Annotated in this window: 59 protein-coding genes and 1 tRNA gene (1 of these 60 cut by a window edge); 33 read left to right on the forward strand and 27 right to left on the reverse strand. The window is 65.0% G+C overall.

Going from position 1 to position 55,102, the window contains the following annotated elements; translation table 11 throughout:
* The first annotated feature begins 142 nt into the window (after positions 1-142).
* The gene (locus FS507_RS10535; protein WP_145942751.1) at positions 143-1,969 is read left to right on the forward strand and encodes a phosphoenolpyruvate carboxykinase (GTP); all 1,827 of its coding nucleotides are present in this window, start codon (positions 143-145) and stop codon (positions 1,967-1,969) included.
* Positions 1,970-2,101: 132 nt separating this feature from the next.
* Here the strand turns inward: FS507_RS10535 and FS507_RS10540 are convergent, their stop codons facing one another.
* From FS507_RS10540 to FS507_RS10555, 4 genes are read right to left on the reverse strand one after another with little or no spacing between them, the layout of a single operon-like run.
* The gene (locus tag FS507_RS10540) at positions 2,102-3,007 is read right to left on the reverse strand and encodes a metal ABC transporter permease (RefSeq protein ID WP_145942752.1); all 906 of its coding nucleotides are present in this window, start codon (positions 3,005-3,007) and stop codon (positions 2,102-2,104) included.
* Positions 3,004-3,948, reverse strand: coding sequence for a metal ABC transporter permease (locus tag FS507_RS10545; protein ID WP_260853319.1), 945 nt, complete (start codon positions 3,946-3,948; stop codon positions 3,004-3,006). The genes FS507_RS10540 and FS507_RS10545 overlap by 4 nt, the downstream gene beginning before the upstream one ends.
* The gene (locus FS507_RS10550; RefSeq protein WP_145942909.1) at positions 3,945-4,712 is read right to left on the reverse strand and encodes a metal ABC transporter ATP-binding protein; all 768 of its coding nucleotides are present in this window, start codon (positions 4,710-4,712) and stop codon (positions 3,945-3,947) included. The genes FS507_RS10545 and FS507_RS10550 overlap by 4 nt, the downstream gene beginning before the upstream one ends.
* Before the next feature lie 24 nt (positions 4,713-4,736).
* Positions 4,737-5,684 carry a metal ABC transporter substrate-binding protein gene (locus FS507_RS10555; RefSeq protein ID WP_145942753.1) on the reverse strand — a complete coding sequence of 316 codons (948 nt, stop codon included), beginning with the start codon at positions 5,682-5,684 and terminating at the stop codon, positions 4,737-4,739.
* Positions 5,685-5,840: 156 nt separating this feature from the next.
* On the opposite strand from FS507_RS10555, the gene FS507_RS10560 reads away from it, so the two are divergent.
* The 7 genes from FS507_RS10560 (at position 5,841) to FS507_RS10590 (ending at position 10,997) form a co-directional block, all read left to right on the forward strand.
* Positions 5,841-6,512, forward strand: coding sequence for a metal-dependent transcriptional regulator (locus FS507_RS10560; protein ID WP_145942754.1), 672 nt, complete (start codon positions 5,841-5,843; stop codon positions 6,510-6,512).
* Positions 6,509-7,201 (forward strand): hypothetical protein, encoded by a 693-nt coding sequence (locus FS507_RS10565; protein ID WP_260853320.1) that lies wholly within the window; start codon positions 6,509-6,511, stop codon positions 7,199-7,201. Before FS507_RS10560 ends, FS507_RS10565 begins: the two co-directional genes overlap by 4 nt.
* Before the next feature lie 90 nt (positions 7,202-7,291).
* Positions 7,292-8,572, forward strand: a complete 1,281-nt coding sequence (gene eno / locus FS507_RS10570) for a phosphopyruvate hydratase (RefSeq protein WP_145942755.1) — start codon at positions 7,292-7,294, stop codon at positions 8,570-8,572.
* 30 nt (positions 8,573-8,602) lie between these two features.
* Positions 8,603-9,337 (forward strand): FtsB family cell division protein, encoded by a 735-nt coding sequence (locus FS507_RS10575; RefSeq protein ID WP_145942756.1) that lies wholly within the window; start codon positions 8,603-8,605, stop codon positions 9,335-9,337.
* 56 nt (positions 9,338-9,393) lie between these two features.
* Positions 9,394-9,951 carry a DUF501 domain-containing protein gene (locus FS507_RS10580; RefSeq protein WP_075811645.1) on the forward strand — a complete coding sequence of 186 codons (558 nt, stop codon included), beginning with the start codon at positions 9,394-9,396 and terminating at the stop codon, positions 9,949-9,951.
* A complete protein-coding gene (locus FS507_RS10585; protein ID WP_145942757.1) occupies positions 9,948-10,907 on the forward strand; it encodes a Ppx/GppA phosphatase family protein in 960 nt (319 codons plus the stop codon). Before FS507_RS10580 ends, FS507_RS10585 begins: the two co-directional genes overlap by 4 nt.
* A gap of 16 nt (positions 10,908-10,923) precedes the next feature.
* Positions 10,924-10,997, forward strand: a tRNA-Leu gene (locus FS507_RS10590).
* Between the two features lie 259 nt (positions 10,998-11,256).
* Here FS507_RS10590 and FS507_RS10595 read toward each other — a convergent pair.
* Positions 11,257-12,408, reverse strand: a complete 1,152-nt coding sequence (locus FS507_RS10595; protein ID WP_145942758.1) for an SPFH domain-containing protein — start codon at positions 12,406-12,408, stop codon at positions 11,257-11,259.
* Positions 12,409-12,566: 158 nt separating this feature from the next.
* On the opposite strand from FS507_RS10595, the gene FS507_RS10600 reads away from it, so the two are divergent.
* Positions 12,567-13,325 (forward strand): sulfite exporter TauE/SafE family protein, encoded by a 759-nt coding sequence (locus FS507_RS10600; RefSeq protein ID WP_186314658.1) that lies wholly within the window; start codon positions 12,567-12,569, stop codon positions 13,323-13,325.
* On the opposite strand, the gene FS507_RS10605 is transcribed toward FS507_RS10600, so the two are convergent.
* Complete coding sequence (locus tag FS507_RS10605) at positions 13,300-14,142, reverse strand: helix-turn-helix domain-containing protein (RefSeq protein ID WP_145942760.1); 843 nt, start codon at positions 14,140-14,142, stop codon at positions 13,300-13,302. The two genes, FS507_RS10600 and FS507_RS10605, sit on opposite strands and share 26 nt — an antisense overlap.
* 130 nt (positions 14,143-14,272) lie before the next feature.
* On the opposite strand from FS507_RS10605, the gene FS507_RS10610 reads away from it, so the two are divergent.
* Genes FS507_RS10610 through FS507_RS10625 form a run of 4 tightly spaced genes read left to right on the forward strand, consistent with a single transcriptional unit; the run spans position 14,273 to position 16,902 of the window.
* Positions 14,273-15,277 (forward strand): quinone oxidoreductase family protein, encoded by a 1,005-nt coding sequence (locus tag FS507_RS10610; protein WP_145942761.1) that lies wholly within the window; start codon positions 14,273-14,275, stop codon positions 15,275-15,277.
* A complete protein-coding gene (locus tag FS507_RS10615; RefSeq protein ID WP_145942762.1) occupies positions 15,270-15,692 on the forward strand; it encodes a cupin domain-containing protein in 423 nt (140 codons plus the stop codon). Before FS507_RS10610 ends, FS507_RS10615 begins: the two co-directional genes overlap by 8 nt.
* Positions 15,692-16,546 (forward strand): aldo/keto reductase, encoded by an 855-nt coding sequence (locus FS507_RS10620; protein WP_440130348.1) that lies wholly within the window; start codon positions 15,692-15,694, stop codon positions 16,544-16,546. Before FS507_RS10615 ends, FS507_RS10620 begins: the two co-directional genes overlap by 1 nt.
* A gap of 35 nt (positions 16,547-16,581) precedes the next feature.
* A complete protein-coding gene (locus FS507_RS10625) occupies positions 16,582-16,902 on the forward strand; it encodes a carboxymuconolactone decarboxylase family protein (RefSeq protein ID WP_145942764.1) in 321 nt (106 codons plus the stop codon).
* Between the two features lie 27 nt (positions 16,903-16,929).
* Here FS507_RS10625 and FS507_RS10630 read toward each other — a convergent pair whose 3' ends face one another.
* Entirely contained in the window at positions 16,930-18,345 is a 1,416-nt protein-coding gene (locus FS507_RS10630) for an MFS transporter (RefSeq protein ID WP_145942765.1), read from the reverse strand.
* A 102-nt stretch (positions 18,346-18,447) separates the two neighbouring features.
* Here FS507_RS10630 and FS507_RS10635 point away from each other — a divergent pair, with 102 nt between their 5' ends.
* The 5 genes from FS507_RS10635 (at position 18,448) to FS507_RS10655 (ending at position 22,013) form a co-directional block, all read left to right on the forward strand.
* Entirely contained in the window at positions 18,448-19,326 is an 879-nt protein-coding gene (locus tag FS507_RS10635; RefSeq protein ID WP_145942766.1) for a helix-turn-helix domain-containing protein, read from the forward strand.
* 47 nt (positions 19,327-19,373) lie between these two features.
* Positions 19,374-20,258, forward strand: a complete 885-nt coding sequence (locus FS507_RS10640; RefSeq protein WP_145942767.1) for an aldo/keto reductase — start codon at positions 19,374-19,376, stop codon at positions 20,256-20,258.
* Between the two features lie 10 nt (positions 20,259-20,268).
* Positions 20,269-20,709: a VOC family protein gene (locus FS507_RS10645; RefSeq protein ID WP_145942768.1), complete on the forward strand. Its 441-nt coding sequence runs from the start codon at positions 20,269-20,271 to the stop codon at positions 20,707-20,709.
* Positions 20,710-20,776: 67 nt separating this feature from the next.
* A complete protein-coding gene (locus FS507_RS10650; RefSeq protein WP_038547011.1) occupies positions 20,777-20,956 on the forward strand; it encodes a hypothetical protein in 180 nt (59 codons plus the stop codon).
* Positions 20,957-21,092: 136 nt separating this feature from the next.
* Positions 21,093-22,013 (forward strand): NADP-dependent oxidoreductase, encoded by a 921-nt coding sequence (locus FS507_RS10655; protein ID WP_222121411.1) that lies wholly within the window; start codon positions 21,093-21,095, stop codon positions 22,011-22,013.
* Here FS507_RS10655 and FS507_RS10660 read toward each other — a convergent pair.
* The 5 genes from FS507_RS10660 to FS507_RS10680 all read right to left on the reverse strand — a co-directional run bounded on the left by FS507_RS10660 (position 21,994) and on the right by FS507_RS10680 (position 26,194).
* Positions 21,994-23,508, reverse strand: a complete 1,515-nt coding sequence (locus FS507_RS10660) for a CotH kinase family protein (RefSeq protein ID WP_145942770.1) — start codon at positions 23,506-23,508, stop codon at positions 21,994-21,996. The two genes, FS507_RS10655 and FS507_RS10660, sit on opposite strands and share 20 nt — an antisense overlap.
* A 1-nt stretch (position 23,509) precedes the next feature.
* Positions 23,510-24,196 (reverse strand): DUF4956 domain-containing protein, encoded by a 687-nt coding sequence (locus tag FS507_RS10665; protein WP_145942771.1) that lies wholly within the window; start codon positions 24,194-24,196, stop codon positions 23,510-23,512.
* A 15-nt stretch (positions 24,197-24,211) separates the two neighbouring features.
* On the reverse strand, positions 24,212-25,051 hold the full coding sequence (locus FS507_RS10670; RefSeq protein ID WP_145942772.1) for a polyphosphate polymerase domain-containing protein: 840 nt from the start codon (positions 25,049-25,051) through the stop codon (positions 24,212-24,214).
* Positions 25,052-25,165: 114 nt separating this feature from the next.
* The gene (locus tag FS507_RS10675) at positions 25,166-25,516 is read right to left on the reverse strand and encodes a Fe-S protein (protein WP_145942773.1); all 351 of its coding nucleotides are present in this window, start codon (positions 25,514-25,516) and stop codon (positions 25,166-25,168) included.
* Between the two features lie 126 nt (positions 25,517-25,642).
* Positions 25,643-26,194: a DinB family protein gene (locus tag FS507_RS10680; RefSeq protein ID WP_145942774.1), complete on the reverse strand. Its 552-nt coding sequence runs from the start codon at positions 26,192-26,194 to the stop codon at positions 25,643-25,645.
* Positions 26,195-26,294: 100 nt separating this feature from the next.
* Between FS507_RS10680 and FS507_RS10685 the strand changes: the two genes are divergently transcribed.
* Positions 26,295-26,768, forward strand: coding sequence for an SRPBCC family protein (locus tag FS507_RS10685; RefSeq protein ID WP_145942775.1), 474 nt, complete (start codon positions 26,295-26,297; stop codon positions 26,766-26,768).
* 2 nt (positions 26,769-26,770) lie between these two features.
* Here the strand turns inward: FS507_RS10685 and FS507_RS10690 are convergent, their stop codons facing one another.
* Both FS507_RS10690 and FS507_RS10695 read right to left on the reverse strand, forming a co-directional pair.
* Entirely contained in the window at positions 26,771-27,652 is an 882-nt protein-coding gene (locus FS507_RS10690) for a siderophore-interacting protein (RefSeq protein WP_145942776.1), read from the reverse strand.
* Positions 27,653-27,677: 25 nt separating this feature from the next.
* Positions 27,678-28,673, reverse strand: coding sequence for an ABC transporter substrate-binding protein (locus FS507_RS10695; protein ID WP_186314646.1), 996 nt, complete (start codon positions 28,671-28,673; stop codon positions 27,678-27,680).
* Between the two features lie 61 nt (positions 28,674-28,734).
* On the opposite strand from FS507_RS10695, the gene FS507_RS10700 reads away from it, so the two are divergent.
* The 5 genes from FS507_RS10700 (at position 28,735) to FS507_RS10720 (ending at position 34,589) form a co-directional block, all read left to right on the forward strand.
* On the forward strand, positions 28,735-30,159 hold the full coding sequence (locus tag FS507_RS10700; RefSeq protein ID WP_186314647.1) for a helix-turn-helix transcriptional regulator: 1,425 nt from the start codon (positions 28,735-28,737) through the stop codon (positions 30,157-30,159).
* 95 nt (positions 30,160-30,254) lie between these two features.
* Complete coding sequence (locus FS507_RS10705) at positions 30,255-31,325, forward strand: YdcF family protein (protein ID WP_186314648.1); 1,071 nt, start codon at positions 30,255-30,257, stop codon at positions 31,323-31,325.
* A gap of 57 nt (positions 31,326-31,382) precedes the next feature.
* The gene (locus tag FS507_RS10710) at positions 31,383-32,081 is read left to right on the forward strand and encodes an HAD-IA family hydrolase (RefSeq protein WP_145942780.1); all 699 of its coding nucleotides are present in this window, start codon (positions 31,383-31,385) and stop codon (positions 32,079-32,081) included.
* Between the two features lie 9 nt (positions 32,082-32,090).
* Positions 32,091-33,800 (forward strand): dihydroxy-acid dehydratase, encoded by a 1,710-nt coding sequence (gene ilvD, locus FS507_RS10715; RefSeq protein WP_145942781.1) that lies wholly within the window; start codon positions 32,091-32,093, stop codon positions 33,798-33,800.
* 54 nt (positions 33,801-33,854) lie between these two features.
* A complete protein-coding gene (locus FS507_RS10720) occupies positions 33,855-34,589 on the forward strand; it encodes a lysophospholipid acyltransferase family protein (RefSeq protein WP_145942782.1) in 735 nt (244 codons plus the stop codon).
* Here FS507_RS10720 and FS507_RS10725 read toward each other — a convergent pair.
* The 5 genes from FS507_RS10725 to FS507_RS10745 form a co-directional block, all read right to left on the reverse strand.
* Positions 34,574-35,602 (reverse strand): ABC transporter substrate-binding protein, encoded by a 1,029-nt coding sequence (locus tag FS507_RS10725; protein ID WP_145942783.1) that lies wholly within the window; start codon positions 35,600-35,602, stop codon positions 34,574-34,576. The genes FS507_RS10720 and FS507_RS10725 overlap by 16 nt on opposite strands.
* Positions 35,599-36,387: an ABC transporter permease gene (locus tag FS507_RS10730; RefSeq protein ID WP_260853324.1), complete on the reverse strand. Its 789-nt coding sequence runs from the start codon at positions 36,385-36,387 to the stop codon at positions 35,599-35,601. The genes FS507_RS10725 and FS507_RS10730 overlap by 4 nt, the downstream gene beginning before the upstream one ends.
* The gene (locus FS507_RS10735) at positions 36,384-37,175 is read right to left on the reverse strand and encodes an ABC transporter ATP-binding protein (RefSeq protein ID WP_145942785.1); all 792 of its coding nucleotides are present in this window, start codon (positions 37,173-37,175) and stop codon (positions 36,384-36,386) included. The genes FS507_RS10730 and FS507_RS10735 overlap by 4 nt, the downstream gene beginning before the upstream one ends.
* A 412-nt stretch (positions 37,176-37,587) precedes the next feature.
* The gene (locus FS507_RS10740; protein ID WP_145942786.1) at positions 37,588-38,190 is read right to left on the reverse strand and encodes a response regulator transcription factor; all 603 of its coding nucleotides are present in this window, start codon (positions 38,188-38,190) and stop codon (positions 37,588-37,590) included.
* On the reverse strand, positions 38,187-39,341 hold the full coding sequence (locus FS507_RS10745; protein ID WP_186314649.1) for a sensor histidine kinase: 1,155 nt from the start codon (positions 39,339-39,341) through the stop codon (positions 38,187-38,189). The genes FS507_RS10740 and FS507_RS10745 overlap by 4 nt, the downstream gene beginning before the upstream one ends.
* A 219-nt stretch (positions 39,342-39,560) precedes the next feature.
* Here FS507_RS10745 and FS507_RS10750 point away from each other — a divergent pair, with 219 nt between their 5' ends.
* The 3 genes from FS507_RS10750 to FS507_RS10760 all read left to right on the forward strand — a co-directional run bounded on the left by FS507_RS10750 (position 39,561) and on the right by FS507_RS10760 (position 41,715).
* On the forward strand, positions 39,561-40,058 hold the full coding sequence (locus FS507_RS10750) for a hypothetical protein (protein WP_145942788.1): 498 nt from the start codon (positions 39,561-39,563) through the stop codon (positions 40,056-40,058).
* Between the two features lie 91 nt (positions 40,059-40,149).
* Positions 40,150-41,073, forward strand: a complete 924-nt coding sequence (locus FS507_RS10755) for an arginase family protein (protein ID WP_260853325.1) — start codon at positions 40,150-40,152, stop codon at positions 41,071-41,073.
* 18 nt (positions 41,074-41,091) lie between these two features.
* The gene (locus FS507_RS10760) at positions 41,092-41,715 is read left to right on the forward strand and encodes an HAD family hydrolase (RefSeq protein WP_186314650.1); all 624 of its coding nucleotides are present in this window, start codon (positions 41,092-41,094) and stop codon (positions 41,713-41,715) included.
* A 24-nt stretch (positions 41,716-41,739) separates the two neighbouring features.
* On the opposite strand, the gene FS507_RS10765 is transcribed toward FS507_RS10760, so the two are convergent.
* Together FS507_RS10765 and FS507_RS10770 are read right to left on the reverse strand one after the other, a co-directional pair.
* Positions 41,740-42,897, reverse strand: a complete 1,158-nt coding sequence (locus FS507_RS10765) for a calcium:proton antiporter (RefSeq protein WP_145942790.1) — start codon at positions 42,895-42,897, stop codon at positions 41,740-41,742.
* 106 nt (positions 42,898-43,003) lie between these two features.
* Positions 43,004-44,311, reverse strand: a complete 1,308-nt coding sequence (locus FS507_RS10770; RefSeq protein WP_145942791.1) for an SLC13 family permease — start codon at positions 44,309-44,311, stop codon at positions 43,004-43,006.
* A 255-nt stretch (positions 44,312-44,566) separates the two neighbouring features.
* On the opposite strand from FS507_RS10770, the gene FS507_RS10775 reads away from it, so the two are divergent.
* Positions 44,567-45,655: an alpha/beta hydrolase gene (locus tag FS507_RS10775; protein ID WP_145942792.1), complete on the forward strand. Its 1,089-nt coding sequence runs from the start codon at positions 44,567-44,569 to the stop codon at positions 45,653-45,655.
* A gap of 13 nt (positions 45,656-45,668) precedes the next feature.
* Here FS507_RS10775 and FS507_RS10780 read toward each other — a convergent pair whose 3' ends face one another.
* The gene (locus FS507_RS10780; protein ID WP_260853328.1) at positions 45,669-46,313 is read right to left on the reverse strand and encodes a TetR/AcrR family transcriptional regulator; all 645 of its coding nucleotides are present in this window, start codon (positions 46,311-46,313) and stop codon (positions 45,669-45,671) included.
* 66 nt (positions 46,314-46,379) lie between these two features.
* On the opposite strand from FS507_RS10780, the gene FS507_RS10785 reads away from it, so the two are divergent.
* Positions 46,380-47,801 (forward strand): DHA2 family efflux MFS transporter permease subunit, encoded by a 1,422-nt coding sequence (locus FS507_RS10785; protein ID WP_145942793.1) that lies wholly within the window; start codon positions 46,380-46,382, stop codon positions 47,799-47,801.
* Between the two features lie 189 nt (positions 47,802-47,990).
* A complete protein-coding gene (locus tag FS507_RS10790; RefSeq protein ID WP_440130349.1) occupies positions 47,991-49,274 on the forward strand; it encodes an MFS transporter in 1,284 nt (427 codons plus the stop codon).
* On the opposite strand, the gene FS507_RS10795 is transcribed toward FS507_RS10790, so the two are convergent.
* Positions 49,235-49,792, reverse strand: a complete 558-nt coding sequence (locus FS507_RS10795; protein ID WP_145942794.1) for a GNAT family N-acetyltransferase — start codon at positions 49,790-49,792, stop codon at positions 49,235-49,237. The two genes, FS507_RS10790 and FS507_RS10795, sit on opposite strands and share 40 nt — an antisense overlap.
* 48 nt (positions 49,793-49,840) lie before the next feature.
* Positions 49,841-50,452, reverse strand: a complete 612-nt coding sequence (locus FS507_RS10800) for a TetR/AcrR family transcriptional regulator (RefSeq protein WP_145942795.1) — start codon at positions 50,450-50,452, stop codon at positions 49,841-49,843.
* A 59-nt stretch (positions 50,453-50,511) separates the two neighbouring features.
* On the opposite strand from FS507_RS10800, the gene FS507_RS10805 reads away from it, so the two are divergent.
* The 3 genes from FS507_RS10805 to FS507_RS10815 all read left to right on the forward strand — a co-directional run bounded on the left by FS507_RS10805 (position 50,512) and on the right by FS507_RS10815 (position 52,682).
* Positions 50,512-51,066: a GNAT family N-acetyltransferase gene (locus FS507_RS10805; RefSeq protein WP_260853332.1), complete on the forward strand. Its 555-nt coding sequence runs from the start codon at positions 50,512-50,514 to the stop codon at positions 51,064-51,066.
* Positions 51,067-51,147: 81 nt separating this feature from the next.
* Positions 51,148-51,435, forward strand: a complete 288-nt coding sequence (locus FS507_RS10810; RefSeq protein ID WP_145942796.1) for a helix-turn-helix domain-containing protein — start codon at positions 51,148-51,150, stop codon at positions 51,433-51,435.
* The gene (locus FS507_RS10815) at positions 51,432-52,682 is read left to right on the forward strand and encodes a type II toxin-antitoxin system HipA family toxin (RefSeq protein WP_145942797.1); all 1,251 of its coding nucleotides are present in this window, start codon (positions 51,432-51,434) and stop codon (positions 52,680-52,682) included. The genes FS507_RS10810 and FS507_RS10815 overlap by 4 nt, the downstream gene beginning before the upstream one ends.
* A gap of 28 nt (positions 52,683-52,710) precedes the next feature.
* Here FS507_RS10815 and FS507_RS10820 read toward each other — a convergent pair whose 3' ends face one another.
* The 3 genes from FS507_RS10820 to FS507_RS10830 form a co-directional block, all read right to left on the reverse strand.
* The gene (locus FS507_RS10820; RefSeq protein WP_145942798.1) at positions 52,711-53,892 is read right to left on the reverse strand and encodes an MFS transporter; all 1,182 of its coding nucleotides are present in this window, start codon (positions 53,890-53,892) and stop codon (positions 52,711-52,713) included.
* A gap of 16 nt (positions 53,893-53,908) precedes the next feature.
* Positions 53,909-54,517: a TetR/AcrR family transcriptional regulator gene (locus FS507_RS10825; protein WP_145942799.1), complete on the reverse strand. Its 609-nt coding sequence runs from the start codon at positions 54,515-54,517 to the stop codon at positions 53,909-53,911.
* Between the two features lie 62 nt (positions 54,518-54,579).
* Positions 54,580-55,102: the 3' portion of a class I SAM-dependent methyltransferase gene (locus tag FS507_RS10830; RefSeq protein ID WP_145942800.1), read on the reverse strand. 113 nt of this gene lie beyond the right edge of the window; only the last 523 of its 636 coding nucleotides appear in the window; its start codon lies beyond the right edge, outside the window; its stop codon occupies positions 54,580-54,582.

A 55,102-nucleotide genomic window follows, 5' to 3' on the forward strand; every position in this document is an offset into this window, starting at 1 on the left:
CTGGCGTAAGGGCATCAAGACGTTGTACTACATCCGGCTGCGTCAGACGGCCATGGCGGGTACCGAGGTCGAAGGCTGCGTGAGCTGCATGCTCTGAAGCACGAACCTCATCACCGCGAGACAGACAAGAGAGAAGATACACATGAATATCACCGGTCCGAGAATCAATAACCCAGCAGTCCTCGACTTCATTCGCGAATGGGCGGGGATTACGGAGCCTGACCGCATTGAGGTCATAGACACCCATGACGACGCGCGTCTCATCGGTGAGGCCCTCGCTGCCGGAGAACTGCAGAGGGTCGGCGACAACTGCTACTATTCGCGCTCCCACGTCAAGGACACGGCCCGTTCAGAAGAACGCACCATCGTCGCCACGTCCGATCCCGACGACCGCGGGGCCTACAACAACTGGAGACTCGCCGATGACGTGAAGAGTGAGATCGTCACACGCATGGCCGGCCAGTCAAAAGGGAAGACCATGTACGTGGTCCCGTATCTGATGGCGGTACCCGGCAGCCCACTTGCGCGGTACGCGGTGGGTGTCGAACTGACGGATGACCGGACAGTTGTTCTCCAGATGTTGCGTATGGCACGGGTCGGTATCGACTACGTCGCCGACGTGGCCGGATTCTTCGTGCGGGGAGTCCACGTGACAGGGGACCTCGATACGATGGGGCAGGGCACCGACGGGGACCGCCGAATGTTCGCCACCGTCGCCGATGAGCGCATGATCCTGCACTACGGCTCTGCATACGGTGGAAATGCCCTTCTGGGAAAAATCGCTCACGGGCTGAGACTGGCTTCCTATGACGGAAGAAAGTCAGGGGAGTTCCTTGCCGAACAGTTCATGCTGATGGGGATCACGGACACTGAAACGGGGAGAACCTGGCATGTTGCCGGAGGATTCCCGAGCGCCTCGGGGAAGACGAACCTCGCGATGACTCTTCCGCCGGACGCTCTCGGTGACCGGTACCGGGTGAGTTTCTACGGCGATGACATTGCCTGGATGTGGGCAGGTGAGGACGGGCGTCTCTACGCGATGAACCCGGAGAACGGAGTTTTCGGGGTTGCACGCGACACCAATCACCGAACCAATCCGGCCGCCATGGATGCCCTCGCACCCGGAAGCGGGACAATCTTCACTAATGTCGCATTCAACGATGATACCGGTGAAGTGTGGTGGGAAGGTCGGACGCCCGGGCCGCCTGACGACACCACCGGATGGAGAGACTGGACAGGCGTGCTGATCGACGACCGGGGTCCCAGCGACGAGAACAAACCGTGGGCACATCCGAACAGCCGTTTCACGAGTCGTCTGTCGAACGTCCCGACAGTCGCCGATGATGCTGACGATCCGGCCGGTGTCCCCGTCGACGTGATCATCTTCGGCGGACGCACCCGGGATCGTGAACCACTTGCCCGTGTGATCGGCGGCGTGGCCGACGGCGTCTACGACGGGTTCACCCTCGGCGCCGAAGCGACGTTCGCTGCAGAAGGTGTGGAGGGTCGACTCCGGTACGACCCGATGTCGATGAGACCGTTCATGTCGTACGGTGAAGGGGACTACCTGAAGCATTGGCTCGAGATCTTCGACAAGCTCTCTGATCCGCCGACGATCGCGCACGTGAACTGGTTCCAGCGCGACCCACAGGACGGGCACTACCTGTGGCCGGGGTTCCGGGAGAATCTCCGGGTCCTGCTGTGGATCCTGGAGTACAGGGAAGGAAACGTCCGCGGAACAGAGACGCCCGTAGGCACATTACCGGTCGCAGAGGAACTGGATCTCCGGGGACTGGAATCTGCAGATCTCGGCGTCGGTGACCTTGCACAGCTACTCAGTGTCGATGCAGTCCGGTGGGGCCAGGAGATGCAGGCTCGGACGGAACACATGAAGACTTTCGATCGCATCCCGAAACGGGTCGCCGAGGCTCACCAGAGGATGACGGACGCAGTTTCTGAGCTTCAGTAGGCCACCGTCTCGGTGTACGGCCCGCCGCTGTACAGGCACTGCGGTTGCTTCACTGGCGGGCACCGGGGAGGATGATCATCTGGTCATCATCTCATCCCCGCGCACGACCCCACTGTGACGGAGCGCCGACCCTCAGGCAGCGATAGTCGCGTTGGGTGTGTCGGATGTACTGGTGTCGCGTCCTGCCCGTTGCCGTACCGAACGGGATGCCCGTGAACCGGCCAGAACGACGAGGAATACGATCCCGTAGAACACGGCCATGCCGGCGCTCGTCGGGGTGTCCAGTGTGTATGCGGTCCAGAATCCCGCGAGGGCTCCACTCACGGCGATGACTGCAGTCAACGCCAGCATCATCGGGAGACGCGAACTCACCAGGTATGCGGTGGCGGGGGGAACGATCATCAGGGCCACCACGAGAATGGCCCCTGTGGCGTTGAATGCCGCAGTGACCGTCACCGAGACCAGGAACATGAACGTGGTGTTCAACAACCGGGTACGCATACCGAGGCTGGTGGCGAACTGAGGGTCGAACGTCGTGACCTTCAGCCGGGTATAGAACACTGCCAGGAACGCGATGTTGACGGCCAGTACCACGAGCATCACGTAAAGGTACCGGGGGCCGATGGACGTACCGTTGACCGTCAGATGCTCGAAAGCGGCCAGGTTGAGGTCCCCGACCAGCACGGCGTGAGTATCGAGATGCACGTTCGCGAAGTTCATCGTGACCATGATCACGCCGACGCTGAACAGTGCGGGAAAGACGAGCCCCTGGGGGGAGTCCCCGGTGAGCAGTCCGGTCTGCGACAGCCACTCGCTGCCGAGGACCACAATGAGCCCGGCCAGTGCCGCACCGATGATCAGCACGGGGGAATCCATGTCGTGGGTGAAGAAATACCCCACGACGATGCCGGGAAGTACGGCGTGCCCGATGCCGTCGACGAGCATGGAGTTCCTGCGAAGGACCACGAACACTCCGGGCAATGCGCAGGCGAGCGCTGTAACCACCGCCAGTAGTGCGGTGCCGACGACGAAAGTCACGGTGCCACCTCCAGTTCCCTCTTCAGGTCCCTACGCGCCCGGTACCGGGACACCATGTGGGTGACGATGCTGCGACGGGGTGACAACAGCAGGGACAGCACGAAAATACCGAACAGCGTCAACACGATCAGCGGACCGGTAGGGACCCCACCCAAAGCGATCGACAGGTAGGCGCCCAGGCCGCTTCCTGTTGCGCCGATCAGCGCCGAGAGCACGACCATACTGGGTAGCCGCCGGGTCCACTGTCGTGCGGCTGCCGGGGGCGTGACCACGAAGGCCACCATGAGCACCAGACCCACCGCCTTCACACCGATGACCGTGGCGATCACGATCGTGGTGAACATGAGGGTGTCGATGACCCCGGCGCGGAAGCCGAGGACCGTCGAATGCTGCGGGTCGAATGTCCGCAGCGCGAACTCCTTCCAGAACACCGCGGTGAGAATGAGGGCCACGGCGCCCACGACGATGCTGGTGATCAAGTCAGCTCTGGTGATGACCGAGGCATTACCGAACAGGTAGTCCTGGATACCGCCCTTACCGGGGTAGGTCCCGTCGGAGATGATGCGCATCAGGAGCATTCCCGCTCCGAAGAAGACGGTCAATGAGATCGCCATGGCGGTGTCGATGCGGATCTTGGTCGCGCGCGAGATGCCGTTGGCGAGCAGCACAGCTATCGTCCCGATGATCACGGCACCGATGATCAGGGCGATCATGTTGCGGCCGTCCGTGCCGAGAATGACCACCGAGACGAGGAACGCCAGCAACGTCCCGGGAAGCGCAGCATGCGAGATGACGTCACTGATCAGAGACTGTTTGCGCAGATACGCGAAGGATCCCAGCGCGCCGGCGACCAGACCGATCGCCATCGTGCCGAGGAAGACCATCCGGTAGGTGTGGTTCGAGAGGAAGTCCGCCGGACCTATGAGATTTTCCAGGCTCATGCAGTGAACCCCAGGAATGCGTCGCTGTCCGGGCCGTCGCCGGTGACCTCGTAGGCCGTCCGGATGTTCTCGACCGTATATGCCTCGTCCACCGGGCCGGTGGCGACGATACGACGGTTCAGGAGCGTGACGTGGTCGCAGTAGTCCTTGACGGTGGCCAGGTCGTGGTGCACGATCACCACTGTCTTGCCCTGCTCGCGGAGTGTGTGCAGGACGTTGACGATGGCCTGCTGGCTCTTCGCGTCAATTCCCTGGAACGGCTCATCCATGAAATACAGGTCCGGTTCCTGGACCAGGGCACGTGCGAGGAAAACCCGCTGTCGCTGCCCTCCGGAGAGCTCGCCGATCTGGCGGCCGGCCAGATGGGGTATACCCGTCTGCTCCAGAGCCGCATCCGCGCGTGACCGTTCGTCCCGTCCGGGGCGCCGTAGCCAGCCGAGTTGGCCGTAGGTCCCCATCGTGACGACATCCCGCACGGTGGTCGGAAAATCCCAGTCCACGCTGGCCGACTGGGGCATGTAGCCGACACTCTGACGCACTCGGGCCAGTGGACGGCCGAAGAACCTGCTGGTACCGGTGAGAGGTTTCACCAGGCCGAGCATCGCCTTGATGAGTGTTGACTTCCCGGCACCGTTCGGTCCGACGATCCCCATCACCACGCCGGTGGGGACACTCAGGTTGATCTGCCGCAGAACGGGTTCGGCGCGGTAGGCGACACTGAGGTTGTCGGCCTGGCAGGCCGGGACGCGAGTTGTGGTGGTCATTGTGGTGGTCATCGACACAACCTCCTATTCGGCGGAACTTCCGAGGGCGTCAGAGACAGCGCGGGCGTTGTGCAGGAACACCTCGAGGTAGGTGTCCACGTCTTCGTCGGCGCCCAGCGAGTCCGCGTAGAGTTCCTCATCCGACACCGCGACATTCCAGCCTCGTGCGTTCACCGCCTCACGCAGGCTGGTGATCGCCTGCGGGTTGGCCTGGTTGTCCTGGAAGATGGTGGGTACTTCGTTGTCGGCGATGAGGTCAGCCAGTCCGCTGATCTCCTCGGGGCTCAGTGCAGCCTCGGTGGAGACGTAGTCGGTGGCGTGGACCTCGAGATCGTAGGTGTCGCCGAAGTAGTTGAATGCGTCGTGGCCGGTGATCAGCATCCTGGGGTCCGGGATATCGGCGAGAAGATCTTCGGCTTCGGCGTCGGCATCCTCGATCTCCTGCTGGTACTCCTCGGCGTTCGCGGTGTACTCGTCGGCGTTGTCCGGGTCGATGTCGCCGAGATGATCCGCGACGTAGCCGACGACCAGGGACCACGCCTCCGGGCTGTTCCAGACGTGCGGGTCATGCAGCGGGTTGCCCTCGTCGTCGGTCTCCGGCCAGTCCAGCAGCAGATCCTCCGGTAGCTGGTCACCGACGGCAAGCTGGGTGTCACCGAGGCTTTCGAGCTGGTCGATCATCTGTGCCTCGAGATGCAGTCCGTTCCACAGGACCGCATCGGAGTTCTGGATCGTCTCGATGTCCTGGGTGGACGGCTGGTAGGTGTGCGGGTCACCCCCGGGGCCGACCATGGTGGTGACCTCGGCGTCAGGTGCGATGTTGGCCACGGCGTCGGCGAGGTAGCCGGTGGTGGCGTAGACCGTGAGTCCGTCACCGCCGGGGCCGTCGGATGCCGATGAGCATCCGGCGAGTGTGAGACCTGCGGCGGTCGCGAGGCCGGTTACGGCAACTGTTCTCCGTGAAAAGTGCATGTCATCCTCTTTATCGTCGTGTGGAACACCAAAGTTCGTCCAATTGTACTTCACTCATTCAGCGAATGAACAAGTGGTGCCGTCCGCGAACTGACAGGGAGGCTCGTCGCGCGCTTCATCGAGGGGGCCGAAGGCGGGTGGGGTAAGCTGTCGGGCATGCATGTCACCGATCTGCCGGACCGGTCGCAGGACTACCTCAAGAAGATCTACGATCTCCAGGAGTGGGACCGCAGCGGCGCGTCCCTCTCCGTCCTCGCCGATGAGCTGGGGCAGCGCCGCTCCACCGCGTCGGAGGCGGTGAAAAGGCTCGTCACCGAGGGCCTCGTCGTCCACGCGCCCTACGGGGACATCACCCTCAGCGAGGACGGCCGGCGGCTGGCACTGCAGATGGTCCGCCGCCACCGGCTCATCGAGACCTACCTGCTGCGCGAACTCGACTACGGCGTCGACGAGGTCCACGACGAAGCCGAAGTCCTCGAACACGCCGTGTCCGACACCTTCATCGCCCGCATCGACGCGGCGATGGGCCACCCCGTCCGCGACCCCCACGGCGACCCGATCCCCGACGGAGACGGGAAGATCGCCGTCCCGGACACCGAGCCGCTCTCGGAGGCGACGGTGGGCCAGCGGCTCCTCGTCGACCGGATCAGCGACCGCGACGGTGCGCTGCTGCGCTACCTACAGGACAACGGCATCGCGCCGGGAGTCCACCTCGTCGTCGGTGAACGTCCCTATCCGGACATGGCTGTGGTCACGGTGGAGGGGCGTGACGTCCAGCTCTCCGTCGCGTCACTGTCGGCGATCCTCTGCCTCGTGGAGGACCGGTGACGGCAGGCACCCGTCCGAGTGGCCGTGCCGGGTGCGGTGGATTCCTCGGCCTGATCGCCACCGTCCTGCTCGTCGTCATCGTCGTCGGGGTGTTCCTCGTCGACGAGCAGGAACCGGAGGAAGAGCGCGTCCCGGTGCCGGAGGACGTGCCCCCGGCACGCGCCTCGACCGTGCACGACCTTGCCGCGACCGCCGAGTCACTCTCGATGCCGGAGGACCATCTCGCCGGTTACATCGATGGCGCCCAGACCGTCGCGTCGGAGTTCCCGTCCTGCAACATCGCGTGGAACACGCTGGCGGGTATCGGCTTCATCGAGTCGCACCACGGCACCTACGGCGCGGGGGAGGACGGCGGCCGCATCATCGGTCCGCGGTTGGACGGCTCAGGTGAGTTCATGGAGATCCCGGACACCGACAACGGCGAACTCGACGGTGACCCCGAGTACGACCGCGCCGTCGGGCCGATGCAGTTCCTCCCCGAATCCTGGGGGATCTACGGGGCCGGGGGAGACCCGCACGACATCGGGGACGCGGCCGCCGCCGCCGGACGCCTGCTCTGCGGGCACGACCGGGACCTGGACACCGCCGACGGATGGAGCCGGGCACTGTTCAGTTACAACCGATCCGAGGAATACATGATCTCGGTGCGCGACGCCGCGGCGAACTACGCACTGGGTCAGGCCGCCTGACCGGCTGGCTGACGGACGCGGTGCCGATAGGGCAGTATGGTGGTGACTGATATCCCACCGACTTCTCCAGCCGAGGAGGCTGACACCCACATGGCCGAAATCATGCAGATCATCGCCCGCGAAATCCTGGACTCCCGTGGTAACCCGACAGTCGAGGTCGAGGTCGGTCTGGACGACGGCTCCGTCGGACGGGCCGCCGTGCCCTCCGGCGCCTCCACCGGTGTGCACGAGGCACACGAACTGCGTGACGGTGGCGACCGCTACCTCGGCAAGGGCGTGCTCGAGGCCGTCAAGAACGTCATCGGTGAGATCGACGAGGCCCTGGCAGGCATCGAGGCCGACGACCAGCGCCTGGTGGACCAGGCCATGATCGAACTGGACGGCACGCCCAACAAGTCCCGCCTCGGCGCGAACGCCATCCTCGGCGTCTCCATGGCCGTGGCCAAGGCCGCCGCAGACTCCGCCGGCCTGCAGCTCTTCCGTTACATCGGCGGCCCCAACGGCCACGTCCTGCCCGTGCCGATGATGAACATCCTCAACGGCGGCGCCCACGCCGACTCCGGGGTGGACGTCCAGGAGTTCATGATCGCCCCGATCGGCGCGGAGACCTTCAGCGAGGCCCTGCGCATCGGCGCAGAGGTCTACCACTCCCTGAAGAAGGTGCTGAAGGACAAGGGACTGTCCACTGGCCTGGGTGACGAGGGTGGCTTCGCCCCCTCCGTCGACTCCACCCGTGCCGCGCTGGACGTCATCGACGAGGCGATCTCCGCCGCCGGCTACACCCTCGGCACCGACGTGGCCCTCGCGCTCGACGTCGCAGCCTCCGAGTTCTACGAGGACGGCCACTACAACTTCGAGGGTGGCAAGCGCACCGCCGAGGAGATGGCGAAGGTCTACGGCGAACTCGTCGAGGAGTACGCGCTGGTCTCCATCGAGGACCCGCTGCACGAGGACGACTGGGAGGGCTGGGCCAGGCTCACCGCCGAGATCGGCGACAAGGTCCAGCTCGTCGGCGACGACCTCTTCGTCACCAACCCGGAGCGCCTGCGCCGCGGTATCGACGAGGACGTCGCCAACGCCCTGCTGGTCAAAGTCAACCAGATCGGTACCCTCACCGAGACCTTCGACGCCGTCGCCCTGGCACACAACAGCGGCTACAAGTCGATGATGTCCCACCGCTCCGGTGAGACCGAGGACACCACCATCGCCGACCTGGCCGTCGCACTGAACTGCGGCCAGATCAAGACCGGTGCACCGGCCCGCTCCGAGCGTGTCGCCAAGTACAACCAGCTGCTGCGCATCGAGAGCTACCTGGAAGGCGCCGCGGTCTACGCCGGTGCGTCCGCCTTCCCGCGGTTCACTGCGAAGTAGTCCCGGGGCAACGGGCTAGAATCGGTCCCCATGGGTACACGTGACCGGAGGGACCGGGAAGACACGAGACCGTCGGACGAGCGCGACAGCGCCCGGGCCGACGGTCCTGGTCTGCCACGACCACGGTCGGTGGAGAAGCGGGACCGGCGTCAGCGCGAGGTGCGTCAGGCGCCGCGCAAGCTGGCACGTTCCTTCGTTGAACTCCCGAAGAAGATGAACCCGCTGGTCACCGTCGCGGTGATCCTGGTGGTGGCGTTCGTGGCACTGTCCGTGGCGACGCCGCTGCGCAACTACTTCCAGCAGCGTGCCGAGATCGCCGAGGTGAACGCCACCATCGAACGGCAGCTGGCGGAACGCGACGACCTCAACGCCGAACTCGACCGGTACAACAGCGAGGCCTACGTCCGGGAACAGGCCCGGACGCGCCTCGGGGTCGTGGAGCCGGGGGAATCCGCCTTCCGGCTGATGGACCCGCGTATCGACACCAGTTCGCCGACGGACCCCGGCGTGGAACACGATGATTCGGAACCCGACCCCTGGTACACCCAACTGTGGGGTTCCGTCGCCACCCCCGACGACGAGGACGGCGAGGCGGGGGAGGCCGGTGGAGACGGCGGGTCGGGGCAGGACGACGGTCGCGACGGTGAATCCGGTAACCTCCCGATTGACCCGGACCAGCCGGAGGCACCCGCCCAGGAGGGCGACCCGGACCTGCAGCGCGAACTGCAGGAACAGCAGCAGCAACAACAGCAGGGAGCACAGTAGTGACCGACGGCACTGAGAGCACCGGCAGCACCGTGAGCGATGCCGACTACGAGACCATGTCCCGCCAGCTCGGACGCAAGATCCGTGGTGCGATCGAGGTCTCCTACCGCACCCCGGACGGGGCGCCGGCCGTGGTCAAGACCGCCCCACGTCTGCCGGACGGCACGCCGTTCCCCACGCTGTACTACCTGACCGATCCGCGGCTGACCGCCGAGGCGTCCCGCCTGGAGGTGGCCGGGGTGATGCGCACGATGCAGGCCCGCCTGCGGGAGGACGCTGAGCTGGCCGCCGACTACCAGGCCGCACACGAGCACTACCTGGCGGAACGCAACGCCATCGAGTCGCTGGGCACGGACTTCTCCGGCGGCGGCATGCCGGACCGGGTGAAGTGCCTGCATGTGCTCATCGCCTACGCGCTGGCCGAGGGACCCTCACGCGTCCGTCTGGGTACCGAGGCGGTGGCGCTGGCGGCGGCACACACCCCGAAGCTGTCCGGCACCGCCATCCCCGCCGACTGGCCCACCCCGGAGGACCTCGGGACGTCCATCGAGGCGGCGTTCGACGAGCACGTCGACGAAATGACCTATGACCGTTCTGACGAGGAGGACCAGTGACCGGCACCTACGCCGCCATCGACTGCGGAACGAACTCGATCCGCCTGCTGATCAGCGAGGTCCTGGAGGACGGGACGCTGCGGGAGATCAACCGCGACAACATCATCGTCCGCCTCGGCCAGGGTGTGGACGCCACCGGACGTTTCGCCGACGCCGCGCTCGACCGCGTCGACGAGGCACTGGGCATCTACGCCGACCGGATGATCATGAACGGTGTCACCGACGTGATGATGGGGGCCACGTCCGCCACCCGTGACGCGGAGAACCGTGAGGACTTCTTCGCCATCACCCGCCGCCACCTGGGCCGCGTGGCCCCGGGAGTGCAGGCGGAGGTCGTCACCGGCATCCGGGAGGCGCAGCTGTCCTTCGCCGGGGCGGTCGCCGACATGGAGCCGACCGACGGTCACATCTGCGTGATCGACCTGGGCGGAGGATCCACCGAGTTCGTCGTCGACGCCTACGGGGAGGGGAGTGGGCAGGCCTGCTCCGCCGACATGGGCTGCGTGCGGCTCACCGAACGCTACCTGCACACCGTGCCGCCCACCGACGAGGAGATCGCCGAGGCCCGGGGTTACGTCGACGGGCTGATGGCGACGGTGGAGGAGAACGTGGACCTCGACAGCGTCACCCGTGTCGTGGGTGTCGCGGGCACCGTGACGACCGTGGCGGCAATCCAGAAGGGGCTGACCGAGTACAACCCGGAGAAGACCCACATGTCCGAGATCGATCTGGCGGACTTCCGGTCCACGGCCCGGTCTCTGCTGGGGGAGACGGTGGAGCAGCGTCGGGAGCACCCGGCGATGCACCCGGGACGTGCCGACGTGATCGGTGGCGGTGCGATCGTGATCGACGCCTTCGCCACCCGTTTCCTGGACAAGGGGCTGACGTCGATCACGGTCAGTGAGAAAGATATCCTGGACGGTATCCTGGCCGAGGTCATCGAGCGCAACAGCTAGACGACCCAGGTCGTGCGCCCCTATAGCCCAATTGGCAGAGGCAGCGGACTTAAAATCCGCGCAGTGTCGGTTCGAGTCCGACTGGGGGCACAGTGCGAATCCGGAGATATGTGTTGGTCGGCAGGTGACGGTGGCCGAGCGGCAGCGTGCATGCCACGTCAGACTCGTTGCGCCCGCTGCGATCACCGGCGGCGGGTGGCGGCACGTAGAGGACGGTGCCGCGCGACTCAGGTGCCAGAATCGGTCAGCGCAGAGCCGCTCGTCGGACCGATCCTGGCACCTGAATTACGCGGTCACGTCCCGGTAGTTCTGGCCGGGACCGACCCCGACAGCTCGTCGCGACGCGCACCTACTCGGTGGCCGCGACCTCCGCACCACGCGACCCGGCAGCGGTCTCCCGCAGGTTCGGGATCACCGCGGCGAACTGGCCGAGCAGCTTGGTCAGGTCCTGACCCTCGCCGACCATGGTGAGGTTCGCGCCGGTGAGACCCTCCGCCATGGCCGAGAAGATCTCCGGGAGCTGATCGACGACCTGCTTGTCCAGGATCACGCCGTTGTTGGACGCCACTGCCGCAGCCTCGGTCCGCAGGGCCGCAGCCTTCGCCTCGGCGTTGATGCGGGTGCGCTCTGCCTCGGCCTCCGCCGGCTTGATGACCTCAGAGACCAGTTCCTGCTCACGCAGCGCGGCCTGCGACTCGGCCAGGCGGGCCTGCTCCTCGGCGACCTCGCGGTCAGTCTCGGCACGGCGACGGGCCAGGGCAGCCTGCGCGGCGATGACCTGTTCCTGGGCCTCGGCCTCAGCACGCGGGCCCGCGGCGTTGGCCTCGGCCTTGGCGGCGGCGATCTCCTTGGTGTTCTCCGCGACCTTGGTGTCCGTCTCGCGCTGGAAGTCGGACTTGCGACGCTCGGACTTCTGCTGCTCCTCGGCGATCTCGGCGTCACGCTGGGCTTCGGCGACAGCACGCTCACGCTGAACGCGGGCCAGTTCCGGGGCGGACAGTGCCTGGATGTAGCCGTTCGGGTCGCTGATCGAGTTGATCTGGAAGCTGTCGATCTGCCAGCCGAACCGCAGCATGCGTGGCTCGGCGTTGGAGAGCACCTGGCTGGCCAGCGCCGTGCGGTCGGAGATCATCTCCTCCACGGTGAGCTGACCGATCATGGCGCGGGTCTCGCCGGAGAAGATGTCTTGCGCGGTGGACACGATCTGTCCCTGATCGACGCCCAGGAAACGGTTCGCGGCCTCGACCACGCTGTTCTTGTCCGCGGTCACGGAGAACACCACCGACGCCTCCACGTCCACGTCGACGTTCTGCTTCGACTGGGCACGCACCGCGATGTTCACGGTGTTCGCACCGATGTGGAAACGCTGCACCCGGTGCAGCACAGGCACGGACCAGGCGCCGCCACCGATGACGACGCGGTAGGGGTTGTCGGGCTTGCGGGCGATCATGCCACCCGTGATCAGCAGGGCCTCGGTGGGCTTCGGGACGTCGTAGAGCATTCGTCTTCTTTCTGTCGCAGCGGTGGACGTGCAGGAGAACACTTAGTACACCCTGAGCATATCGTAGTGACCGCGGCTTTCTCAGGGCGGTTGCAGAACCAGGGGTGCCCTCCGGCGAGCCCGCCGGGAACGCGTCGTGCCCAGGGTGTTTATGCTCGATCTCTGTGTCCACCGTCGCGATCGTCCTGATACTCGCCGTCCTCGTCGGAGCCGTACTCCAGCGCATCACCGGCATGGGTGTCGGCCTCGTCGCCGGCCCCGTGCTGTCTGTCGCACTCGGCCCGGCTGCCGGGGTGACCGTCGTCAACGGACTGTCCACCGTCAACGCGGTGAACAACGCCTGGGCGGTGCGGGCCAGGACCGACTGGCGGCGATTCAGCTTCCTCGCCGGAGGACTGGTGCTCGGATCACTCCCGGCCGTATTCGTTGTGCTGGTGATCGACGGCCCCTGGCTGCTGGTCACCGTCGGTGTGCTGGTGCTCGCCGCGCTCGGGGTCACGCTGTTCCAGCCGGAGAAGGCCCGGCTCTCGGAACGGTCCGTCCTGCCCATGGTGCTGGCAGGAGCGGCGGGCGGGTTCATGAGCACCGTCGCCGGCATCGCCGCGCCCGCCTTCACCGTGTACGCGCGGTTGACCGGCTGGGACTACCGTGATTTCGTGGCCACCCTGCACCCGGTGATCGTGGTCGCGAACCTGCTGTCCTTCGTACTCAAGATCGTCATCTTCGGTGGTGTCGACGTCGGTGGTCTGCCCGTCTGGTTGTGGATCCTCGCTGTCGCGGCGATCTTCGTCGGAGCCTGGTTCGGGGACCGGCTGTACGACCGGATCTCCAGCGAGGGCACCCGGAAACTCGCCACACTGCTGGCTTTCGCCGGTGCGGTGACGCTGGTGGTCAACGGTGTTGTTGCGATGTACTGAGCCGCTGCAGGGCCCGGTGCGTCGGGGAATCCTCCGCTGCGGTCCAGATCACGAGCTGTTGTTCTGAGTCGTCGGCCTTGACCAGCGTGTCCCAGTCCAGGACGAGTTCACCGACGTCCGGGTGGACCAGGGTCTTCGTCCCCGTTGTCAGGCTCGCCACCGTACGCGCCGCCCACCAGGAGGCGAACTGGGGGTCGCCGACGGACAGTTCTCCGACCAGGTTCGCCAGCCTGGCGTCGTCCGGATACTTCGCCGCCTCCATGCGTAGCTGGGCGACGGCGGTGCGTGCCACCGTCTCCCAGTCCTTGTACAACGAGCGCATCCGCGGGTCCGTGAAGAGGAGCCGGACGTAGTTCCGACGGGATTCCGGTATCCCGGAGAAATCGAGCATCATCGCGGCGGCCAGGCCGTTCCAGGCGAGGACGTCCATTCTGCGTCCCATGACGATGGCGGGCGTCGTCCGGAGGTCGTCCAGCAGCCTCCGCAATTGCGGCTGGACCTTCTGACGGGTACGACGGGGTGTCCGGACCTCCTGCCTGCCCGACAGGCTCACGAGATAGGACCGCTGGTCCTCGTCGAGCTGCAGGACATCCGCCAGGACGGTCAGGACCGGTGCGGACACCCGGATGCGTCCCTGCTCGACCCGCGTGTAGTAGTCGGTGCTGATATTGGCCAACGCAGCGACCTCTTCACGCCGCAACCCCGGCACCCGACGTGGCCCCGGGGTCTCCACGACACCCGCCTGGCGCGGGGACAGTTCGCTGCGCCGTGCCTTGAGGAAGGTCCCGAGTTCGCTCATCCTGGTATCGCCGCTCATGGTGGCCAGTATTCCAGCGGGGGAGCAGCGCTGTGAGGGGGAGGGATTTGTCCCAGGATATTTTTCTCCGCTGTGACGGCGAGGCTGCGAGACGATCATGGTGTGCAGTCAACAGATGAAGGAGATGACGATGCGCGCACTGATCGCAGGACGGGGGCCGGAGTGGGTCCTCGACGAGGTTGATGTACCGTCCCCCGGGCCGGGGGAGGTCCTGGTCCGTAACCACGCGGCCGCGACGAACAATGCGGATCTGCCCATGCTCGCCGAGGCTGACCCGTCCCACGGTGGACACGGCCGGGAGTTTACAGCCGGTTTCGAGTACGCCGGCGAGATCGTCGCCGTCGGAGAGAACGCGGGGCACTGGGCCGTCGGCGACGCGGTCATGGGATCTGTGCCGGCGTCGTTCGCGGACTATGTCGTGGCCGACCACCGGTTCGTGCTGCCACGGCCGGAAGGTCTCTCTCCGGAGATCGCCTGCGCGTTGCCGACGGGACTGCTGACCGAGCACGGCGCTCTGTCTGTGGCCGGCTTCAGACCAGGTCAGAGTGTCCTGGTGACCGGAGGCACCAGTGGCATCGGGATGATCGGTGTGCAGATGGCGAAGGCGCTCGGCGCGTCCTCCGTCATCGCGACGACCAGGAGGTCGGCCGGACGTGACCGGTTGCTCCGGCTCGGGGCCGACACTGTGGTCGTCACCGGGGAGGAGGATCTCACCGATGCGGTCCTCGACGCCACGAACGGGCGTGGGGTGGACGTGGTGCTCGACCACGTTGCCGGGCAGACCTTCGCCGAGTGTCTTCCCGCTACCGCGGAAGACGGGAAGGTGGTGAACATCGGGCGGCTCGCCGGAGCGGCATCGACTATTGATCTTGATGCGCTGTCGTACCGGCACCTCACCGTCCACGGTGTGTCGTTCGGGTTCACCCGGGACACGGAGATGGCCGGCGTCATCGCCGGGCTGCTGCCGGACGTCCTTCCTGCCGTCGCCCGGGGCGAGATTCGTCCGGTCATCGACAGGACGTTGGACATCACCGATCCGGCGCACGTTGCCGATCGTCTCCGCTCCGGCGAGGCCGACGGCAAGATCGTCCTGACCATTGTCCCGGGAGAATCCGGGGAGAAGAAGAATGACTGATTCAGGGTATGTACCGACTTTCCCGGTAGGGGACCCCAACACCGCCTACGCCGAGAACTTCGTGGGCCAGAGCTTTCTGAACATGCTCACCACCGAGGGCGTCACCATCGGAAACGTGACTTTCGAGCTGGGCTGCCGTAACAACTGGCACATCCACCACGCCTCGTCGGGTGGCGGCCAGATCCTGCTGTGCACCGACGGCAGCGGCTGGTACCAGGCCGAGGGGGAGGCGCCGGTGAGCATGACACCGGGCAGTGTGGTGAGCATTCCCGCCGGGGTGAAGCACTGGCACGGGGCGAAAGCGGACTCCTGGTTCACCCACCTCGCCGTGGAGGTCCCCGGTGAGGACACCCGCAATGAGTGGCTGGAACCGGTCACTGACGAGCACTACAGCACGCTATCTCAGGAGGACTGATGAGTTACAACGAGAGCTACACCCTGTCCAACGGTGTGGAGATCCCCGCGCTCGGATTGGGGACCTGGTTCATCGACGACGACAAGGCCGCCCAGGCGGTCCGAGACGCCGTGAGCGCCGGCTACCGCAACATCGACACCGCCCAGGCCTACGGCAACGAACGGGGCGTCGGCGAGGGCGTCCGCACCAGTAGCGTGGCTCGCGGGGACCTGTTCGTCTCCACGAAACTTGCCGCCGAGGTTAAGGACTATGACGGAGCCGTCGCCGCGATCGACCAGTCCCTGGAAACCATGGGCCTGGACTACATCGACCTGATGCTGATCCACAGCCCGCAACCCTGGGACGACTTCCGGGGCGGTGACTACGCCGAGGGCAACCGAGAGGCGTGGCGGGCGTTGGAGGAGGCCTACAAGGCCGGCAAGCTGCGCTCGATCGGAGTCTCGAACTTCCGGGAGGACGACCTGGACAACATCCTCGAGAACGGCTCGGTGGCCCCCCACGTGAACCAGATCCTCGTCCACGCCGGGAACACCCCCAGCGAGCTGATCGACTACTGCGCGTCGAAGAATATCGTGGTCGAGGCCTATTCGCCGATCGCGCACGGTGAGATTCTCGGCAATGAGAACGTCGCTGCGATGGCGGCCAGGTACGGGGTGAGCGTGCCGCAACTGTGTATCCGGTACACCCTGCAGCTGGGTGCGGTGTCGCTGCCGAAGACCGCGAACCCGGAGCACATGCGCTCCAACGCTGCGGTCGAGTTCGAGATCTCCGCAGAGGACATGGAAGTCTTGCGGAACCTTGATGAGAAGGACTACGGGGAGAGCAGCGCGTTCCCCGTGTACAGCGGTAAGTAGCGGAAGAACAGAAGAAGGAGGAGGAGGTCAGCGCGATGGCAGACAAGGTAACGGCAGGCAGGGACGTCCTGGGGGAGTTCGCCCCCAAGTTCGCCGAACTCAACGACGACGTGTTGTTCGGGCAGGTCTGGAACCGCGAAGACCAGCTTTCCGCACGTGACCGCAGTGTGGTCACTGTGACGGCCGTGATGGCCAGTGGTGTGCTCGACAGTGCCCTGCAGGGCCACATCGAACGGGCCAAGGCAAACGGGGTCACCGCCGAAGAGATGACGGAGATCTTGACGCACGCGGCGTTCTATGCCGGATGGCCGAAGGCTTGGGCGGCGTTCCGTATGGCCAAGGACATCTACGGGTAAGACGGAGACAACAGGAACGAACGCCGGTCACTGTGAAGTCCGGTGACGCCGTTCGGCGGGGACGATCAGTACAGCGGCTGCCACTACCGCGACGACAAGCATCACGGTGCCGCCGACGTAGGCGTCCACGACGTGTTCCTCGAGTGTGGCGGCGCCAGCCGCAGCAGCGGTGAGTACGGCGACGCCGAGGGTGGAGCCGAGTTGGTGGGCGGTGTTCACCAGGCCAGAGGCTGCCCCCGCGTCCTCGGCACGCGCGCCAGCGACACCGGCCGAGGTCAACGGACCGAAAGCGAACCCCTGGCCCAGGCCCAACAGGATCAGCGGACCGACTGCCCCGAGAACAAACGGGGTCTGTGCACTGATCTGGGTCATCCACGCCATTCCCGCGGTCACCAGCACCAGCCCGGCGACAACCAGCCAGGCGTTACCGAACCGTCGTGTCAGCCGGGAGACGAACAGGGACGCGGCGAACTGGACCAGGCTCATCGGAAGGAACCCGAGGCCGGCCTGCAAGGGGGTCCACCCGTAGACGCCCTGGAAGAACTGGGTGGTGAAAAAGAAGAAGGCGATCATCGTGCCGGCGAACAGCAGACGGGCGACCGCCGCACCGGAACGCTCGGCACTGGCGAACAGCCGCAACGGCATGATCGGCTGCCGTGCCCGCCACTCATTGACGACAAAGACAGTCAGGATGACCACACCGGCCACGATCGGCCAGACGGTCAACGGTTGGGACCATCCGGTCTCGCCGGCGTTGATGATCCCGTACACGAACGCCCCCATGCCCAGCGTGGAGGTGACCGCGCCGACGATGTCGAAGCGGCCCTTGATCGTCTCGAAACCCGGTAGATACTTCACCGCCAGGATGATCATCACCACCGCGATGGGCACGTTGATAAAGAAGCCGGCCCGCCAGGACACCCAGGACGCCAGGGCACCACCGACCACGAGTCCGAGACTGGCACCCAACCCGGCCGTCGTGCCGTAGGCTGCGGTGGCGCGGGTGCGCTCAGGTCCCGCGGGGAAGACCGCCGTGATCAGTGCCAGCGAGGACGGGGCGACGATCGCCGCGCCGATGCCCTGGAACGCGCGGGCCGTGACAATCCATATCTCGTTCTGCGCGGTTCCCACCAGCAACGACGCCAACCCGAACAGTGCAAGACCGACGATGAACACACGACGGCGCCCCAGCAGGTCGCCCATCCGTGCCCCGAGCAGGAGAAGTCCGCCGAAGACCAGGGTGTAGGCGTTCTGGGCCCAGGCGAGACCGCCGGGTGACAGGCCCATTTCCGCCTGGATCTGGGGTAGTCCGGTGAAGATGATTGAGTTGTCCAGCACGATCATGAAGTAGCTGACCAGCACGATCGCCAGGATCGCGCCGGTGTGCAGACCCCGGGTGCGGGTCGGCGCAGTAGTCGGCGCAGTAGAAACAGAGGAAGACATGACAGCCAGTGCACTCCTGTCGCTCGTCGCGGGGAAGTGACCGGTGAAACGTGTACCGGCTGTACACCCCACACCGGCTGTAGTGCGCCTAGCGTTGTGGTCATGGATCAACGAAACAAGGTCGGCGAGTTCCTGCGCAGCCGACGTGACCGGCTCGCTCCCGAACAGGTGGGCGTCATTAGCGGGGGACGTCGCCGCGTACCGGGGCTGCGCCGTGAGGAGGTGGCGATGCTGGCGGACATCAGCGTCGACTACTACGCGAAGATGGAGCGTGGTGACCTGCGTGGTGTGTCCCCGGAGATTCTGGACTGCGTGGCCAGGGCGCTGCAGCTCGACGAGGCGGAAACCGATCACCTGCATGATCTCGCCCGTGCCGCCGAACCTCACCCGACGCGTCGACGCAGGTCCAGGGAAACCCAGACGGTCCGGCCGAGTCTGCAGCGTTTCCTCGACGCTGTCACCGGGGCGCCGGTGTGGGTCCGTGACCGGCGCATGAACGTCATCACCGCCAATCCTCTCGGTCGAGCCCTGTATCAGCCGATCCTGGATGACGCCGACGGGCGGGGAAACACCGCCAGGTTCGTCTTCCTCAGCCCTGCTGCGCGTACCTTCTTCCCCGACTGGGAGCAGGGCGCCGATGACATTGCGGCGACGTTGCGTGGTTATGCAGGTCGGTACCCGCGGGACAAGGCACTCACGGATCTGGTCGGTGAGCTCGTCACCCGCTCGGATGCCTTCCGTCAGCGGTGGAGCGCCCATAATGTCCGCCATCACCGCACGGGTGTGAAGCGGATTGTCCACCCCGAGGTCGGTGACCTTGAGTTGGTGTACGAGGCGATGGACCTGCCGGCGAATCCGGAGTGGTTCATGTTCGGCTACACCGCCGAACCCGGCAGTCCCACCGAAGAGAGGCTGAAGCTGCTGGCCAGCCTCGCCGCGACGATAGACAAGGCAGCCGGGAGCAGAGCCACACATCAGTGAGCCGTCAATACACATCACCAGAAATACCGACCGAAGGGACAAGAATCATGGACATCACATTGAACAACGGCGTCGAGATGCCGGCTCTCGGACTCGGTGTCTACCAGAGTCCTCCTGACCAGACTGCAGCAGCGGTGGAAACAGCGCTCCGGGCGGGATACCGTCACATCGACACCGCCGCCTCATATGGAAACGAGCGGGAGGTGGGGGAGGGGCTCCGTGCATCGGGACTGGACCGCCGGGACGTTTTCATAGAGACGAAGGTGTGGACCAGCGACTACGGTCACGACGAGACCCTGCATGCATTCGACAAGTCCGCGGCCAAACTCGGCCTCGACACCATTGACCTGCTGATCCTTCACCAGCCAGCTCCTGATCACTTCGACCGGACCGTGGCTGCGTACCGGGCGTTGGAGCAACTGCTCGCCCAGGGTAAGGTCCGCGCAATCGGCGTATCGAACTTCATGCCGCACCACCTGTCAGAGCTCCTGGAGCAGATTGATGTGGTGCCGGCAGTGAATCAGATCGAATGTCACCCGTACTTCTCTCAACCCGCGGTGCGGGCAGCGAACGCCGAGCACGGGATTCTCACGCAGGCATGGTCGCCGATCGGTGGCATCACCTTCTACCCCGGGTGGGGCGACAACCGGAGAAGCGTGCTGACGGACCCGACCGTGCTGAGTATCGCACGTCGGCACGGAAAGAGCCCGGCGCAGGTGCTGTTGCGTTGGCACATCCAGGAAGGGCGCTCGGTGATCCCGAAATCTGTGCACGCAGACAGAATCAAGGAGAACATCGATGTCTTCGGTTTCATCCTCAGTGACAGCGACGTCGAGTCAATCGATGCGCTGGACACGGGTCATCGTCATGGGCCGGATCCGGATGAGCCGCTACCGGAGCATATTCGTGACCGGACGATCCCGGAGGCCTAAGCTCGAGATCATGGCACTTCAACGCATGGACCATGTCACCGTCGTCGTCCGGGATCTCGGCGCGGCGGTCGACTTCTTCCGTGAGCTGGGGATGGAGATTGACGGCACCACGCAGGTCCGCGGTGAATGGGTGGACCGGATCTGCGGCATAGACGGGGTGACTGCTGACATCGCGATGCTGCACACCCCGGACGGCCACGGGCGTATCGAGTTGACGAGGTACCTGAGCCCGGAACCCGACTCTGGCGTCCGGAATCCGGAACCGGTGGAGACGCCCGGACTGCGGCAGGTCATGTTCGCCGTCGACGACCTGGACAGCACCGTCCATCGACTCCGTGAACACGGCACCGAGCTCGTCGGCGAGATCGTCCGGTACGAGGACGTCTACCGCCTGTGTTATCTCCGCGGTCCGGAGGGGATCATCGTCGCACTGGCGGAAGAACTTCGCTGAGACGCGTATCCTGGTGTGCGCAAGGTATCCGACACGTGGACCAGAGACAAGGGAAGTGGAGGTTACGATGAGTGACGACAAGAAGCGCGACGACCGTGACGATGTCGACCCGGACCTGAAGAAGGTAGCGGACGACGAGTCGGAGCGCCCCGGTTCCGGCAAGGAAAGCGCTGAAGCGGCTGAGCGTCGCGTGGACCAGTGGGAGGAAGAATCCTTCCCCGGCAGTGATCCGCCCGCCCACTACTAACGTATCTGCAGAGTCCCCGCCTCCCCGTCCTGACGAACGGGGAGGCGGGGACTTTGGCACGACGGGGGCGGGGGTAGTACCCGAGGGGGTATGGAATACAGCGCTGTTGCGAGCTGTTGGCTGACACATGCGTGCCATGACTTACCCGGAGTACGGAGATCCTGACATTCTGCAGCTCAACGATGTGCCGGTGCCCAAAGTGGGTCCCGGAAGCATCCTGATCCGGGTCGAACGCGCCGCCGTGAACCCCGTCGACTGGAAAGTGATGTCAGGCGGTCTCGACCCCATGCTGGAGGCCGTCTTCCCCGTCATTCCAGGGTGGGACGTCGCCGGTACCGTCGAAGCGACCGGTCCTGACACCCCGGAGTTCTCGGTGGGCGACCGGGTCGCCGCCTACGCCCGTAAAGAGGTCGTGCACGGTGGTACCTACGCGGAGTACGTCGCCGTTCCCGCTGAGTCAGCTGCCGTCGTCCCCGCGGACGTGGACATCGACACCGCTGCCAGCATTCCGCTGGTGGGCGGTACCGCACTCCGGGCCCTCGAGACCGTGCAACTGTCACCTGACGACACACTGCTGATCCACGGCGCGTCCGGCGGGGTCGGGCACATCGCCGCGCAACTCGCCGTCGACTACGGGACCACGGTGATCGGTACGGCATCGCCGAAGAACCATGACCGGCTCCGCGAGATGGGCGTGACGCCGGTCGCCTACGGGGACGGACTCGAAGACCGGGTGCGTGAGATCGCGCCGGACGGGGTCACCGCCGTCGTCGATTTCGTCGGAGGTGTGCTGGGCCAGAGTCTCGCGCTCCTGGGGGAGAAGCAAGGAAACCGGCTGGTCTCGATCGCCGACAGCGACGTCGAGGAACACGGCGGGCGCTGGGTGTGGGTACGTCCGGACGGTGGACGGCTGCACTATCTCCTGGAGAAGGTCTCCGAGGGTGCGGTTTCAGTGCACATTGACCGGACATTCCCCCTGGAGTTGGCCGCAGAGGCGCTGGAGGTGTCGAAGTCGGGGGAGGCCAACGGCAAACTGGTCATCGACGTGACCCGCTGACACCCATACCGGAGCTGGGTTCGGGAGCGTCTTCGGAGAGGGACTCCAGGGCGGACCGGATGGACTCCGCGAGTGCAGTCGCACCGGTGTCTCCGGCGGCCTCCGCACGGGTGGTGAGCTCTTCGAGGGTGTCGGTGGCGTATCCACTGGCGATCAGCCGGTCGTAGAGATCGGTGTAGGCGCTCTCGTACATGGCGTAGAACTCGTCGTTGTCGAGGAACCTTTCCTTGAGGATGCTGCTGTCGCTGCCGCCACCCGGGCCAGCGCCTTCCTCACCGTCGCCGCGGTCGGGCATCTGCGGGAGCTCGCCGTTCTCGGGCATCTCCGGCATGCCGCCGCCCTGCGGCATCTGTGGCATGCCCTCAGTTCCCTGGGCAGCATCGCCACCCATGCCGCCCATGCCACCCATCATTCCGGACAGGGCCATGTTCAGGTCCCACGACAGGACCGTGAACTTCTTCTCCGTCGTGTCGTACCAGAGGTAGTAGTTGTTGCCTGGGCCGTCCATCGCATCGTTGTTCGACAGGATCTCCTGCAGGGCGAGATACTCCGCGAAGGACTCTGTGTCGACGTAGTCGTTCAGGTCCTCGGCGAACTCCTCGTCGGAGGACTGGTTGAGGAACTTCATCAGCGACATCACCGGCTGGAGGTCGTAACCACCTTCACTGTTGATCTGGTTGAAGGACTCCTCGTAGTCCGTCGGGTCGTCCCCGATGTAGTCGAGCGACCCGCCGGCCCGGGCTTTGTACAGCACACCGTCGCCGAGGTCATCGGCCCATGCGGTGTCCGGTGTGTCGACGACCAGACGCGAGGTGGACTCTTCACCGTTCACGGACACCGAGGAGAAGCTGTAGTCCTGGGTGGTCTGTCCGCTCTCCGCCGTCATCTCGAGGGCGAGCGCCTCGTTGAGGGCGACGTCTGAACCACTGGCGGCGGGACGTAGAGCAATTTCGGTCTTGCCCTGGTAGGCCCGGCCTTCCTCGTACTCGTCGAAGCTGATCAACCAGGGGAGTTCCTCGGGGGAGTCCTCGGAGAGTTGGGTCATCATGCCGCCCATGCCGCCGCCTTCGCCGCCACCGGGCCCCATGCCCATGCCGTTGCCGCTCAACGACGAGAGTGTGGAGTTGCCCTTGAGCCGGAGCGCCACGTCCTCGATCAGGGTGCCGTCGATGGTGATGTCGGCACTGATGAAGTCCTTCTCGCCGTCCTTCTGGAAGGTCGAGATCATGTCGTCGTACTCGGCCTGATTGAAGGTGATCTCGATGGTGTGGTCGCCGTCGTCGAAGAGGCCGGACTCGCCCTCGATGTTGTTGGTGATCACGGTTTCCGAGACCAGGTTGGAGGTGATGTAGGGGCGCACCATGCTGGCCCCGAAGACGAGGGCGATGGCCAGGCACACCGCCACCGCTGCGACGAGCAGCTTCCAGTGGTGCCGCAGCCGCACCGGCAGGCGGTGACGCAGCGGCGTCCGTTGTGTGTTGGTGGGCTGGGTCATGTCACATGTCCGTCTGGTCGTACCCGGTCAGGACGGTGGCCTTCTGGCCGGCGTTGACGACACGTAGCTCGTTGATGAGGTCCGCGGCCTTCACGTTCTTCTTCAGCTTCGCGGTGTAGCTGTACTCCACCAGCGAACCACCGCGCACGCTTTCGGTGCTGATCAGCTCGTACTCGGTGGTGTTCCGGATCAGGATGTCGTCGATCATCGGGGCGTAGTCGTCGCCGTCGGCGGGGACCTGCAGTTTGACCACCTGACGCTGGACGTCCAGGGCGAACCAGTTGAACCGGTGCATCACCAGGATGACCGCACAGATCACGACAGTGGCGAGGATCGCCAGCGTGTAGAAGCGGGTGCCGCATGCCATACCGATACCCATCACCAGGAAGATGAATCCCACATCGCGGGTCTCCTTGATGGCGTTGCGGAAGCGGACCACGGACAAGGCCCCGACCAGGGCGAAAGCGCGGGCCACGTTCGAGCCGACCACCAGCATGATCAGGGAGATCAGCATGCCGAGGATGATCAGGGTCTGCACATAGCCCTGGCTGTAGCTGATGTTCTTGTGGGTGTTGCGGTAGACCCAGGCGACGACGAGACTGCAGACAAACGAGAGTGTGAGGGACAGGAGCACGTCAGCGACGCTGAAGGTGCCGGAGAGGTCTGTGAGACCGAAATCGAGATCCATGGAAGACTTTCTTTCTCAGTTGGTGCGGACGAGGGAGGACGGGTCGACGTGCTCGTCCTCCGGGGCGTGGAAGAGTGACCGTGGTGCCAGGCCGTGGGCCTCGACGCTCTGGCAGTACTTCGAGATCCGTTGGACCTGCATGTCGTGCCGGGCGGCCATGTCGGTCACCCAGTAGGGGGCACGCTCATTGACCTTGACCTCCATGACCGCCAGGTCAGGACGGATGATGTAGCGGCTCTCCGTCTCGGAGCGCAGGTCGAAGTCGCGGTCACGTCCTCGGACACGGTGGTCGAGGGTGACCCGCAGGCCGAGGTCCGCTTCCGTCCCGACGTACGGCTCACGCCGGTACCCGGTCATCGCCGTCGGACGAAGGTCGAGTCTGATCACCAGGTCGAGGACTTCATCGATGAAACTCTGGTCGGCACCCGGGTACTCGACCCGCAGGCGACGGTCGCACAGGTCCAGTGCCAGGTGGTAGGGGAGCATGACGCGTCGCTTCTGGGTGACCCGGTTGACCCGTTGCTTGATCTCCACCGAGACCATCGAATCCGCCGAGACCGGTTCGTCGGCCCCGCCGGTCTCGCCGTACCGGCGGATCCGCAGTTTACGTCGGAACTTCAGCCCCTCGATCTTCTCGTAGTAGAAGCGCAGCTTGTCGGTGTCGTAGTAGACACTCCACACGCCGTAACCACCTGGGCCGGCGTGGGGGTCGTGCTCCATCCGTCGGGACAGTTCCTCGTGGATGGCAGGTATCTGCGCTGCAGGCACCAGGTACTTCAGCTCGTAGCGGTTGAAGGCGTGGAGCTTCCCCGGGGCACGCAGTTGATGGCTGATCTTGTTCGGTGGGCTGGTCATGTGACCATTGTTTCGGGATCGGCACCGCTCCGAATCCCACGGACATGGGATTTCACGTACCGCAGTCGTGGTACGCCGTCCGTACCCCCGTCCCCCTGTCTACGGAAGTTTTTCCTAGACCAGCACGGCGATCGTCGCGTTGACCAGGGTCAGCAGGCCGGCCGACCAGAAGAGCGCCGGAGGGACGGCGCCCTCCCGTTTCTGCCGTGCCGCACCGATGCCGAGGACGGCCCCGATGGCGATGAGGACGATGAGCTTGATGCCGATCTTCATGTAGTTCAGGTCGCCGTCGAGGCCCCACGGTGCGGCGAGGGCGAGCCCGGAGACGAGAGCCACGGTGAGCCCGATGTGCATGGCGGAGGTGATGCGGATCCGCCGGGCGAGGGCTTCGACGGCCCAGGAGCCGAAGAGGAGGGCGAAGCCGATGAGGTGGAGCACGATGACAATGTCGCGCAGAAGTTCCATGGATAGTCAGTCCTGTCAGTCGGTCGAAGTGGATCAGTCGCCGACGGAACACTGCATGTCAGCACGGTGAAATAAGGTGCCCGCCGGGCATCCTCAGGCTAACAGCGCACCCGGTGTGAACGTAATTTACCTGTACAGGTCGCGGAGCAGGCAGACCTCGGAGAGGTGGTGGATCATCTCGCGGTGAATATGCAGGACCAGGCGCGCCAAGGGGTCATCGGCGAAGGGGCCCTCGGCTTCCCCACAGGGGCGTGAGAGCCCGTCCTCGCCGAGGGACGCCACTCCGTCCTTCCATACCCCGTACTGCTCATCGAGCTGGGCCAGGGCGTCCTGCGCCGTGGTGGCGTAGGTGAAGGAGTCGTAGTCGACAGGTGGACCACCGAAGTGGGAGGCGTTCCGCATGCCGAGGACATCGACAATGACATGTCCGAGCCGCCAGGCGATCGTGGTCACCGGAGGTGGGGTCGGCTCGGGGAACGCGAAGTCGATGGTCATGGACCCTGCGCCTGCCTGCACTGGGGCAGTGCCGGTTCCCCGGGGCCGGATACTCCAGCAGCCGGCGACCGGCTCCCGGAAGTACTCGTCGTCGGTGAGTCCGTCGAGTCGCGCCCGGAGCTGATGCGTCCAGTGCCAGTCCATCTGGTCGAGGAGCAGCGAGTTCCAGCTGTATGTGGTCATGACACCCATGATCCTCCGGTTCCCGGGAAGTTTCCACGACGAACTGTGATACTGGGGCGGTCAGGCACGTCCCGCAGAGACGACAACCAGGAGAGATGCCATGGGAAACAATGACAGTGCGCGCGAACTCAGCTCGTCGGTCACCATCGATGCGCCGGCGCGGGACGTCTGGTCGGTGATCACCGACTTCCGGAACCTCGCGGCGGCCAGCCCCGAACTCGTCACCATGGTGCCGATCCTGCCCGGCGGGCTCCGCGAGGGCCAGAACTACATCGGGATCAACCGGCGCAAATTGGTGGTGTGGCCGACCCGGAGCCGTATCCGTACCGTCTCTCCGGACCGGGAACTGTCCTGGGACACCGTGACCAGCGGGGCGCGGTGGGTGTACGAGCTCAAGGAAACCGACGCCGGCACCGAACTCACCCTCCGCCGACCCGTACCAGGGACGCTGACCGGCGCCAGCAATCTTTTCGCCCGCTTCCTCCTCGGCGGAGCAGACAGCCACGCCGACGAACTTGAGCAGGGAATTCGTCAGACCCTGGATGTCCTCAAACAGCGGGCGGAGAAGAACTGACCTCAGATCTCGATGTCGAAGTCATCGGCCTCGCTGAAGGAACGCCCCTCTGCCTGGTAGCTGGCCGCAGCGCGCAGCCGTGCCAGATCCGCCTGGGTGCCGGTCCTGCCACGCCGCCAGTACCCGAACACCTGGACCTGTTCTTTCGGTAGACGCAGCGTACGCAGGCAGTGGTGACGCACGCCCCGGATGTCTTCGCGCTCACCGGCGGCCCAGAACACCGTCGAACCGTCCGAGGGCAGGGAGCCGACCCCGTCAGCGAGGGGAGTGGGCGAGGACCTGTCGGCGACGTGGAGCGTCGCGCCGGGAAAATCACCGGAATAGCGGTCGACCGGGCCGGCGTCGGGAAGTGCCAGCGTGACGGTGTCGACCGGTACCGCTCTCGCGATCGCACTGGCGGCCGGATAGGCTGAACCGTCGGCCAGAAGATGTATGCGCCGGTCGTCGGAACCTCTGGACGGGGCGGGATGGGGCCGGGGGCCGGCGAAGGGGACACGGTCGCCGGGGGCAAGATCGCGCAACCAGGACATCATCGGGGAGTCCGAGCCGTGCACCACGATGTCGACGGCCACTGTGGACGAGCTCCGGTCGAACTCCGCGATGGTGTACACCCGCCGGCACATGTCGGGTTGGCCGGTGAGCGCACCGATCTCGTCGCCGGGGTCGGGGATGGCCAGCCGCACCGCGAGATTGGGGTGCTCCCAGGCGGTCGTGTCGGTGATACCGGCGACATGACCGGTGACGCGGGCCAGCCACGGGTAGCGGCGGGACACTGAGGTGACGTCCAGGACCAGTTCGCTGAGGCCCTTCCGGTGCTCTCTGCTGTTGAGGACGGACGTGACGTCGCGGGCGTCCTGCGTGGTGCGGTCTGCTGAGTGGTTCATGTGGTTGTCCTCCCGGAGCGCGGTGTCAGAGATTGGCGAAGTAGGGTTCGAGCTGGTCGAGGAGCCAGGGGATGCTCAGGGCCGTCGGTGCGCCCAGGGCGGTGGCGGCAGGGGAGTCCAGCTCGGCTGCGGTACCGTGTTCGACCGACGGCAGTGACGACCAGCCGGCGATGCCGTCGGGGCTGTCTGCACGCACCCACAACGCCAGCAGGTCCATGTCGAGCAGACTGATGTTCTCGGCGGACACCGAGATACCGCGGTTGGTTTCGGCGCCGGAGATGTCGTCAGTGGACAGCGTCATCCCCAGGTCGGTGAAGAAGCGGTTCGCCGCGTCCTCCGGCGACGAGATCACGCTGAAACTTCCCTCGGAGTAGGCGGCGTAGGCGAAGGTGGCACCATCCACCGCGGGATGGTCTTCGCCGACCTGGTGCATGAGGTCATCGACCCCGGCGATGACGTCCTCGGCACCGTCCTCGTCACCGAGGATGCTGCCTGCGGCGGTGGTGACCTCCCGCCAGTCATCGACCTTCCCGGTCCCGACCGTGGCCACCGTCGGTGCGATAGCGGAGAGTGCGTCGAAGGTCTCCTGGTCGGGGACGTAACCGGCGAAGATGACGTCCGGATTCTTCGCGGCGATCTCCTCCACCCCGAAGGATGAGATGGCGTCGGCACCGCCACCAGAATTGGTGATGGATTCTCCGGCGGCCTCTGTGGACCAGGGCACGCCCGCGTCGAAGAGAGTGCTGACGACCTCTGTCGCCACGGGATGCCCGAGGGAGGCGAAAGCATCCGACCACGCCTGGCTGAAGCTGATGGCCTGTTCGGGGTGAACCGGAACGTCGGTGCTTCCGTACGCGTGCTCGACAGGTACCGACGCCTCCGCAGGCTGCGACGCCTTGCTGGTGGCAGCCCCTTCAGACTCGCTGGTTTCGTTTGATCCGGCACACGACGCCAGTCCCGTCGCACATGCGCACGCGACGACGACCGCGACGCAACGGCGTGGCCAACCCGGTGTTCTCATAATTCTCCTCCTGTAGCTAAGCCTTACTTTCCTCACGATGGACAAGTGTAGGGTCAGCCTCATGGACCGGATTGACCGTATGGCGCACACTGTTGAACTGAGATTTCCAGTCTTCTACTGGACGGTCTCCGGTTCCGCGCAGGTCGTCACCAGAACCGGAGCTGGCGGCACAGATGGCGTCCGTAGGGTCGGGGCAGGCCGGGGGATCTGGGTCGACCAGGGGGTTGGCCTGAGGGTGGACCGCGCGCCAGGCGCGGGAGTCATCGGATTCCGGTGCAGGGACACCGACGTCCTGCCGTTTCGGGTGGGAGGTACCGTGTCCGGCGGAGTGGTGGGGGAACAGTGGAGGGACAGTCTCGTCGAAGAATTCGCATCGAGTCTCGGCTACCTGCGTGAGACCGGTCCGCCCGCGACAACACCGACGGGAATCGCCCGACCGCCGTTACCGACCTCAGCCGGCGCACGTGCCGCGGCGAAACTCATCCTCGATGATCGGGCGTCGACGGGGACGGTGGCGTTCCTGGCGGATGCCGTCCACCTCTCGCCGGCGACCCTGAACCGGCAGTTCCGGAGCGAGACGTCTCTGTCCGTCGGGCAGTGGAGGGCGAGGGCACGGATCGCGACAGCGACGGCGCTTCTGCGCGGCTCCGGGATGACGCTGGAGACCGCGGCGCACCGCGTCGGACTATCGTCGGCGTCGGCGCTCGCGCGGCTGTTCCGGGAAACGATGGGGACAACCGCTGCACGCCTCCGGTCACCGGGGAACTCGGGACGCGCCGAGCTACCGGGGTCGGGTACCGGAAGTCAGAGGTCCACCTGGCCGCGGACCAACAGGATGCACGTCCTGATCTGGGTCTACCGAGGTTCTGCGCAGGTGTCCGCCGGTGGCGGCACCCTGGAAATGGAGGAGGGTGACCTGGCTTGGCTTCCCGCGGGCATCCCGAATGTCGTGCACATGGGGAGTGACAGCCTGGTCCTACCGGTCGGGGCCCGGGTCGGTCGGGCACAACACAGCGGAGGCCCGGTCCGACTACGCGCAGAGGGCCTGAATGCAGACACTCTCCTCGGAGCGTCGGCACAGGAATACGATCCGCTCTTCGCCAGACAGACGGCACTGGTGGACGGGCTCTTCTACACCTACCTGGCCAGCGGGAGCGACGGAGACGTACAGGACTCCAGACTGATGACACGACTTCTGGAGACGTTTCGTCGGGACCCGTCCTCGGACCGCACCGTGGAGGAGTGGGCGGAGCATCTCGGGTGTTCCCGGGCGGAGCTGACCGGTGCGCTCGCCGCGGACGGGGCCGGGGCCTTCCGTCAGTGGCGGACCTCGATGAGGATGGGAATCGCCCGCCAGCTCATCTTTGCCGGAGTTCCGGTGACCAGGATCGCCCACCACCTCGGGTACTCCGACACCAGTTCCTTCAGCCACGTCTTCGCCCGACACCATGGGGTCCCCCCGAGCAGGTACCGGGGCTATGTGTGAGACGGTCATGTCCGACCACGGGATGAGCCGCCCCACACGGTAGTTCAGTCCTGGGCACGATGACCCGGCGTCCGGAACCGGGGATAGTGACCACCATGCACACCGCCTCAGTGATCTCGCTCGCCGTTCTGACGATCATCGCCGGGGTGACCGTCTGGCGGATACGGAGGCATCCGCGACGCCCGTCCAACGGGTTCTGGCTGCTCGCCACCGTCGGTGCACTCTGGTACGCGGTACTGGCACTGACCTCAGCACTGATGCCGGTGCACGCCGTATCGGTGCCGGCACTGATCGGTACGGCACCGACGCTCATCCTTCCGGTCCTGGTGATCATCGCGGGGCTCTCCCTCATCGCCAACACCGGGGTCGTGGTACGCCGTGAGGGGGTCCGTCTGGCGACCCTGACTCCTGCGGTGATCGGGGTCGCCCTGCTGGGCACGGTGGGGCTTGCGGCGACGGCGCTCTATGTCGCGGCGGGTGACGTGACCGTCTTGTCCTGGTCCGCCCGTGCGGCGGTGAATGTCGCCGTGTTGGCCCTGATCCCCGGTGTCATGCTGATCGTCGAACTGGTCGGCTACACCGTGTACGCCGTGGTCTACCGCTGGATCCCGCACCGGGGCGACGCAGATCTCGTGGATGTGATCGTCGTCCTCGGCTGTGGACTCGTCGACGGCGCCGTGTCGCCGTTGCTGGCGGCACGGGTGGACAAGGCCATCGCCGAGTACACCTCCCGGGAGGACACCGGAACACCTCCGCTGCTGGTCATGTCCGGTGGTCAGGGGGCGGACGAGATGCGTGCAGAGGCGGAGGCGATGGCGGAGTACGCACGGGGCCGAGGGATCCCCGGCGACAGGATCCTCATGGAGACCCAGTCCACGAACACCGAGGAGAACCTGTTGTTCACCGAGGAGGTACTGGAGGACGCCGGGCTGGTTGACCCGGCTCTGCTCATCGTGACCAGCAACTTCCACGTACTGCGGTCGGTGTCGCTCTCACGCCAACTACGCCTGCGGGTCCGCGCACTGGGGTCGGCGACCCCGTCCTACTACCTGCCCTCGGCGTTCCTCCGGGAGTTCGCCGCACTGGTGGTGCACTACCGGTGGGCGAATGTCCTCGTCTGGCTCACCCTCACTGCGCTGTGGGCCGTTCCGCTGATCTTCATGTGACCGTAGACTCGTGCCACACCGCCGGAACCCACGCCGACGTCACACACGGGAGCATTGATGAGTACAGATTCCAGATTCACCGTCGCCGCCATCCTCTTCGACATCGACGGCACCCTGGTGGATTCCACCGCGGCCGTGAACCGGGCCTGGCGCGCGTGGGCAGCCGAGCATGAGATCGACGCCGACGAGGTCCTCGCCGTGTGCCACGGCCGGCGTTCCGCCGACACCATCGCGGACTTTCTCCCGGCTGACCAGGTGGCCGCCGAGGCGCAGAAGCTGGAGGAGAGGGAAGCCGGTGACGTCGACGGTGTCATCGCGCTGCCGGGTGCGGCAGACCTCCTCGCGTCTCTGCCCGTGAGCCTGTGGGCGGCAGTCACCTCGGGTTCGCAGGCGCTGATGCGCGCACGGCTCGGCGCGGCGGGGCTCCCCGTCCCGGAGAACCTGATTGCCGCCGAGGACGTCGCCGAGGGAAAACCGGACCCGCAGGGGTACCGGAAGGCGGCTGAGGCGCTGGGGGTGGATCCGGCGGACTGCCTGGTCATCGAGGACGCGCCGGCCGGACTGGGCGCCGGACGCGCTGCCGGGGGCCGGGTACTCGCCGTGGCGACGTCCCACCCGCGTGAGGAACTGGAGGCGCTCGGACGCGAGGCGGCGGCGGACGCCGTCCTCGATGACCTCACTGACCTCGTGGTCGAGGTGCAGGACGGTCGGCTCGCCGTCACCGTCGCCGGTGGCGGGGAGAGGCACGTCTACTAGAGTTGGGATATGGAACACACCACAGACTCAGTAGACATCAAACCCCGCTCCCGGGACGTGACCGACGGCCTGGAGAAGACCGCGGCCCGGGGTATGCTCCGGGCGGTCGGCATGGGCGACGACGACTGGGACAAGCCTCAGATCGGCGTCGCCAGCTCCTGGAATGAGATCACCCCCTGCAACCTGACCCTGAAGAAGCTCGCCGGTTTCGCCAAGGAAGGCGTGCACGCGGCGGGCGGGTATCCGCTCGAGTTCGGCACGATCTCGGTGTCCGACGGCATCTCGATGGGGCATGAGGGCATGCACTACTCACTGGTGTCCCGTGAGGTCATCACGGACTCGGTGGAGACGGTCATGTCCGCCGAACGACTGGACGGGTCGATCGTGATGGCGGGCTGCGACAAGTCCATCCCCGGCATGCTCATGGCTGCGGCGCGGCTGGACCTGTCCTCGGTCTTCCTCTACAACGGTTCGACGATGCCGGGTGAGGCCCGCCTGTCGGACGGGACGGAGAAGGAAGTCACCCTGATCGACGCCTTCGAGGCGGTCGGAGCCTGTCGGGCGGGCAAGATGTCGGAGGAGGACGTCGGAATCATCGAGCGCGCCGTCTGTCCCGGTGAGGGGGCGTGCGGGGGCATGTACACCGCGAACACCATGGCCTCGGCCGCCGAGGCGATGGGGATGAGCCTGCCCGGGTCCGCCGCGCCGCCGGCGATCCACCGGAACCGTACCGAGTACGCACGACGGTCCGGGGAGGCCGTCGTCGGTCTGCTGCGTGAGGGCATCACCACCCGCGACATCATCACCCGTGAATCCCTGCTCAACGCCGTGGCGGTGGTCATGGCCCTCGGTGGTTCCACCAACGCCGTGCTGCACCTGATGGCCATCGCCCATGAGGCGGGTGTCGACCTGAAGCTGCAGGACTTCAACGACGTCGGCGACCGGGTGCCGCACTTCGGCGACCTCAAACCGTTCGGCCGGTACGTGATGAATGACGTCTTCAAGGTCGGCGGTATCCCGGTGGTCATGCGGGCGCTGCTGGACGCCGGACTCATCGACGGCAGCTGCCTGACCGTGACCGGCCGGACGGTCGCGGAGAACCTCGCCGAGATCAACCCACCGGACCCGGACGGGAAGATCCTGCGCAGCATGGATGAGCCGTTGCACGCCACCGGCGGGCTGAGCATCCTCAAAGGCTCGTTGGCACCCGAAGGGGCGGTGGTGAAGACCGCCGGCTTCGACGCCGAGGTGTTCGAGGGCACGGCGCGGGTGTTCAACCAGGAACAGCCGGCGATGGACGCCGTTCTCAACGGTGAGTTGAAGAAGGGCGACGTGGTCGTGATCCGCTACGAGGGGCCCAAGGGGGGCCCGGGTATGCGGGAGATGCTGGCGATCACCGGTGCCATCAAGGGTGCCGGCATCGGCAAGGACGTCCTGCTGATCACCGACGGCCGGTTCTCCGGAGGATCGACCGGCCTGGTGATCGGACACGTCGCCCCGGAGGCGGTGGACGGCGGCCCGATCGCCTTCGTCGAGGACGGAGACCCCATCCGGGTGGACATCCCGTCGCGCTCCATCGACCTCCTCGTCGACGAGAAGACGCTGGCGGAACGGGCCGAGGGGTGGACTCCGCCGCCGAACCCGCGGTTGCACGGGGTGCTCGGGAAGTTCGCCAAGCTGGTGCAGTCCGCGTCGGTGGGAGCGGTCACGAATATCTGAGGAACTTCTGGGTTCCCGGCGCCCGTGTCCGTAGCGACGGCTAGGGTACTTCCCATGTCGAATGAAATGTCTTGGGCGGCACGCGCCATCATCACCACCCCCGACGGCACGCGGCCCGCCCCGAGACAACGTCGACGGTCCTTCTACGACCTGGCGAAGAACCTGATCCTGTGGATCTTCTACCTGCAGAACATCCGGGTCGAGATCGTCGGGGCGGGCAACATCCCCCTCAGCGGCGGGGTGATCCTCGCCCCGAACCACCGCGCCTACTACGACGTCATTCCCGTCAGTGGGCCACTCCAGCTCCGCGGCGACCGTAAACCGCGGTACATGCTGAAGAAGGAGGCGTTCGCGAACCGGTGGATCACGAAGCTGTTCGTCGAGTTGGGCGGCATCGCCGTCGACCGCACCCCGGGGAAGGGGCGGGAGTCGTTCTCCGCGGCAGTGGACGCACTGCAGGACGGCGAGGTTGTCGCCGTCTTCCCCCAGGGGACGATCCGGCATGACCGGGAGATCGGTGAGATGAAATCGGGCGCGGTGCGCATGGCCGCACAGTCGGGGGCGGTGATCGTGCCGGTCGGGTGTTCCGGGACGCAGAAGCTCTGGACCCGCGGGGAGCGGCCCCGGCTGGGCGGGCGTCGGGTGACGGTGCATGTCGTGGTCGGCGAGCCCTTCACCGTGGACGGCGACGATCTGGATGCGGGGACCTCAGAATTACGGGCCCGTCTGCAGTCCGCCAAGGACCTGGCCGACGAGGCGGCCGAGAGGCGCGCCTACTCCGGAAGGTAGTCGTTGGTGGTGGCGTCGGCACCGTTGATCAGGGCATTGCTTCCCGTCGCCGCATCGAGCAGCCCGTTGTCGCGCATCCAGTCGGCGTAGTCCGTCCACGCCTGCGGGTTCTGAACACCGAAGGTGGTGTCGCCGTCGCTGTTGCCCTTCTTCAGTATCCCGATGGTCGCCTCGACCATCTCTGCCAGCAGGTCGGGGTCGTAGGCGCCCTCGGTCTCCGGGGTGAGCGCCTCGACGGCCAGGGACGCATCCCGCATCGCGGCGTCGTGTCCCTCGGTGGTGCCGGCGAGGAAGTTGCGGACCCGTTCGGCGTAGGCGTCGTCGTCGGCGAGCCGGGTGGGGTTGGCGATGATCACCAGTTCGGCGGACGACGGCACCCCCATCTCGGCGGCGGTCAGCGTGGTGATGTCGGTGCGTTGTGAGAGCTCGACGCCTTCGATGTTGGGGTAGGCGCCGAAGATGGCGTCCACCTGGTCGCTGAGCAGTGCCTGGTTGAGATTCTGCTGGACGTTGGGCATGGTGATCGACTCCGGGTCGATCCCCGCCTTGTCCGCGATGTAGTTCAGGGTGACCTGCTGCGACGGCAGGCCTGAGACGGCAACGGACTTTCCGGCGAGGTCCGCGGGTGCGGTGATCCCGGAGCTGGTCTTGGTGATCAGCGAGTTCAGCGGTGTGGGGATCAGCGCCCCGACATTGACCACATCCAGCCCCTCGGCCCGGGCGAGGATGGTGTCGGTCTCGTAGCTGACCGCCAGGTCCGCCCGCCCCAGCGAGACGTCTTTCGCGGCGTCGGCGGTGTTTCCGGGCAGCAGGAACTCCACGTCCAGACCGCGGTCGTCATAGGCGCCGGTGTGTTCGGCGGTGTAGAGGGCCAGATGGTCGGGGTTCGGGTTCCAGTCCAGCAGGACGCGGGTGGGGGTGGTGTCGCCGTCTTCTGCGCCGCCGCAGGCGGCGAGCGAGAAGGTGGTGGCGGCGGTCAGCAACACAGCGACAGAGCGGGTCAGGAGTTTCATCGGGGACCTTTCGCAGGACGTGAGGGGGTGGGGGACTGCCACGGGCAGCAGAGGCGTTCCAGGACGGTGGCGGTCAGCAGGAGCGTGGCGGACATGACCGTCAGCACCACGACGAGGGCGAAGACATAGTCCGTCTGCAGGCGGGGGATGGCCTGGAGCAGCAGGTAACCGAGACCGTTGGTGGAGCCCGTGTACTCCGAGAACACGGCGGCCACCGGCGCATAGGTCACCGCCACCCGGAGCCCGGCGAAGCCGGCGGGCAGGGCGGACGGGAACCGCAGCCGCCAGAACACCGAATGGCGGGTGCCGTGCAGGCTGCGCATCGTGTCGACCAGGCGTTGCTCAACGGTGCCGACACCTGACAGCAGGTTCATCGCCACCGGGAAGAAGCAGACGAGGGCCACCACGATCACCTTGGGCAGCATCCCGTAGCCCAGCGCGATCGTGAGGATCGGGCCGAGCACGATCGTGGGGACCGCCTGTGACGCCACCAGCAGTGGCGTCAGTGCACGTCCGAGCAACGGCAGGTAGCCCGCCGCAACGGTGACGGCCAGGGCGACGGCCACGCCGCACAGGATGCCGAGCAGCGTTTCAGTCAGCGTGAGCCAGGTGGCGGGGGCCAACCGTCCAGCCCAGTTGTCCCGTAGCGCATCGAGGACCGATACCGGAGAGGGAAGGACGTAGTCTTCGATCCGGGTTCCGGAGGTCGCCGCAACCCAGAGCAGCGCGATGAGGACCACGGTGACCAGGGGAGGGGCGATGGAGGAGAGGACACGTGTACTCACTGCACACCCCCGGCGAGTTCCCGCAGCAGCCCCGACCGCGCCTCGGCGAACTCGGGATCGGCGAGGACGTCCTGCCGGGGACGGCCCCCACGGCGTCCGAACCATCCCGGCCACGTCTGGCGCACGCGGCCGTCCGCCAGGAGAACGACCCGGTGGGACAGGAGCAGGGCCTCGTCCACGTCATGGGTGACCATGATCATGGTGGTGGCCGCACCGTGGGCACTGTCCGTGGGCGGTTCGCTGAGCACGGTGTGGAGCCAGTCCTGGATTTCCGCGCGGGTGATCGCGTCCAGTGCGCCGAGTGGTTCATCGGCGAGCAGGACGGGTTTCCCGGCGAGCAACGCCCTGGCCAGTGCGGCGCGCTGGCGCATGCCGCCACTGAGCTGGTCAGGACGCCGACGGGCGTGGTGCTCCAGCCCGCACCAGGCCAGTATCTCGGCAGCCCGGGCGCGCGCGGCGCGTCGTCCCACGCCGGTGTTGCGCAGTGGAACGGCGACATTGTCACGGACGCTGAACCAGGGCAGCAGGCTGTCGCCCTGGGGCATCAGAGCACAGTGGTTGAGCCGTGCGGAGTCGTCGGTGTCGCTGAGGACGGTCACGCTGCCCCGGGCTGGGGAGAGGAGACCGCCGATGAGATGCAGCAGTGTGGATTTTCCACACCCGGAGCGGCCGATGACGGCGACGTGCTCGCCGACGGGGACAGTGAGGTGGACGTCCTGCAGGACGGCAGGGGAGTTCGGGTAGGCGACGTCGACGCGGTCGATGGTCACCGCCGTGACAGGCGGCATGGGACATTCCTCCGCTCATGTGAATGAGGTCAGGTTCAGCGGGTGTGATCTCAGCCCCGGCGCAGCGCGGGCGCTGCGTGGCGGGACACCCCGTGTCTGTGGGTGGTCAGGTATTCAGTTGGTTACGTGTTCTCTGGAGACATCATAGGGTATCGGCGGGGCGGAGAACCTCCGATGGGGGATGCTCCTCCGGTCGTCGTGACGTCAGCCTGTAACACCCCGCTATCCTGATTTTGAGGTGGATCACAGTACGGGAGCGCTTGTGGTCGTGGTACCGGACGAATGACCGATACCGGCGGGCGTATGCCTCTGGTAGTTTCTGTGGACGGACTACGGGGAAGGCGAGCGTTGCCCGAGGGGGAAAGACACTCCGTAGTTGCTGGCTCGCCACCTTGGAGACTGGGATGGAAGGTCAGATCCAGCCGTAACGATAGGCCTCGAAGGCTGCGGAGTGACGATTCGCTGCACCGAGTTTCATGATGGCGTCGGAGAGGTAATTGCGTACCGTTCCCAGCGCCAGATGAAGGTTTCCGGCGATCTCCGAGACGCTCTTTCCTTGCCTCGTTAGGCGCAGTACGTCGAGTTCACGACTGGTTAACGGGCAGTCGAACCCGAGGGCCGTGACGGCAAGATCGGAATCCACATAGCGCGTGCCATCATGCACCCGCTCGATGACCCGGGCCAGCTTCTCTGCAGGGGTGTTTTTGGGGACGAAGCCGCGGGCCCCGACAGTGAGTGCTGAGCGGAGTATTCCGGGACGTGCATGGCGGGTGATCATAACGATTTCGATACCGGGATCGCGGGCCAGTAACGTGCCGGCAGTGTCTATGCCGTCGATCCCGGGCATTTCCAGGTCGAGGACGTAGACGTCGACTTCGTTGGGGGGTGAGTGGTCGAGTGCCGCCTGGCCGTCGGAGCCGTGACCGACGACGGTGATCGTCTCTTCGAGGTCCAGAAGTGCGACGAGGGCTGTGCGGAGCATGTCCTCGTCATCAGCGATATAGACATTGATCACGGTGCCACCTCCAGCTTCCCCGTGACGGTGAAGCAATCGTTCCCGTCCATCCACTCGAAGGAGCCCCCGGACTCAGCGAACCGTTGTTGTAGACCGGCCAAGCCATGTCCAGGCCGGGGCTCCCGCGCAGCAGGTGTATCCGGGGCCGTCGGGGAAATATTGTTGCTGACTGTCATGTAACTGGGACTGACCTGGATATCCACTTCTGTCGCATCCGCATGTCGCAGGATGTTGCTTGTGGCTTCCCGCGTCAGTTCCGTGAAGAGGTGCTCTTGATCCTGTGGCGGTGTGCCCTGCATTCTGATCTCCACGGCGATTCCGGCCGAGTTGAGGAGTTGTTCGACGTTGACGAGCTCGGTGGTCAGCGGAAGTGCACGGTAACCGTGGGCGAGGTCCCGGGTGCGGTCACCTGCCTCCACCGCAAGTTCTTCTATGCTCTGCAGCTCCCGTTCGGTTACTCGAGGGTCCCGCCTCAGGTTTCGCCGGGCGAGTTCGGCCTTGAGCTTGATGGCCAGAAGGCTGTGGCCCTGTATGTCGTGCAGGTCGGTGGCGAACCGTAGTCGTTCGCGGGTTAGGACGAGCTCGCGTTGGTCGGCGTTGTATCGGTCGAGTTGCAGGTGGAGCTGCCAGCTGGCGAAGGTAGCGGTGAATGCGACCGTTGCGGCACCAGTCAGGATCAGTATCATAAGCCCTTCCCTCGCGGGGATCGCATCGTTGTCCAGCGCGGCGGTAATTGCAGACGCTGAGAAAGCGGCTATGCCTGCGGCCGCGACCGGTAACCATAGTGGTCGTCCCCGGGCGATCACGAAGGCGAAAGGCAGACCTGTTGCGAGAGCGGACAGTGGTTGGGCAGAGAACGTGAACGCGATAGACGCGAGAACAACCGCGACAACCATATATACGGAGAGGACCAGCACGGATCGTTCGGCGCCGTAAGTCCAGGCGAGGTGGAGGGTGAGCATCACACTCGCAACACAAGAAGACGCTGACAGCAGCAGCATCAGCACTGTCGGAGCGGTTATCACAACGAACATTACACCACTACCGCCGAGTAGAGCTGTCGTGTACAACAACACCTTACGAAGCTCGGCGGGAAGCGCGCTGGTCGGCCACATCAACATCGGGGGCGGACGACGAGTGGCTGTGCTCACGAGTTTTCCTTTCCGAGAAGACTCCTTCACTGTCGCACAGCGACTCTCGGCTCCGGTAGTGGCGTTCATCATTTCTGCCCGTGACATCTGTCATCTCAGGTGTGTTGAATTATCAGAACAGGTGGTGACTCCCGGCCCTGTCGGCCAGAGGCCGTGAAATGTGAAACTGTAAATGCCTGGAATTCCGGTAAAAACAACTCTCATTTTAAGGAGCGCGACATGTCCTTTGATTTTGTCCAGGATCTTTTCGTCCGTCTGACGCAGTTCGCTGCGGGACTCGACTCGCGGGAACAGGTTGCGGTCCTACTGGTCTTCGGGGCGATTCCGTTCATCGAGTCCTATTTCGGCAGCTTCATCGGCACGATCGTGGGGATCGATCCGCTCATTGCGGTGCCCGCGGCCGTGGCGGGGAATATCGTGTGTACTTTTCTACTCATCGCGCTAATGGGGCGGACCCGTAACGCTGCAATGCGCGGACGGGAAGGGCGTCCGATTTCCAAAGGGAAACAGCGTGTGGCCAGGTATCTGCAGCGTTTCGGCGTGCCGGGCACAATTATCCTGGCGGCTCCGTTTCTGCCGAGTCAGGTGACTTCGCCGACATTGGCGGCGCTCGGGGCAAGGAAAGGCACGGTATATCTATGGACGGGGATCGCCATCACCCTGTGGGGCATTCTCTTTGGCTTCTTCGGAGTCCAGATCGTTGAATGGCTCGCCTGACCAGCATAATCCATCTACGAGCATAGGGATCATTAACACGCGGTTCTTTGCGCGTCGCTGCCGTCCCCGTCAGCTGGTAATATGCCCCCTGATGAACATCGATCTGATTGGCGTGCCCTTTGACGGCTACGGTCGGACTGGACATCAGGATTACGCTGCCACAGTGCTCCGCGAAACCGGGCTGGTTGAAGCCGTGCGTCCCCATGATCTCCGGGACCGTGGGGATCTTCGACTGCCGCCGGGGGAGTCCGTTCGAGGAGCGCAGACAAACCTACTCAATGAACCTGCCCTTATGGAGATGACTGATCAGCTGAACATGAGGGTGGCCGAGTCGCTCGGGGCTCACAGGTTTCCTGTCGTCGTCGGGGGTGACTGTTCACTGCTGCTCGGGGTGGTTACCGGGGTGCGTGACGCTCTTGGCCGCATCGGTCTGTTGTTTATCGACGGGCACGAGGACACCATGCCACTGGATGTCGTTGAGGATGGCGAAGCTGCGAACTGCGAGATCGGTTTATTGCTCGGACTAACGGGCCGTCAGCTAGCGGGTCCACTCGCTGGAAAACTCCCGGCATTGGATCGGCACCGTCTGGCGATGATAGGTCAGCGTGACGCAGAATGGCGCCGACGGTTCAATGTCGGCAGCCTCGCAGACGTGGGGGTGTGGTCGAGGAACCTCGATCAGATGCACAGTTTCCCGGAGAACTCGGGTCGGGGTGCGGCGGAACACTTGCGTCAACATGCCGACGGTTGGTGGTTACATGTGGATCTGGATGTGCTCGATCCAGTGGTGTTTCCCGCCCAAGGCCTGCCTGATTACCCAGATGAACCTGGTGGACTTGATATGGCGCAGCTGAAGGCTGTTGTAGGCGGTGCTGTTCGTGCCGGGGACTGTGTGGGGATGAGCGTGACGATCTATGACCCTGCACAGGATCCAAATCGGTCAGATGCCGAGGCTGTTATCGGGTTGATCGGCGAAATCCTGCGAGAATGTGCCGACGATTTACCTGACTCCTAAGGAAGGTAGGTGATGAGAATGAACCCGCGTGACCTTCGATGTGAGGCTGTTGTTTTTGATCTCGGAAAAGTTCTCATCGGCTGGGACCCTTATCTGCCCTTCTGTGATGACATGAGCAGAGTTGAATGGAAGGAGGCCGCCTACAGGGCAGACTTTAGTGCTCTGAACATCATGGCGGATAAAGGTGTTCCGCTGGACGGGGTAATTTCCCAGGCATACGAGAGAGGAATCCGGTACGGTGAATTCATCGAGCATTACTATGCTCACTTTGACCGGTCGCTGACGGGGCCCGTTCCTGGAACCGCGGAGGTCGTCGACGACCTTGAGGCCACGGGTGTGAGACTGCTTGGGCTGACTAACTGGTCGGCTGAAACCATACATCATGCGCGTCGTCAGGCTCCTTGCATCCGCAAGCTGGAAGGTCTTGTTGTCTCCGGTCAAGAAGGAGTAGCTAAACCCGATCCGGTAATTTTCCGTCGTCTGATCCAACGCTACGGTATTGATCCTGCCACGTCCGTATTCATCGATGTTTCAGTGCATAACGTCGAAACCGCGAATGAACTCGGTTTCACCGCGATCCAGTTCGTTGGTGCGGAGAACTTACGGGAGGTGCTTGGTCATCGTGGAATCTTGAGTGCCTGAAACTGACATAGTTGCGGGCTCGGATCAGGCGAAGATGGACAACCCGAACACGAAGAACACCATTAGGTGCGCTGCGCCGTGGAGGGCCGTGACCCGGCGCCCGGTGAACGTCGCCACCGACAGCATCAGCGTGACCGCCACGAGAACCAGGTTCGTCGGCGACTCGAAGAGCTCGACCCGCTGGCCGGTGAGCATGCCGATGGTCAGCACCGCCGGGATCGTCAGCCCCACTGTCGAGACCAGGGCTCCGTGGCACAGGTTGCTGACCCGCTGGATCTCACCCTGGTGCGCGGCCCGGATGGTGGTGAGTGTCTCGGGGAGGAAGACAACCATGGCGATGAGCACGCCGGAGAGCGCGACCGGTGCACCCGCGCGGGCGAGTCCGTCGTCCAGCAGCGTGGCCATGTCGTGGGACAGCAGCACGATGGGCAGGACCGTGAGAAGCAGGATGGCCGAACGGGTGAGGATCTCCCGGCGGTGGTCGACGAGGACGTCGCGAATGCCGGCACTCGGTGCGGAGGCTTCCTCCGGACGGGAGTCGACCTCCTGGAAATTACCGCGCTGTGCCCCCATCTGACGGTAGAGGAAGAAGACGTAGAGCATCACCGTGAAGACGATGATCGGGATCTCCTGGGCGGTGGTGTAGGTGCCGTCAGAGCCGATGAGGCCCGGCATGACGAAAGCCATCGTCGTCAGTACGACCAGCACCGAGAGGTAGGCCGACGTCCCCGTGCGGTTCGGGAGCATGCCTCCGTGGCGGAAGCCTCCGACAATGAGCGCGACACCGATCACCAGGTTGAGGATGATCATCGACACGGCCATGACGGAGTCCCGGGCGATGGTGGTGTGGTCACCCGGGCCGAGCATGACCGCAGAGATCAGGATGACCTCGATGATGACGATCGACAAGGTGAGGATGAGGGTGCCGTAGGGGTCGCCGAGACGGTGGGCCAGATGCTCCGCCTGGGCGACAACACCGAAGGCGCAGAGGATGATGACGGTGATGATCCCGATGAGAACTGCGGTCAGCACCGGTGTCGACAGAGTGCCGTGGAGCCACGGCCGGGCGACGAGGGTTGCGACGAAGGTGCCCCAACCGAGGATGAGGCGAAAGATGACGGCGGAGGAGAAAGCGCCGCGCAGGGTGGTGGGGTGCCCTGCACGATCGGATGCACTGGTCATAGCTGTGTACCCGGGGTTTCTGCGGGGTCGTCCCTGCTCGAGAGGTAGCCGTACGGGTCGTCCCGCCGGTGTCGTGACGAGGCCATGCTACCACCGTCAGCCCACCTCAGAACGGCAGGAACACCAGCAGCCACGCCAGCAACGGTCCGATGACCACGACGACGCCGGAGTAGATGAGCATCTGGCGGAAGAACCGGTCGCGGTGGGCGGCGTCGACATTGGCCAGGACCATTGCACCGTTCGTGGAGAACGGTGAGACGTCCACGACCGTGGCCGCGATGGCGATCGCCGCGGCGGTCCCTGCGATCGGCAGGTCACCGCTGACGAGGAACGGTGCGGCCATGGTGATGGCGATACCGATCGTCGCGATCGAGGACGCAAGTGCCGAGACGATCCCCGACAGGTAGCACAACAGCAGCAGTCCGATCAGCGGGGCTCCGAGGGAGGATACGGCGTCGGAGATCACGTCGACCGTCCCCGCCGCCTCCAGAACCTCGATGTAGGTGATCATGCCGCCGACCAGGATGATCGTCGACCACGAGACATTGGACAGTGCGGTGTGGGAGGCGGTCGGTTTCAGGATGGCCAGACAGCCGCCGATGATCAGTGAGACGACACCGATGTTCAGGCCGAAGATTCCGGCCCCGATCACGAGCGCGGCGAGTCCCACCATCGTGGTGATCTGGTACGGACTGACCCTGGTGCGGGTGGTGGTTCCCGCTTCCGCGGGGACTCCGTCCGATTCGTCGGCGTCGATGAGGTCCTGGTCGGCCCGCGCGCGGGCGCCGAAGAGATGGCGTCCACCGAGGAAGATGTAGACGATGATTCCCATCAGCACATTGAACCCCAGCGCCATGAGGAACAGTGTCCACTGGTGGTCGCCGAGATCGTTGGTGCGTAGGAAGTCGTTGACGTAGATGCCGTACACACTCAGCGGAGACAGCAGTCCGGCCATGCCCCCGTGGACCACCATCATGCCCATCATGAGCTGGTTGATGCGGTAGCGGCGGGCGAACGGAATGGCGAGCGGGGAGATGACGCCGATGGCGAAGATCGCACCGATGGACATGAACGCCCCGGTCAGCGCGAAGAATATCCACGGCATCACCGCACGGTTTCCGCGCACCGCCTTCATCGCCCAGCCGAGGATGATGTCGATGGTGCCGTTCTGCTGGGCGAAGCCGAACAGGTAGGTCAGGCCCATCAGGGCGATCATCAGGTCGACAGGGAACCCCGCGAAGACCTGGTCGAAGACGCCGTCGGCACCACCCCCGGTGTCGTCACCGAAGCCGGGGACAGCAAGGCCGACGATGAATGCCCCGATAAGTCCCAGAATGCCGAGGTTGACATTACGTAATGTGCCGATGAGGAAGATCAGCACCAGGACAGTGATCGTCAGGACGTGCGGGCTCACGGTACTCCTTGGGAGAGACAAGTTCGCTGCCTGTGCCGGGGCGGTGACGGTTACCGCATGGGGTGGGCGGTGACCCGTTACCGCGCCTGGCAGAGGCGGGGGACTCGCCGCGACATGCCGTGGTGGGGCGTGCGACCGGAGTGATGGTACTCCTGGGCGCAAAACATCACCGTCGGTGGGTCGGGAGAATGATGTTCCCGGGCTTTTCCCCTGTTCGGGCCCCGGTTCGATCATGGCGCTGTACGCTGCTGACTCATGATCCAACTGAATACGGGACGTACCGTACACCCCTCACCACTGTTCTCCGGCGTCTCCGCTGCCGCCGCCACTGTCGCCACTGCGATCGCTCTCGCAGGTTGTGCCGTCCCCGCGGCGGACGCAGCCCCGGCCGTCCCGGCGGGCTGTGAGACGTACGTTCCCCGTGACGTGGAGGACGTCGAGGAGGAAGCTGCCTCCGTGTCAGGTCAGGACGGGGCAGAGACGTCGGCCGTGCAGGACGCTCCCGGAGCGCTCGAATGCCAGGTTCCGTCTCCTTCGATGGGACGCGACTTCTCGGTGATCGTCCGCCCGTCGCTCACTTCGCACAACGACAATGTTGCACTGTTCCTCGACGGCGGTGATTCCGGTGAGGTCAACGGCTGGGTCGAGAAGGCGGGCGCGGTCAATAAGCTCACTGACGTCGACATGACCCTCGTCTTCCCGGTCACCGACCCGTGGACGTGGTCGCAGAACTGGGACGGGGGAGCGGAGTCGTCCGACGCCCAGTTCGAGACATTCCTGTCCAGCGAGCTCCCGGACTACCTGGAGACTTCTTTCGACGTTCCTGGTGGTGGCCGGGGTACGACGGGTGTGGTCGGCCTCAGTGCCGGTGCCTACGGGACGTTGAATCTGGCGACGAAACACCCCGAGCAGTACAGCTCGGTGTATGCACTCAGCGGGATCTACGATCCGCAGTCTGCGGGTGGACGGTTCGCCATCGATGCAACCTCGCGGTATCTCAGCGGCAGGGACCGGGCACCGTGGACGTCCGAGGCGAGCCGGGCTGCGAACAACCCGATGCGCAACCTGGACAAGCTCACCATGCCGACGATCGTCAACGTCTCCACCGGGATCGTTCACCCCGAAGAACTGGCGGGTAAGGATCCGGTCGCCGCATTCTTCGTCGGTGGCCCGGTCGAGACCGGGACGTTCGTGATGACTGCCCAGCTGCAGGCCGAGGCCATCCGCCAGGGCAGGGACAACATCGACTTCCGCTATGACATCCTCGGCGGGCACACCTGGCCCACCTGGCGGCGCGCGGCTTTCGACAACGGGACGATCCGTACCTTCCTCGAACGGATCTGAAGTCATCTGAAGTCTAGGGCTGGCCCCGGCGGGTCTCGCGGCGGATAGCGGTGAAGGGCTCCTGGTCGGCGGTCAGTGACAGGACCTCGTGGGTGTCGTCCTCGAAGATGCAGGTCATCAGGTTCCTGGCTTCGGGCTCGTCGTCGACGATTCCGGGTAGTCCGAGGCCGAGGACGGTATTGATCAGCATCCCCTTGGCGAGGAACTCCTCGCATTGTGTATCCGTGAGCCCGACCTCGTCACGCAGGACACGGTAGATGTCCAGCATGCCCGTCCTGGCCAACGGCCCGAAGCGGGGGTGGTGGCCGAGTGTGAAGAGATGCATCGTCGTCAGCAGGATGCCGCGGTCGGCGACGAGATCGACGTATGCGCGTCCGAGGACCGACTGCATGTCGGCACCGGGTGCGGGGGAGCGGGTGCCTGCCTCGCGGAACACCGCGGCGATGCGGTCGATCGCGCGGGTGGCGGCTTCGGCGAAGAGATTCTCCTTCGAGCCGAAGGTGCGCACCACGTACGCCTGGCTCACCCCGGCCGCGTCGGCGATCGCGTCGGTGGTCGCACCTGCATAGCCCCGTTCGCCGAAGACGACGCTTGCTGCGTCGAGCATCAGTTCGCGACGTTCGGCCGCGGGGATCCGTCGGGGTGCGGGTTTGTTCACGTTGACAGGCTATCAGTTGATTACTTAGATTAGTTGTAATCAACTGATTACAACTAAGGACACGTGATGGCTGACAGGACCCTGCGACAACAGGACCAGGCACGACGGCCGGTCTGGCTGGTGATGCTCGCCGTATCGCTGCCGATGTTCATGGCGGCACTCGACAACCTCGTGGTGACCAACGCACTACCCGTGATCCGCGAGGACCTCGGCGCCTCACTGGAAGCCTTGACGTGGACCGTCAACGCCTACACGCTCAGCTTCGCCTCCCTGATCCTGATGGCTTCGGCCCTGGCGGACAGGTTCGGGCGCCGGCGGATATTCATGGGCGGACTACTGGTGTTCACACTCGCCTCCCTCTGGTGCGGGTTCAGCGAGGACGTCGGAATGCTCATCGCGGCCCGTGCACTCCAGGGAGCAGGGGGAGCGGCAGTCATGCCGTTGTCGCTGACCCTGCTGAGCACCTCGGTTCCTCCGCACATACGTCCGGCGGCGATCGGCATCTGGGGCGGGGTGTCCGGTCTCGGTGTCGCATTGGGGCCGATCATCGGTGGAGCGGTCGTAGAAGGCTTGAGTTGGCAGGCGATCTTCTGGCTCAACGTGCCCATCGGCCTGCTCTGTCTGCCACTGGTCCGCTATGCGTTGCCGGAGTCGCACGGCCGTCCCGAACGACTGGATGTCCTCGGTGTTCTTCTGGCCGCGGCCGGGATCTTCGCGCTCACCTTCGGCATCGTCCGAGGTAATGATGCCGGTTGGGTCAGCGGCGAGATCGTAGTCCCGCTGGTGGGTGGCGCGGTACTTCTCCTCGCATTCATCGCCTGGGAGACCATGGCCCCCGCGCCGCTGCTGCCGCTGCGCCTCTTCCGGAACAGGAGCTTCGCCGCCGCGAACGTCATCGGTGTCGTCTTCTCTTTCGGGATCTTCGGTGCCGTGTTCCTCCTGATCCAGTTCCTGCAGCTCGTGCAAGGGGCCAGCCCACTGCATGCGGGCATCATGACGATGCCCTGGACGCTCGCCCCACTGGTGGTGGCACCGTTGACCGGGTTGATCACCCCACGCACCGGGACCCGCCCGGTCCTGATCGTCGGCCTGCTGTTGATGGCAGGTGGACTGACCGGGATCTCGGTGCTTCTCGACCCCGCCGTCGAGTACCGGGTGCTTGTTCCGGCGTTCGTCGCTGCCGGGGTGGGGATGGGCCTGGTGTTCGCCCCGTTGGCGACAGCGACGCTCCACGGGGTGACGCCGGACGACCAGGCGACGGCATCGGGTACGAACTCAACGGCCCGCGAACTCGGTATCGCACTGGGAATCGCCGTGCTCACCGCCGTGTTCACCGGATCGGGAGGCGAACTCACCCCCACCGGGTTCACCGAGCCAGCGGTCCCCGCTGTCCTTGTCGGAGCGGCGGCCCTGGTGGTCGCGGCGTTGACGGCCACGGTAATTCCACGGAACTCCGGCATGGTGACTGCCCAGGTGGGTACTCCCTGACCATTCGTGTGAATAACATCACGGCGCCGGAACAGCACTCACCCGCTTACGGGGTTGAACCTGTCGGGACGTCAGGCGGACAATGGAACGAGATCATCGCGGACCGTCCATGGCCCCGGGTGGGAGATTCTCCCACACCCGGGGTTTCTTTCTGTCCGTTCGTTCACGTCCTGTGAAGGAGTTTCCACTATGGGGGCAAAGGCGCAGCTGTCGTCCCGTCTCACCCGTCTTTCGCCGTCGCAGCTTGCGCAGCGCAAGCCCGTCCCGCGGCAGACTGAGATGGGACGCCGGCGACGGCCGATCGCCATGCTCGCCCTCGCTCTCGGCGGGTTCGGCATCGGGACCACGGAGTTCGTCTCGATGGGCCTGCTCAACATCATCGCCGACGATTTCGGCATCAGTGAGGCCCAGGCGGGTCACATCGTCACCTCCTATGCCCTCGGCGTGGTGGTCGGCGCGCCGCTGATCACCACGCTGACCGGACGTGTGCCGCGACGCCGGTTGATCATCATCCTGATGGCGGCGTTCGTCATCGGAAACGCCATGAGCGTGATAGCCCAGGGCTACGGGATGCTGCTGGTGGCGAGGTTCATCGCCGGACTGCCGCACGGGGCGTACTTCGCCGTCGCGAACCTGATCGCCGCGTCGATGGCCGATCCCGGGAAGCGGGGGCAGGCGATCGCCAGGATCTCCCTGGGACTGGCCACAGCCACGGTGATCGGTGTGCCCGTCGCCCAGTGGATCGGGCAACAGCTGGGCTGGAACAGTGCCTATGCGTTGGTGGCGGTCATCGGCCTTCTTTCATTCGCGGGACTGTGGCACTCGATGCCCCACATGACCCTCATGCCGATGACCCGGCCGTCGACCGAGATCGGTGCACTGGTGAACCCACAGGTGCTCCTCTCCCTGGCGGCAGGTGCAATCGGCTTCGGCGGGATGTTCTGCGTGTACACCTACATCTCGTGGACGATGACTGAGCGCGCCGGGTTCCCGGAGAACCTCATGTGGTTCGTACTGATGGTCTACGGGATCGGCATGGTGGTCGGTAACTGGATCGGTGGACGGTTCGCCGATATCAACGTCGACGGAGCTGTGGTCGGTTCGCTGGTGACGATGGTCGTCATGCTGGTGCTGTTCTTCTTCGGGAGTACCGTCGCGCCGTTGGCGATCCTGCTGTTCGGACTGTTGTCGGTCGGTGGTGGAGTGTTGACGGTGAATATGCAGACCCGGTTCATGGACGTCGCCGGAGAAGCACAGAATCTTGCCGCGGCGATGAACCAGTCGGCGTTCAACATCGCCAATGCTGCCGGTGCAGCCGTCGGTGGTGCGGTGATTGATGCTGGATTCAACTACTCGTACCCGGCGCTGGCCGGGGCGGCGCTGGCAGTCGGTGGTCTGGTCGTATTCGTGCCGACGATGCTGCTGCGTCGGCGTCACGTGGACCGTGCTGCGTCGTCCCCGGTGATGTCGTAGCGGTAGTGCAGAAGCGTCGTGGTGTGCCCGGACGGAGCACGGTCTGCCGATCGTCCGACGAGGGTGAAGCCTGCTCGGGTCAGGATGTGCCGGGAGGCGGTGTTCGCCGGCACGGTCCGCGCTGTCAGCTGTGACAGACCGCTGCGGCGAACGAATGACACCGCCAGGTCCAGGGCCTCGGCTGTCCGGCCCGTTCCACGGTGCGCCGGATGGAGCCAGAACCCCACCTCGGCACGGTCATCGGTGGCGTCGAAGAGAACAAGACTGCCGCAGAAGTCGTCGGTGGAGACGTCGGCGATCGTCAGGACGGCAAGGTTGCCGCGGGCGAGGCCAGGGACGACCTCGTCGCGGACCATGGCTGTGACGGACTCGGAGGTGTAGGTAGGTTCCGGAAGGTGGCCGTACTGGCGGACGGCGACGTCCTGGGTGCCCTCGGCGAACGCCTGCGCATCTTTGTCGGCGAGCGGTCGGAGGCGGGTGCCGGTGCCTTCGAGGGGGAGGAGTGAGCTGTCGAGCATGCACCAAAACTAACATAGATAGTTTAATGGTGTCGACGAGATTGAGGTTCAGGGTTCTGCAGCATGCGCCGCGAGTGCTTCGAGTCCGGCAATGACAATCGCCTCGGCATTGACGGAGTGTCGGGCGTGGAGCCGGGAGTACGTCGGCGCGACCCCGGCATCAACGGCGGCTGTGCGCTCGTTGTCCACCATGGGGGACGCGTTGGCACTGCCGACGACGAAGTTCGAGAGCATGTAGGCAGACCCGAGTGGGTCGGTGGCTCCGACATCATCGAGCAGGACACACATCCGCTCTGACAGTCGGAGATAATTCGGGCCGCGGGGAGCCCGCATGCCGATGACCTGACAGGCCCACCGGTGTCGCACCAGGTGGCGGTAGTAGGCGAGCATCAGTGGCTGGATGGAATCGCCCTCCAGTGCCGCGGATATCTCGGGGTCGCTCCCGAGCGTCTCGTCCAGTGCGAGATCGAAGAGATCCTCCACTGATTCGATACGTGAGTAGAGACTCGGTGCGGCGACGTCGAGTTCTTTCGCGACCGCCCGGACCGTCAGTGCGCGTAGCCCACCGGAGTCGAGGAGTGCGGCGGCGGCGCGGGCGATGTCGTGCTCCGTGATGGTCCGCGTGCGTTGGACGGGCTTGCGGTGCTCCCAGTAATTCACGCCCACCAGCCTAATGGCTGGACATCACCACCTAAGCGATCTATGTTAGGTTTGCGTCCATGCCCATGGATGACCATTCGCTGACCGTCCTGACCACGCACCGCCTCCGTCTCCGACTGCACACGCCCGGTGACGCCGGCACCTTGCGGCGGATCTACTCGCAGAAAGACGTGGCCCGGCACCTGTTGGACGACCCCTGGACCGAGGAAGACGCTGCCCGCCACGTTGCGGACCGGTGCGTCAAGATCGGTATGGACGGCGACAGTGGGGCTCTCGCCGTGATCATCGAAGAGGATGGACAGGTAGTGGGGGACGTCCTGCTCTGGTGGACTGACCGGGAACACCGTATCGCGGAGATCGGTTGGGTCCTGGATCCTGCGTACGGCGGTCGGGGGCTGGCCCGCGAAGCGGTCAGTGCTGTTCTCGATCTGGCATTCCGGCATCACCAGGCGCACCGCATCGCGGCACAGATGGACGCACGTAATGCGGCGTCGTCCAGACTCGCGGCTGCTGTCGGGATGACCCGTGAGGCACATCTTCGTCAGGACTGGTGGAACAAGGGGGAGTGGACCGACACGGTCATCTACGGAATGCTCGATTGTGATGTTGATTGAGGGTACGGTCTAGACTATGGCGATAATCATCGTCATTATAGGCGTTAATGGCTATAAAAATCGTCACATTGGAGTCTTCACATGGCGGGGTACAGAATCGACAGAGAGGTCGAGGCCTTCGGTGGACACATCCGCGGCTGGCGCATGGTCCTTGGATTGACCGCACAGCAGGTTGCGGAGCGTGCCGGCATCACGCGTGACACCCTCCGAAAAATTGAGACGGGTAATCCATCGGTCAGTTTCGCCAGTGTGACTCAGGTGCTGCGCGCGCTCGGGGTGCTCGACCAGGCGATAGACGCGGTCGACCCGTTGAACAGTGACATCGGACGGCTTCGTGCGGGAAAGCTGGGAAGGAAGCGTGCGCGATGACTACTGTCGAGGTTCACCTTGAAGATGCTGGGCGTACCTGGACGGTGGGACAGGCACACGTCACCCGGGGTCGGCGTGGTGAGGTGTCGACGACCTTCCTCTACGATCCGGCTTACCTCGCTGCGGGTGGCATGAACATTGACCCTGGTCTCCTCCCCGTCTCCGGAACGCAACACCAGCGCGGCCTTCTCCGAGCATTCGCTGACAGTGCACCGGACCGGTGGGGCCGCAATCTTCTGGACAAGGCGGAACGCAGCCGTGCCCGAAAAGACAACAGCGTGCCCCGGCGACTCGATGAACTCGATTACCTGCTGGGTGTCAGTGATGACACACGCCAGGGTGCCCTACGTTTCCGCCTGCAGGGACAAGCAGAGTACCTGGGGGAGCGGGCGAACGTTCCCCCACTACTGGATCTGCCGAAACTGCTGCGCGCCAGTGATGAACTGGCGTCCGACCGAGATCCGTCCTCCGCCGTGAAACAACTACTCGACACAGGCACCACCGGTCTGGGAGGGGCACGACCGAAAGCCTCCGTTCGTCTGCAGGACGGGGCACTTGCGATAGCGAAGTTCCCGCATTCCGGAGACCAGTGGGACGTGATGGCATGGGAAGCCACCGCACTTGGCCTGTTGGCGAACGCGGGGATACGGGTGCCGCAGCATCAGCTGACACCTGTCGGCCAGCGTCACGTCCTCGTCCTGAACCGGTTTGACCGGACTCCCTCAGGGGGGCGGGCCGGCTACATCAGCGCAATGACCGCCACCGGTTCCAGGGACGGCGATCACCGGGACTACGTCGACATCGCCGAAGCGATCCGTGACATCTCGCTCTCCCCGCGGCGTGACCACCATGAACTGTATGACCGGGTCATCGCGAGTGTTGCCATGGGAAACACCGACGATCACCTACGGAACCACGGGTTCCTCGCAGAGCGCGGCTTCTGGACGCTGAGCCCTGCTTTCGACGTGAATCCAACGCCAGACCTCACCAAGAGCCGGGCGACCTCGATCGCCGGCGCCGACACCCAGCCTGATGAGGTCGATGGACTCCTTGCCCTCGCAGAGGACTGTGATCTGTCCCTGTCTCAGGCGCGTACACGGATGGAGCACATCGCGGAAGCTTTGAGTGGATGGCGGGAGGTGGCCCGGCGTAAGAGAATCACCGAGCATGAGATCGCGATGATGGCGGAATCGTTCCAACCGCGCCTGGACAGCGTGGCGACAGCGGGCCGAAGACGTCAGCTGTAGCAGACCGCGCGGTGAGAATCCCGCCTCGTTATCGGAGGTGTTGATCCGGCAATCGACGCAGCGAGACGGCGCCGAGTGCCGCGAGAATCGCGGCGGCGATCAGCATTGCGGTGGTGAAGCCCGCGTGTTCGACGGCGAAGCCGGTTATCAGTGGACCGCCGGCGAGTCCCACGGCGTAGGCCAGTGTGTAGAGAGAGAATGAGCCACCCAGTGTTGGTGGTTGTGCTTTGAACCCCTGCTCACTGATCAGCGTTGTCGCCGGGGCGTGGAGGAGGGCAGCGGACAGGCCGAGCAGGCCCATGCCGATCGCCGTCTGCCACAGTTCGGTTGAATAGCCCACCGTGAGGAGCGAAGCGACGACGGCTACGATCCCGAGTCCGATGAGGATGCGCGACGACACCGAAGCCACCAGGCCACCGACAATCGGGTTGGCGATGACGCCTGTAAGGGCGGCGAGTCCGAACAGCAGGCCGATGGTCAGTGCGCTGGCATTCAGGTGGACGGGCAGGACAGGTTCGACGCCTGCCATCACGGCGGCACCGATCACGATGGCCACGACGATGGACACTGAGCCGGGAACCCGGAGGACCGCGAAAGGACCGGAGGTGTCGTCGGCGACGCGGGGTGAGTCCTTGACCAGGATGATCCGGAGGACGCCGTCGATCAGTGCGACGGCGGCGGCGAACAGGAACGGTGAGGCGGTGCCGAAGTGTTCGACCATGACACCGGCCAGGGGCGGGCCGATGAGTACTCCGACGGTGATCATGGAGATCGCGATTCCCATCTGCTGGCCGCGTTTCTCGAAGGTGGTTGTCGCTGCGATCAGTGACAGGGCGGCGACCCAGGACATGCCGCCGGATATCCCTTGGGCGGTCCGCGCGAGCAGCAGCAACCAGTACGGGCCACCGGTGGCGAACAGCAGGGTGGCGGCGGCGAGGCCGACCATCCCGATCAGCAAGGGGGTTTTCGGTCCGTACCGGTCGACGAAGCGTCCGGCGACAAGAGCTGAGATCACCACGGCCACCGCATAGGAGGCGAACAGGACGCCGGTCCACGTAGGGCCCGCGTCGACGACACTGGGCAGCAGGGGGAGGACGGGCACTGCGAGCCCGACGACGAGATTGTCGGTGAAGAGCGCGATCGAGGCGACGATCAGGGCACGGGTTGATGAGGTACCCCGCGGTGACGGGGAGGAATCATGGACAGTCACGATGTATCGGTGTTCCTTAGGTGTTGAGCAACCCCCTCACCAGCGCTGACATTGCAGCGTCCAGGTCATCGGGGTGCGGGAGATCGTGTGGTCGGGTCACCGCGGTGACGGTGAGACCCTGGAGAAGGGTGAGAACCATGCCGGCGACCGTCTCCGTGGACGGTGCAGGGGCCTGTCGTGATGTCTGTAGGACGACGGCATCAGCGATGCGGTCCTTCCATGCGTCCAGTGCGTGGGTCTTGGCGTCGCCGGGGTCTGTTGCCTGTGGGGCGACGAGGACCGTGGTGGAAGCCAGCGCCCTGAACTGGTCGTCTCTCTGCAGTAGCGTGACATAGCCGGTGAGGAGGTCAGTCAGCCACCGGATGGAGTCCTTGACGGCGGGATTCTCGGGGAGGTCGTCAGTGAAGAGCCGGTTCCCGTAGGTGCGCCATCCCCACTCGAGTGCGGCTGACAGCAGGTCAGTCTTGGATCGGAAGTGGTGGTTGAGCGCCCCGCGGGTGACGCCGGCACGTTCGGCGATGTGCTCGAACGTTGCCCCCCTCCACCCCTTCGATTCGAAGGACATCAACGCCGCCTGCAGCAGCGCCAGACGCGTCTTTTCCGCGTCCTCGGCTGTTCGTCTCATACATACAAACTAGCATGTATGTAAAAGGGGTCAAGCCAGCGTCACTGGAGACGTCGGCTGGTTCAGAATTGCCTGGGCTTCCGCCAGGTCAGTAGATAGCGCCAGAACAGTAGACGACGTACCCGGGCCCCGGGCAGAACAGCAGCTGCCGTCTCGGCGACCTCACGGGTGTTCAACGCCGGCGAGAGGTTCACCGGCATGACGTCATCGGCGGGATCTGTGGCATATGGATTCCGGAATCCCAGTGACTGTCTGACGAGGAAGAATCCCCCGAGTATGTGGTGGGTGGCGGTTGCCGCGAGCTCAATCGGCCACTCGCGCCGGAGGTCGGTTTTCGGTAGCGCGATAGCGGCGAGTATTCCTCCGGGACGCAGCGCGTCGGCAAGTACCGGCAGCACATCCGTCAACTCCATGTGGTGCAGCGTGCTGATCGAGACGACAGCATCATAGGTGTCCGGCGAGGGAGGCGACTCCAGCACATCTGCGACAGTGCACGTCACGTTATCCGGGACGTGTCGCCGTGCCCGGTCGATCATCCGGGGAACCCGGTCGAGCGCATCGACGTGGGGCGCATGTTCGGCGGCC

This window comes from Corynebacterium glyciniphilum AJ 3170, assembly GCF_007673095.1.
Taxonomy (GTDB): domain Bacteria; phylum Actinomycetota; class Actinomycetes; order Mycobacteriales; family Mycobacteriaceae; genus Corynebacterium.

What these genes read in the sequence shown, in the direction of transcription:
- FS507_RS10725 (WP_145942783.1), bottom strand. Translation starts at nt 35,602, where the DNA reads ATGAAACTCCTGACCCGCTCTGTCGCTGTGTTGCTGACCGCCGCCACC.
- FS507_RS10685 (WP_145942775.1), top strand. Translation starts at nt 26,295, where the DNA reads ATGGGAAACAATGACAGTGCGCGCGAACTCAGCTCGTCGGTCACCATC.
- ilvD (WP_145942781.1), top strand. Translation starts at nt 32,091, where the DNA reads ATGGAACACACCACAGACTCAGTAGACATCAAACCCCGCTCCCGGGAC.
- FS507_RS10710 (WP_145942780.1), top strand. Translation starts at nt 31,383, where the DNA reads ATGAGTACAGATTCCAGATTCACCGTCGCCGCCATCCTCTTCGACATC.
- FS507_RS10755 (WP_260853325.1), top strand. Translation starts at nt 40,150, where the DNA reads ATGAACATCGATCTGATTGGCGTGCCCTTTGACGGCTACGGTCGGACT.
- FS507_RS10670 (WP_145942772.1), bottom strand. Translation starts at nt 25,051, where the DNA reads ATGACCAGCCCACCGAACAAGATCAGCCATCAACTGCGTGCCCCGGGG.
- FS507_RS10795 (WP_145942794.1), bottom strand. Translation starts at nt 49,792, where the DNA reads ATGCTCGACAGCTCACTCCTCCCCCTCGAAGGCACCGGCACCCGCCTC.
- FS507_RS10775 (WP_145942792.1), top strand. Translation starts at nt 44,567, where the DNA reads ATGATCCAACTGAATACGGGACGTACCGTACACCCCTCACCACTGTTC.
- FS507_RS10825 (WP_145942799.1), bottom strand. Translation starts at nt 54,517, where the DNA reads ATGAGACGAACAGCCGAGGACGCGGAAAAGACGCGTCTGGCGCTGCTG.
- FS507_RS10545 (WP_260853319.1), bottom strand. Translation starts at nt 3,948, where the DNA reads ATGAGCCTGGAAAATCTCATAGGTCCGGCGGACTTCCTCTCGAACCAC.
- FS507_RS10635 (WP_145942766.1), top strand. Translation starts at nt 18,448, where the DNA reads ATGGATCAACGAAACAAGGTCGGCGAGTTCCTGCGCAGCCGACGTGAC.
- FS507_RS10765 (WP_145942790.1), bottom strand. Translation starts at nt 42,897, where the DNA reads ATGACCAGTGCATCCGATCGTGCAGGGCACCCCACCACCCTGCGCGGC.
- FS507_RS10550 (WP_145942909.1), bottom strand. Translation starts at nt 4,712, where the DNA reads ATGACCACCACAACTCGCGTCCCGGCCTGCCAGGCCGACAACCTCAGT.
- FS507_RS10575 (WP_145942756.1), top strand. Translation starts at nt 8,603, where the DNA reads ATGGGTACACGTGACCGGAGGGACCGGGAAGACACGAGACCGTCGGAC.
- FS507_RS10705 (WP_186314648.1), top strand. Translation starts at nt 30,255, where the DNA reads ATGCACACCGCCTCAGTGATCTCGCTCGCCGTTCTGACGATCATCGCC.
- FS507_RS10690 (WP_145942776.1), bottom strand. Translation starts at nt 27,652, where the DNA reads ATGAACCACTCAGCAGACCGCACCACGCAGGACGCCCGCGACGTCACG.
- FS507_RS10750 (WP_145942788.1), top strand. Translation starts at nt 39,561, where the DNA reads ATGTCCTTTGATTTTGTCCAGGATCTTTTCGTCCGTCTGACGCAGTTC.
- FS507_RS10785 (WP_145942793.1), top strand. Translation starts at nt 46,380, where the DNA reads ATGGCTGACAGGACCCTGCGACAACAGGACCAGGCACGACGGCCGGTC.
- FS507_RS10615 (WP_145942762.1), top strand. Translation starts at nt 15,270, where the DNA reads ATGACTGATTCAGGGTATGTACCGACTTTCCCGGTAGGGGACCCCAAC.
- FS507_RS10695 (WP_186314646.1), bottom strand. Translation starts at nt 28,673, where the DNA reads ATGAGAACACCGGGTTGGCCACGCCGTTGCGTCGCGGTCGTCGTCGCG.
- FS507_RS10680 (WP_145942774.1), bottom strand. Translation starts at nt 26,194, where the DNA reads ATGACCACATACAGCTGGAACTCGCTGCTCCTCGACCAGATGGACTGG.
- FS507_RS10650 (WP_038547011.1), top strand. Translation starts at nt 20,777, where the DNA reads ATGAGTGACGACAAGAAGCGCGACGACCGTGACGATGTCGACCCGGAC.
- FS507_RS10620 (WP_440130348.1), top strand. Translation starts at nt 15,692, where the DNA reads ATGAGTTACAACGAGAGCTACACCCTGTCCAACGGTGTGGAGATCCCC.
- FS507_RS10790 (WP_440130349.1), top strand. Translation starts at nt 47,991, where the DNA reads ATGGGGGCAAAGGCGCAGCTGTCGTCCCGTCTCACCCGTCTTTCGCCG.
- FS507_RS10665 (WP_145942771.1), bottom strand. Translation starts at nt 24,196, where the DNA reads ATGGATCTCGATTTCGGTCTCACAGACCTCTCCGGCACCTTCAGCGTC.
- FS507_RS10535 (WP_145942751.1), top strand. Translation starts at nt 143, where the DNA reads ATGAATATCACCGGTCCGAGAATCAATAACCCAGCAGTCCTCGACTTC.
- FS507_RS10595 (WP_145942758.1), bottom strand. Translation starts at nt 12,408, where the DNA reads ATGCTCTACGACGTCCCGAAGCCCACCGAGGCCCTGCTGATCACGGGT.
- FS507_RS10560 (WP_145942754.1), top strand. Translation starts at nt 5,841, where the DNA reads ATGCATGTCACCGATCTGCCGGACCGGTCGCAGGACTACCTCAAGAAG.
- FS507_RS10810 (WP_145942796.1), top strand. Translation starts at nt 51,148, where the DNA reads ATGGCGGGGTACAGAATCGACAGAGAGGTCGAGGCCTTCGGTGGACAC.
- FS507_RS10735 (WP_145942785.1), bottom strand. Translation starts at nt 37,175, where the DNA reads ATGCCGCCTGTCACGGCGGTGACCATCGACCGCGTCGACGTCGCCTAC.
- FS507_RS10630 (WP_145942765.1), bottom strand. Translation starts at nt 18,345, where the DNA reads ATGTCTTCCTCTGTTTCTACTGCGCCGACTACTGCGCCGACCCGCACC.
- FS507_RS10655 (WP_222121411.1), top strand. Translation starts at nt 21,093, where the DNA reads ATGACTTACCCGGAGTACGGAGATCCTGACATTCTGCAGCTCAACGAT.
- FS507_RS10815 (WP_145942797.1), top strand. Translation starts at nt 51,432, where the DNA reads ATGACTACTGTCGAGGTTCACCTTGAAGATGCTGGGCGTACCTGGACG.
- FS507_RS10625 (WP_145942764.1), top strand. Translation starts at nt 16,582, where the DNA reads ATGGCAGACAAGGTAACGGCAGGCAGGGACGTCCTGGGGGAGTTCGCC.
- FS507_RS10555 (WP_145942753.1), bottom strand. Translation starts at nt 5,684, where the DNA reads ATGCACTTTTCACGGAGAACAGTTGCCGTAACCGGCCTCGCGACCGCC.
- FS507_RS10645 (WP_145942768.1), top strand. Translation starts at nt 20,269, where the DNA reads ATGGCACTTCAACGCATGGACCATGTCACCGTCGTCGTCCGGGATCTC.
- FS507_RS10720 (WP_145942782.1), top strand. Translation starts at nt 33,855, where the DNA reads ATGTCGAATGAAATGTCTTGGGCGGCACGCGCCATCATCACCACCCCC.
- FS507_RS10660 (WP_145942770.1), bottom strand. Translation starts at nt 23,508, where the DNA reads ATGACCCAGCCCACCAACACACAACGGACGCCGCTGCGTCACCGCCTG.
- FS507_RS10580 (WP_075811645.1), top strand. Translation starts at nt 9,394, where the DNA reads ATGTCCCGCCAGCTCGGACGCAAGATCCGTGGTGCGATCGAGGTCTCC.
- FS507_RS10805 (WP_260853332.1), top strand. Translation starts at nt 50,512, where the DNA reads ATGCCCATGGATGACCATTCGCTGACCGTCCTGACCACGCACCGCCTC.
- FS507_RS10605 (WP_145942760.1), bottom strand. Translation starts at nt 14,142, where the DNA reads ATGAGCGGCGATACCAGGATGAGCGAACTCGGGACCTTCCTCAAGGCA.
- FS507_RS10760 (WP_186314650.1), top strand. Translation starts at nt 41,092, where the DNA reads ATGAACCCGCGTGACCTTCGATGTGAGGCTGTTGTTTTTGATCTCGGA.
- FS507_RS10640 (WP_145942767.1), top strand. Translation starts at nt 19,374, where the DNA reads ATGGACATCACATTGAACAACGGCGTCGAGATGCCGGCTCTCGGACTC.
- FS507_RS10700 (WP_186314647.1), top strand. Translation starts at nt 28,735, where the DNA reads ATGGACCGGATTGACCGTATGGCGCACACTGTTGAACTGAGATTTCCA.
- eno (WP_145942755.1), top strand. Translation starts at nt 7,292, where the DNA reads ATGGCCGAAATCATGCAGATCATCGCCCGCGAAATCCTGGACTCCCGT.
- FS507_RS10610 (WP_145942761.1), top strand. Translation starts at nt 14,273, where the DNA reads ATGCGCGCACTGATCGCAGGACGGGGGCCGGAGTGGGTCCTCGACGAG.
- FS507_RS10675 (WP_145942773.1), bottom strand. Translation starts at nt 25,516, where the DNA reads ATGGAACTTCTGCGCGACATTGTCATCGTGCTCCACCTCATCGGCTTC.